The sequence below is a fragment of the Candidatus Venteria ishoeyi genome, assembly GCF_030378065.1.
Taxonomy (GTDB): Bacteria; Pseudomonadota; Gammaproteobacteria; order Beggiatoales; family Beggiatoaceae; genus Venteria; species Venteria ishoeyi.
This window is the reverse complement of sequence record NZ_JAUCGJ010000008.1, coordinates 57,672-105,030: the sequence shown is the minus strand read 5'-3', so window position 1 is coordinate 105,030 and position 47,359 is coordinate 57,672. Positions and strand designations below refer to the sequence as shown.

Sequence of the window (47,359 nt, the reverse complement as noted above, 5' to 3'; positions counted from 1 at the left end):
CTATTGGTTTTAATGGTCAGCACTAAAAACTGTCTGAAATTTTGTAGAAAAATTCTATGTATAACAGGATACCTCTCTTATATTTAATCTGAATACTAAGTAATACAAACATTCCACACTAAATTTTGTTTAAAAATAAAATCAATGAGTTAAGATTTAAGTTTTCTGAAAAACCGAGTTCTCGGACAACCTCCTAGGAGGCTGTCCAAAAATAGCAAAATTAATGATTTTGCTAAAATTAACTCATTACTTATCAATGAGTTAAAAATCCAATTTTTTAAAAAACTAAGTTCTCGGACAACCTCCTAGCATATGAAATGTTAGTTGGTGCTTGATTATTCTGTATTTTTTTTCAGATTTTGTTGCAAAGTCTTTTGCACATTGTTGGCAATATTACCCGATTCATCAGGATGGCCTGCATGATAATAAGCGACTTCTGAAATCAGGCTCCAGGCATCATTGTCTTTTTGGAACGCCGAATAGGCCTCATAAATACGCTTAAATTCAGGGTTTTTCGCTGCTTCTTCCATTAATACTTCTGCCGTCATGGCTTTTAATTTCGCCAATACCGCAGGTGGGAAAGTCAGAATCTCTACGTGTGGCTTGGCTTCCAACTCGCGCAGAGCCTGCAAATTAAGCACTTCAAACTGTGAACTCATCCATTGGTTGCTGGCAATAGATGCGGCATCGACAATGGCTTGTAAATCAGCAGGCAAGCTGTCCCAGGCCTGTTGATTAACGATTAATTCCAAGGTGGTACCGGGTTCATGCCAACCGGGGGTGTAATAATATTTTGCTGCGCGATCCAGTCCCAAACGCTGATCATGGAATGGCCCCACCCATTCTGTTGCATCCAGTACGCCACGCTCCAACGCGGTATATAACTCAGAACCCGCCAATAATACCGGGCTGCCACCGGCTTTTGCCAGCACCTTACCACCCAGGCCGGGAATACGCATTTTCAGACCCTTTAAGTCTTCCACCTGGGTAATTTTTTTATTGAACCAGCCACCCATTTGCACACCGCTGTTACCCATGGGAAACGGACGCAGGTCAAAGGGTTTATAAAGTTCGCGCCACAAGCTCAGACCTTTGCCTTCACCGCCATAAAACCAGGCATCCATGCCCTTGCCATTCATGCCAAACGGTACGGCTGACATAAACTGCGCGGCAGGTACTTTGCCCGCCCAATAATAGGCCGCGCCATGTCCCATTTGCACCGAACCCTGGGATACCGCATCAAAGCTTTCCATCGCGGGTACTAATTCACCACCGGCAAATACCTGTATCTTCAACCGCCCCTGACTCATGGTTTCAACCATTTTTGCAAATCGATCCACACCTTCCTGAAATACTGGAAAATTTGGCGGCCAGGTTGTCACCATTTTCCATTGATAGGTTTGTTGTGTTTTTGCTGCTGCATCACTTGTTGCAGTGGTTTTGTCTTTATCATTGCAGGCGCTTAAACTCAGCAGTCCTAATATTAAGAGCAATGGAGCGAAGAAGGGTATTTTGCGCATCATTATTGTGTACCTGTATGTGCTATTTTATAAAAAATAGCAATGATACCGAAATGTAGGTATCAGTGAAATATCGTCAGGCATAAAAAACGCCCTGGCTTACTTAGGCAATACAAAATAAAATAGGCTGCCTTGTCCTGGTATGCTGTCCACGCCTGCGTTGCCGCCTAATCTTTCAGCAATACGTTGTACAATAGACAAGCCCAGGCCGTGACCTTCAGCACGATCCGTGTGCAGGCGGGTAAAAGGTACAAACAATTTGGCTTGTTGCGCTTTTGTTAATCCTGGGCCATTGTCACGTACCCAAAAACGCACACTGTTTTCCAGCTCATCCTGGCCCAGTTCTATTTGTGGTGGTTTACCACCATATTTCAGCGCATTGCTGATATAGTTAAACCAGATTTCTTCCACCCAGGCAGGATAACCCTGAGCATAAGTCCATTGCTCCGGTAGCTTTAATGTGATGCTGGCTTCCGCCAATTGTATTTTCATACGGATCTGGACTTTTTTAATGACATAAGCCATATCAAAAGGCTCAATTAACAGATTTTGATACAGGGAAGAACCTGCCAGCAGTAATAAAGCCTCAATAATATCACTGGCTTTGTAAGCAGAATTAAAAATAAAATCAGCTAATTCTGGCAGTTGCTCAAGATTGCCTTCGTTTTGGATGGTGTATTTAATCAGTTCCGCATGACTACCGATGGCAGACAGGGTATTTTTCAAGTCATGCGCCACCGTATGCGCAAAGGCATCCAGTTCCTGATTTTTTTGTTGTAATTCCTGGCGTTGGCGGGTAATCGTCAAATGCGCACGTACCCGTGCCAGCACTTCTTCCCGTTGAAAAGGTTTGGTAATGTAGTCCACTCCGCCAACCTCAAAGCCTTGAACCTTATCGTGAACCTCTACCAGTGCGGTGATGAATATAACTGGTATTTCTCTCAATTGCTTATTGTCTTTGATTTGACGACACACTTCAAAACCATTGGTTCCGGGCATCATCACATCGAGTAAGATTAAATCAGGTGCTTTTTGCTTAACAATCGATAAAGCGGTTTCACCATCTTCTGCAATGACCAGTTTATAATCAAGTTGCGCTAAAAAGTCATGTAGTACGGCAATATTTTCCGGCTGGTCATCCACCAATAAAATAGTTTCCTGTGGCATACTTAAGATCCCTTACATACTTATTGCTATGATGCTTTAGTTTTAAGGTTTTGCGCTGAAAAAAATAAGCCATTTTAGCATACTGCGATACAACCCCATTCGTCCAGGGTAAACAATGGTAAGACTATGAAACACATTTTTCGTTCTTTGTGGTCATTTTCAACTTGTTTATGGTCATCTTTAACTTGCTACAACAAGGTGTTGCAACAAAACCAATGCCTCAATGCTAAGCTGAAATGCTTGCAAGGCTTATTTGGCAGCAGTAATGCTGCTGTCACCGTGATTAAAAATCATAAATTCCTTGAGGTCAATGACTATCTGGCAGAGATTTTAGGCTATGTTCCCGCAGATCTGATTGGTCAATATACCCGTTTGATTTATCTTGATGATAAGCAATACAAGGCATTTGATGAGCAAGTTTACAGCGCACTGGCAAACACGGATAAGTTTATTGGCGAGTATGTTTTTCGCCATCAGGCTGGTCATCCCGTATGGACTTATATCAGTGTCAGTAAAGTCGATGAAGATCGTGATGGTGTAACTATTGCTTTGCTTGCCATCGACATCAGTGAACGTAAACAGATGGAAGCGGCATTACGCCGCGAGCATGACTTGAAACAACGTTATCTTGATACCGTACAAGTACTGATGATAGCACTTGACAACGATGGCAATATCACCATGCTCAACCGTGCCGGACATGAACTGCTGGGTTATGCCAACGCTGAACTCATTGGATGCAATTGGTTTGCCACCTGTCTGCCACAACCCGAAGGCTGGGAAACAATTTACCCTTTGTTTAAACAAGCCATGGCAGGCAGTATGGAGGGCATCGAATATGTTGAAAATGCAGTACTGTGCCAGGATGGCAGCCTGCGTATAATTGCTTGGCACAATGCCTATTTATGTGATGATAAGGGGGTAATGACCGGTCTTTTATGCTCTGGTTCAGACATTACCGCACATAAGCAAACCGAGCGGGCCTTGCAGGAAAGCCGGACACGCTATCAGCGCTTAGTGGAAGATATTGGCTCTAATTTTATGCTGTTCAGTTATCGTTGTGATGGCATTTTTGAATATGTCAGCAACAGTGTGCTGAACGTGTTTGGTAAGTATCCGCACGAGGTTATAGGGCAAGCCTGGATGACATTTACCAACTGGCAACCTGACAGCTTGGCACATGCACTGAAAATTACCGCCAGCTTACGGTGCGGTGAATTGAATGAAACCGAAATTGAAATGGCGTTCACCCACCCTGACGGCAGTTTGCGCACGATTAATGTAACCGTACATGCGGTGCGTAATGAGCAAGGTGAAAATACACACAATGAAGGCATTGTAGAGGATATTAGCGAACGCAAACTGGCCGAACAAACCGTTCGCAATAATGAAGAACGCTATTATTCGCTGATTAGCACGATGGCTGAAGGTGTGATTATGCAGAATAAAGCAGGGGAGATTATTACCTGCAACACCGCAGCGGAACGCATTTTAGGGCTGACTCAAGCGCAAATAATGGGCGGTGCCCTGTTGGATCCAAGTTGGCGCGTGATACATGAGGACGGCACAGATTTTCCCAAAGATACGCATCCATTGCAGCAGGTGTTAAGAACAGGACAGGCGCAACGTAATATCATTCTCGGCATTTATCATGCAGATGCTGAATTGTACTGGATTTTGGTTAATGCTGAACCGATGTTTCAGCCGGGTGAAACGCTGCCTTATGCAGGGATGGCAACGTTTATTGATATCACGGAAAACCGCAGCAAGCGTCTTGAAATTGATCAACAACGTCAGACTTTACAAGCCGTGCTGAAGTATATTCCGATGGCAGTGGCGGTATTTGCACCCAATAGAGAGGTTTTACTGACGAATCAGCTTGCCAGTGAATTGCTGGGACAGATTTTTGCTGTCAATGTCACATTAAATGATCACAATCATACCTATGGTACATTTATTGAGGGTAGTGATAACTTATATCCGCCAGAAAAAATGCCCCTGATACGTGGTTTAGCAGGTGAAATCACAACCGTGGATGATATGGAAATACGCCGTTCGGATCATCCCCGTATATTGTTGCAAATGACCGGCGCTCCGGTGCGTAATGATGAAGGTGATATCACTTCTTGCGTGGTGATTTTTCAGGATATTACCATGCGCAAACAGGCAGCGTATCAGCAAGCACTTAATGAAATACGCCTGGATGCTTCATTGGCACTCAGTCGTCAGGCATCCGCTATGAATGAAGAGGATATTTTCCGTGCGGGCCTGGAAGATGCGGAAATGCTCACTAACAGCGCAATCGCCTATTTACATTTCATCGAGCCTGATCAGGAAAGCATCCATTTGGGTTATTGGTCAAAAGCAACCCTGGCCCAGTGCAAGGTTGTCACGGATACCCATTATTCTGTTTCCAAAGCTGGAATCTGGGCAGACAGTGTGCGAGAACAACGCTCTTTCATCCATAATGATTATCAACATCTGAAAAATCGTAAAGGTTATCCCGAAGGACACAATCATTTAATCCGCCATATGAGCGTACCGGTCATAGAAAACGGCAAGGTGCTGATAATAGTGGGTGTTGGCAACAAAGCCAGACCGTATGATGATATCGATTTGCGGCAATTAGAACTGATTGCGCGGGATTTGTGGGCGATTGTTTCCCGTCGCCACACTGAGGTTGCGCTGGAGCAGGCGCGCCGCGCTGCTGAAGCGGCCAACCGGGCTAAGAGCGCATTTCTTGCCAATATGAGCCATGAACTGCGTACCCCGCTTAATGCCGTGCTGGGTTATGCGCAAATCCTTGCTACAGCCGATGATTTAACTGCGGATTACCAACGCATGGCGCAGACTATTAACAACAGTGGTGAATATTTATTAACTCTGCTCAATGATGTTTTGGATTTATCTAAAATTGAAGCAGGGCGTTATGATGTGAACCCTGCCCCCTGCCACTTACATCAGTTTTTTAATGACATCACACGGCTTTTTCAGGCACGCGCCATACAAAAAAATCTAGAATTTCGGGAAAGAATTTGGGTAGACCAGCCTAAAATATTAGATATTGATGACAAACGGGTACGGCAGATTTTACTAAATTTGCTAAGTAATGCCGTGAAATTTACTGAACAAGGTCATATCAGCCTATGTTGTAATTATGTTGACGGCTTCCTGTATTTTACGGTGCGCGACAGTGGTATCGGCATTGCACCAGCAAAATTAAATTATATCTTTAAGCCATTTTCTCAAGAAGGTGAGGATCGTTACAAAGCCCAAGGCACGGGATTGGGATTGGCAATCAGCCAGAAATTGACAGAAGTGATGGGGGGGGTATTGGAGGTAGACAGTTGCTTGGGGCAAGGTAGTACATTTTTCCTGAAAATACCCGCCAAAGTACGTTCTTCCCGGCAGGAAAACAGCAGGCAGCAGCAAAGGCTCTGCCCTGATGCAGCCGTAGCCGGTTATTGCCATAACGGTGGTCATGCTGTTTTTAGCCTGTTGATTGTCGATGATATTCAGGAAAATCAGGAAATTTTAGCGGCATTATTAAAGCCCCTGGCGTTTACCTTGCATTTTGCCACTTGTGGTGAACAGTGCCTGGAAATGTTACGCGTACAGCAGCCTGATCTGATTTTTATGGATATGAAAATGCCAGGCATCAGCGGCCTGGAAACCACCCGCCAGATTCGTAAAAAAGGTTTGCTAATGCCCATTATCGCAGTATCTGCCAGCGTCTTTAGCAATGATGCTCAGGAATTTCTCAGTGCTGGCTGTAATGACTTTATTGCCAAACCTGTTCAGAAAAGCAATTTGCTGGCCTGCCTGCAAACTTATTTAGGGCTGGAGTGGTGTTATACCAGTACGCAGACCACATCGACATACACCCTGAAAAGCGGTCTGTCACCAGAACAGCGTGAACAGCTTTTAGCCATTGCCAGAACCGGTGAGGTCAGCAAATTATTTGAATCCTTGCAAGCCTTGCAACAACAACAGGATGTTGCTGCGGAAGCCACCATACTGTTAGACCTGGCAAAAAACTTCAGAATGAAAGAACTAAAGGAAATGCTGAAATAATCATCTTGATTTTTTTAGCTTGCTGAAACAATTACTAAAGCCTGTATACCTTCCCCACGCCCAAATGCAGTCAAACCCTCTCCCGTAGTTGCAGTAATCCCAATCTGATTGCTGGATAGGTCTAACAAATCAGCAATACTTTGTTTCATTTCTGGAATTTTAGGGCTGATTTTTGGAAATTTGCATTCAATGCTGATAGATACATGGGTCAGTTGTTTATTTTGTAAATATTTTAAGGCTTCCTGCAAATACACCCGGCTATCGGTAATACCTTGTTCTAAACACAGTTTATCACTGACTACACCGAGAATATTCACCCCGGTGATACCAGAAACCGCATTGGTAATCGCATGTAACACCACATCAGCGTCACTGTTACCTTTTAAAGGTGGCTCACCGAGAAAAGCAACCCCACCCAATTTTAATATTTTTTTACTATTTTCCAGATCAAAGCGGTGACTGTCCTGCCCAATGCCTGTTATCATGACTGTATTTTACCTGAGACTCTATTTTAGTTAATGTTGCGCAGTTGCTATGTTTTGCATAAACAAAGGCGCAAACGAAAATCAGCGTAAAGCAAAAGTGGTTTTTTCGTATTTCAAACCTTCATAATCTGCGAAAAAGAAGCTTTTGCATAACACCAGTTACCTTAAAAACTTTGGAGTATATTTCATTTTGATCAAAAAATTGTTTAATCGTATTCGGGAAGTCTTTAAATCTGCAATACCTGCACAGTCAAAAGCGCCCGTCACACAACAACAGGCAGACAGAGCATCTGCCAGTGCTTCTCCTGAAAAACGGGGTAAAAATCAGCGTCAACCACGCCAATCTAAAAACCAGAAGCCTCGCTGGAGCGTGGAGCAGTTTCAGGTTGTGCCGGAGGAGGGTAAAACCCGATTTCATGATTTTCATCTTTCTACGGGATTGATGCATGCCATCGCCAATCTAAAATTTGAATATTGCTCACCGATTCAGGCCGAAACCCTGCCGATTACTCTAAAAGGCAAAGACCTGATAGGTAAAGCACAGACCGGTACCGGTAAAACTGCGGCTTTTTTGATTACCATCCTCAACCACATGCAGCGCAATCGGCTTTCCGGCAAACGCGAACCGGGTAAACCGCGCGCATTAATTCTAGCACCTACCCGCGAACTTGCCATCCAGATTGGCAAAGATGCCCGTGAACTTAGTCGCTACCTGCGTAGCCGCACCGTGACCGTGTTTGGTGGGGCAGATTATCGTAAACAACAAACCCTGCTGGAACAACCCGTGGATATTTTAGTCGCTACGCCGGGACGTTTACTGGATTTCAAACAGCGTAAAAATATCGATTTATCCGGGGTGGAAGTGTTGGTGCTGGATGAGGCTGATCGTATGTTGGATATGGGGTTTATCCCCGATGTGCGTCAGATTGTACTCAGCACGCCGTTTAAGGATAAACGTCAAACTTTGTTTTTCAGCGCCACGTTTACCGATGATGTCAAACGTCTTGCTGATCAATGGACACGCGGTGCAATATCAGTTGAAATCGAGCCGGAAACCGTGGCTGCTGAAACGGTGGAACAGGTGATTTATATTGTCACTTCCGATCAAAAATATACCCTGTTATATAACCTGATTACCCAGCAAAAATTACAGCGGGTGATGGTCTTCACCAATCGCCGCGATGAAACCCGGGATCTGGCAGACAAGCTGCGCCGTAATAATATCCGCTGCGCTATGCTCTCCGGGGAAGTCGCGCAGAATAAACGCACTCAAACCCTGGAAGATTTCCGGGAAGGCAAAATTCAGGTGCTGGTGGCAACGGATGTTGCTGGACGCGGCATTCACATTGCAGGGGTCAGTCATGTGGTTAATTATCATCTGCCACAAGACCCGGAAGATTATGTCCATCGCATAGGGCGCACTGGTCGCGCAGGCGAGGAAGGCACCGCAGTCAGTTTTGCCTGTGAAGAAGAAGCCTTTCAGATTCCCGACATTCAGGCATTTCTGGGGCGTGATTTACCTTGCGTACAACCCGAGGAAAGTTTGCTGGTCGCAACGCCACCACTGCGCCCCAAACATACCGGAAAAAAATCACATCACAGTCGTCACCGTCCAAACAGCTCAGGGAAAACCGGCAATAAACCCGTTGCACGACCTGAAGAGTCAACCAGCCCAGCGCATGAAGCACGAAAAACTGAAGCGAAGCCGCCTCAAGATGGGGAGCAAAAACGCCGTCCAAAAAGACGCGGCCCAGGTCGTCGCTTAAACCGCGACAACCACAATAAATCCAGCCACCAACCCAAAGACGAATCATGATTCCCTGGAAAAATACCGAGCAATTTTATGGCAAGATTGCCATATTTTTGCATTGGAGTATTGCCCTGTTATTTGTGATTTTAATTGTTTTGGGTTTATGCATGACAGCCATGCCCGATGGTGATGATAAATGGGTCTTATATGCGTTGCATAAATCCTTTGGTGTGATTACTGCCGCGCTGATTATGTTTCGTATCCTGTGGCGATTTTTTAATCCAGCACCCGCAATGCCTGAACGCTTTGCTGCCAAAGACATTATGATTGCTCATCTGGTACATTTTGTTTTATATGCCTTGATGATCATTTTACCGATTTCCGGTGTCATTGCTTCCCAGGCCGGGGGCTATAAAATCAGCTTTTTTGGCTTATTTAACATGCCTGTGATTTTAGCAAAAAATACCAGCCTCAGTGAGTTTGCAGAACAGGTGCATGTGATTTGTGTTTATATATTTTTTGCTGCCTTTGCTTTGCATATTCTGGGCGTACTCAAACACCATTTGATTGAAAAAGATAGCAGCTTAATGGTGCGGATGTTGCCTTTGAAAAAGTGGCAATAAAAAACCTTTTCAGGTTTTTTATCCATAAGAATAAGAACGCCTATACTTTATTATCGGATTTAGACAATTTATTGTTGATTTTAATCGGTATCCTGGAAAGCAAAATATGAACATGCTACTTGCTGCGCCCACTGGTATTTTTATTTTCAGCCTGCTGCTCACCTGGGGGTTGGTGCATAGCGCGGGATTCAGTCTGGCCCACCCCAATGAACGCTCCTTGCATGTGCATCCTACGCCGCGTACGGGTGGTTTAGCCATATTAATAGCGTTGGTGCTGGGCTGCGCTTTACTGTGGTCGCAACTTTCTGGCATCAACGACTTACATTGGATATTTAATGCCACCTTATTAATCGCACTGATTTCTTTTATTGATGATTGCCATCCCTTATCACCCGTGGTGCGTTTTCCGATTCATTTTATGGCAGCAGCCTTATTACTGGGCGGTGCTGACTTATGGGTATTGGCCTTGCCGCTACCGGGTTTAGAATGGGTTTTTCCAGGTTGGCTGAGCCTGTTGTTCTCACTGCTGTTTGTAGTATGGATGACCAATTTATACAACTTTATGGACGGCATGAACGGTTTTGCCGCAGGCATGGCAGTGTTTGGTTTTGGTGGTCTGGCACTGCTGGGAGCCTTGGCTGGCGATTCCGTTTTTGCGCTGCTTAACAGTTTGATCGTGGCAGCCTGCCTGGGTTTTCTGGTATTTAATTTTGACCCCGCCAGAATTTTTATGGGGGATGTTGGTGCCTCTTTACTGGGTTTTCTGGCTGCCGCTTTAAGTCTGTGGGGTAGCCAGTTAAGTCTGTTTCCTCTGTGGGTGGCATTATTGCTGTTTTCACCGTTTATCGTTGATGCCACAGTGACCCTGCTGCGGCGCGGCTGGCGCAAGCAAAAAGTCTGGCAGGCGCATCGCACACATTATTATCAGCGTTTAGTGCAAGCGGGTTGGGGGCATAAAAAAACCAGCTTATATGCTTATGCGCTGATGGCTTTCTGCCTGTTGTGCGCCTTGTTCGCAATGCTAACACCCGTTAACTGGCATGGCCTGTGGCTGGTCTTTATTCTGGTTTTTTATACCAGCTTATTACTTTTTCTGGAAACCATTGCTGCACCTTTTGCAGATTAAAACATCTGCCCTTTCAGATTCCATAATTTTGCCATTTTATTCATGGACGTGCTGACCAGCCAGTTTTTCCCTCATATATGGAACAAAGGGCAAGCGAGAGCATATTGATGAAATATCCGGGATAAGTCAGCAGATAAGTTTTTTATCTGAAAATACTTGAATTCAGTGCTCACTATCAACAATTTAGCATGGTGTGGAAACAATTCTCAGCAGCTTTAGAGCGTACTAACAGCCCATTCAGGTTTATGCTAATTTGCTATCTGTCACTCATCTACAATAGTTATAACACCGATTAACTGATAAGGAAGCAACAATGGAAGAAACCGTCGGTAAAATCTGGCATAACTGGATTACCAAAGCAGCAGATAAAACCTATCCCCACGCTGCCGTGGAACTTGCGCAGGTCAATAAAAGCATTGGTATTTTATTTCGTGCTTTAGGCGGTGACAGAGGTCTTAGTATTGAAGCGACTTCCGCAACGGCCCAAACCGTGCGCCGTAATTGGCTGCAACGTATTGCTGGCAGTGCCACCGAGGTGGAATTATGCTGGTTAGATGATGAAGCCTTGCGGCTACCGGAACAACTGGCGGTTTTTCCAGAAGCTGAATTGAATCGGGAACTGTATTTATGGCTGGCAGCTTTAACGGCACAAACAGCACATCAACAAGCAGACACATTGCCCTGGTTTCAACAAAATCAGCAACTCACTCAACAAGTGCTCAAACACTTTCCAGGGTTTCGCGCGCGTTACCAGCGCCTGCTTGCGGCACAATTGGCATTGCGCCCGGATATCAGTACCTTATCCGCTGAAGAGGCACGTTGCGAACAAGCAATACAGCAGGCATTACAAACCCCAGGTTCCGTTGACCAGCTTCCTGTCACTGAAACATCCCCGCAACCGGTTTATTTATGGCTGCACCCTGCGCCCCCTGTTGCCAGCAATCAGGCGCAGCCACTGGCACAAGGTAAGAACAAAGCCACTAAAAAACCTGAAAAACGTAAAAAAATTAAGGACAAACGTCGTCGTCAGGGCGAGCGGGTGGATGATCCTGACGGTAAAACCGGGCTGCTGTCTTTTCGCCTGGAAAGCCTGTTTACTATGGCTGATTATGTCAAGGTAGATCGTACCACTGATGACGAAACCGACCTGGAAAAAGCTGAAATGGCTTTGGATGACATGCAAAAAATCAGTGTTTCCCGCGATAACGAAGAAACTGGCGCGGCTGCATTGGAATTTGAGCTGGACTTACCACCTTCTGAATATGAAGAAGAGGTGCTGCCTGAAGGTATCACCTTACCGGAGTGGGACTACCGCAAACAACAAATGCGTCCAGATTATTGTTATCTGCAAAACATGCTGCCAGAAGAGGTTTCCGATACTGAACTGCCTCAGCGCCTGCGTAAAATGGCGCGGCGTCTACGCCAGGAATTTGACCACCTGCAACCTACTCGCGTCTGGCATAGGGGGCAGCCGGAAGGCAGTGAAATTGACATGGATGCTTATCTGGGGCATCTGGTTAACCGCCAGTTAGGACACGCTTCCAGCGAAGAAAATCTGTATAAGGATTTTCGTGGCGGCAAACGCAATCTGGCCTGCCTGCTGCTGGCGGATTTATCCATGTCCACCGATGCCTGGGTAAACAGCCATGCGCGCATTGTTGATGTTATTCAAGACAGTCTGTTCCTGTTCTCCGAAGCCTTGAGCGCAACTGGCGATCAATTTGCGCTATATGGCTTTTGTTCCAATAACCACACCCAGGTACAATTCCAGGTTATTAAACCCTTTCACCAGACTTATAACAATCTGGTGCGCGGACGCATACAGGCCTTAAAACCGGGTTTTTACACACGCATGGGCGCGGCGATTCGTTATGCCACGCAATTATTATCCGAGCAGCAGGCAGAACAACGTTTATTATTACTGCTCACCGATGGCAAACCCAATGACATCGACCAGTATGAAGGGCGTTACGGCATAGAGGACACCCGCGTTGCCTTACTGGAAGCCCGCAAAAAAGGCCTGCAACCATTTTGTATTACCATCGACGAACAAGCCAATGATTATCTGCCACATATTTTTGGTGCAAACCGCTATGTACTGATACGCAATCCCAGCGACTTACCCAAAGAACTGCCTCTGTTATACGCGCATTTGACGCGGGAATAGACCATAACCATTCACAATATGGAGTGAGGATAAAATAAATACAGAAACTGGGCGCAGGATTTTTATTCATTTTCAAGGCGTGAAAACAGGCGCATAGCAAGCTATGTAACTGTTTTCGGAACGCAGAAAATGGAGAAAAAGACCAGCCAGGTTGCTGAAGTTATAAAATTCTCGCTCCTATATACAATCAGGAGTTATTTATGTACAAGAAAAAAGGGCTGTTACAAAAAACCGCATTATATTCAGGCGGTAGTAGTTTTTTCTTAGCGCTGGTGTGCGCTATTTTTCTTTTTGTCAAAATTGGCACTATAGGTTTTAATGATCCCGTCTCAGCCAGTTTTCTCGCTGCGCTGTTTTTTTTCGTTTTTGTTGGCATCGTGCTGATGGTCATCGGGTTAGCTGATATTCCCAGTTTTAGTTTTGATGAGCAAGACGACTCAACAACTATCAACTAAAATCCTCGTTCCTTAACTATTACACCCGCATACCGGGTGGTGTAGAGAGGGCAGGTGAAAAACCTGCCTTTTACTGCAACAACTCAGTACTATGCTGAAAATTGTCATGTACAATCATAAATCAACGACTAACCAATAAAAATAATCCATGTGATGAGGTTTATTCTTCCATGCCAAATTCTGTAACAGAAAACCTGTCGGATCAGGAACTGATTTGTCAAAGTGCTGAAAAAGCCTTTCATTCAGTCGAAATCCGCAGCCAGATGCAGTTGCGTCTGGCAACACGTATTACCGCAATTATCCGGGTTGGCATGATCAGTATTGGTGCCATGTCAATTGCCATCCTGTTTCTGATTCTGGTGCTGTCTTATTATCTGAAAGATATGATTGTGGCAATGGAAGTAATGAATAATCATTTCAGTTCCATGTCCAGTGATATGGCGGTCATGGAGCAAAGAATTGCTAAAATGGAGCAGGCTGTTGTGGCAATGCCGGATATCGTCACCAATGTAAAAACCATGAATCAATCCGTGGCCTTTATGACGCATGATATTCACACCATCAGCGCCAGTATGGATAATATGCAAAACCGGGTGAATTCTGTCAGCAATAACATGGTCACGATGAGCCAGACATTTCATGCAATGGATGGCGCGGTGTATGGTATAGGCCGGGATGTGAATACCATGTCAGACCCGATGAAAGGGTTTAATATGTTTCGCTCTTTTATGCCTTCTAATTAATGAATTCAAGGAATTTCTCATGGCGATAAACCGTGAAACCCTGCTGTTTGTACATGAAAAAATTACCCATTTTGAAGCAGAAATGGAGCAGTTTGAGCAGAATGGACAAGTGATTGCCAGACGCACGCTGCGTATTATCCGTATCGTGTTAATCATCCTGGCCTTGGTCATCGCCATTATCTTTTTCCGCATTATTACTTTGACTGATGATTTTACCAATGCACTCGACAGCATGGTCAGCATGTATACCAAGTTTGAAAAAATGTCGGTTGATATGGATAAGATTACCCAAAATGTAGTTAAGATGAGTCATAACGTCAAAGGCATTCCTGAAATTTCCGACAATATGGGACAAATGACGGCAAATGTGGGGCAGATGAGCAGTGATGTTAATGCCATGACCCGGAATGTGGTGGAAATGGACAGGGATATGGTGCAAATTGATCACACGGTTGTTGATATGACTAATCGTTTTAGTCATTTAACCCATACCGTACACGGTATGCGCTACAATGTTGAACAAATGTCCGGGCCAGTGCGCATGATGACAGGCAGACCTTCCGCGCCACCACCTTAGCCCGGATATTTCATAAATAAGCGATGAGTAAAGCCGGAATCGATTACTCTAAAACTGGCAACAGATTTTTCAGCCCTTTTAATTCCTGTAATTTTTTATTATGCCGACGAATGCGGCTGCGATTACCCTGACATGAAGCCCAGGCTTTTGCAGTCTCATCATCAGTCCAGCCACTGATATCAGGTTTTTTACCGCACTCATGCTTGATTGCATCATATTCCCCTTGTACCTGAGCGAGCTTTTTAAAATAAGTCTGGCGTTCAGGTTCTAACAACTTTACCTGCTGTTTTGCCCAGCGCAGCACACAAGCAAGCTCTGCAATTTTTTGCTCGGTTTGTTTAATCCCACGGCTTAAATCCCCGGCTTTATTAGGACTTCTATTTATTTCAAGTTGTTGCTCAATCAAACTTGTCCGCTGCTGATTCAAGGTTTCCAGGTGCTGTTTCCAGCCTTGCAGGTTAGGCCGAATATTGGCAAGTCGCAATAAGGGTTTATCAGTGCTTCCTGGCAGGCGACGTGTTCCACAATAATCAAACTGTCCACCTTGCGTAACCGGCAATGGCGAAATCTGGTTTGTTGTATTTTCCATGTCTTGCACTTCGATTTTCTTTGCAGTCCCCTGCGTGGGCGGCTTCTGGGTAAAATTGATAACACCATTTTCATCAACCCACTGATATAACTCACTTGCCAGCAAGGTATTTGTTACTGATAATAACAAGGTGAAAAAAAGTATTTTATTGGGTTTCATAACACTGTTCCATGTTTCATGCTGCATTTGTTTATAAGTCCTGTTTTATAACATAAATCCCCCAACCTATTGCTCAAAGAGATCTATACCAAATGGCCCCAGAAGATAAAGCCGTATTTGCCGAGCTGATTGCAACCATGAACAAACAGCTTGAGCAGCGCGATCAGATCGCTAAGGCACAAATAAAGCGTTCGCAGAATATGATTCGCGCACGCCAGGAAAAAGATGCCGCCGCCAATAAACGCAATAAAATCTGGATGGGTTTTATTGGCATTGCCGCTGCCATCATGGGTGCTATCATGTTGTCATTCATTTTTTCAATCTGGTATGACATGGATGAAATGCGCCGCCAGATGGTGTCCATGAGTGGTTATATGAAACATATGAATAATATGTCAGTAGATATGCACGAAATGAACGTCAGCATGAAAGACATGAAAAGCAATTTTCAGACAGTCAACGCCAATATGCAGATTATTAAAGGTGTTATGACCGACATGCAGGACTATATGACGCCTTCTGTGGTATCCATGTCGCAGGATATGGCGCAGATGAATCAAAGCGTGCAAGGCATGAACCAAAGTGTACAGGGTATGGATCAAAGCGTAAAAGGCATGAACTATGACACAGCGGTGATGCGCAGTGGCGTTTCCAATATGGCGCGGGATACCGGCGCAATGGGCCAGCCTTTCCGGGCAATGGATCGTTTTATTCCCTGGCAATAATCGGTGTTACGCAAAAGCTTCTTTTTTATGCTTTAAGGCACAAAAAAACCGCTTTTTGCTTCACGTTAATTTAAATTCAAGTTAGATATGACTGCAACAACAAATAAATGGCAATTCTGGATTGATCGCGGCGGCACCTTTACCGATGTGATTGCCCGTGACCCGCAAGGCCAACTCCACAGCCACAAGTTACTCTCGGAAAACCCGCGTTTTTATAACAACGCCGCCCTACAGGGCATACGGGACATTCTGCATTTAGATACGCAGCAAGCCATTCCCGTGGAGGTTATCGGTGATGTGCGCATGGGTACCACGCTGGGCACCAACGCCCTGCTGGAACATAAAGGCGCACCTTTAGCCTTGGCTATCACTCAGGGGTTCGCCGATGCTTTAAGAATCGCTTACCAGAACCGCCCGGATATTTTTGCCCTGCATATCCAACTGCCAGCGGCTTTATATCAGCAGGCGGTGGAAATTGAAGAGCGCATCAGTGCCAGCGGTGAAGTGATTAAACCGCTGAACCGGGAAAAAATCCGTATTGATTTACAAGCTGCCTATGATAAGGGCATACGCGCCCTGGCTATTGTGTGTATGCACGCCTATGCCTATCCCGAACATGAATCCACCGTGGCAGAAATTGCGCGGGAGATAGGTTTTACCCAGGTTTCCGCCTCACATGAAGTCAGCCCTTTAATCAAGCTGGTGGCGCGGGGTGATACCACGCTGGTGGATGCTTATTTAACCCCGGTATTGCAGGCTTATGTGGATGGCGTCAGTCAACAACTGGATGAGAACACCTTGTTTTTTATGCAGTCCAATGGTGGCTTGGTGCGCGCGCGGCAATTTCGGGGCCGTGACAGCATACTCTCCGGCCCTGCTGGCGGCATAGTCGGTATGGCGCGCACCGGCGTGGAAGCAGGATTTGAGCGGCTGATTGGTTTTGACATGGGTGGTACCTCCACCGATGTTTCCCATTACGCCGGTAGTTTTGAGCGCAATCTGGAAACTCAGTTGGCAGGTATCCGTCTGCGGGTGCCGATGTTAAATATTCACACGGTGGCGGCGGGTGGCGGTTCCATTTTACATTTTGACGGCCTCTCATTTCAGGTCGGCCCGGATTCCGCCGGTTCCAATCCAGGCCCCGCCTGTTACCGCAATGGCGGGCCGTTGACCGTCACTGATTGTAATGTGCTGCTGGGCAAAATCCAGCCACAGTTTTTCCCGCAGGTATTCGGCCCCCAGCAAAATCAGGCGCTGGATGTGGCAACCGTATCTCATTTGTTTCAGGAATTGGCGCAGGAAGTCAGTCAAAGCACCGGCAAAGCTCATACCCCGGAACAGGTTGCGGAAGGCTTTTTACAGATTGCCGTGGAAAACATGGCGCAGGCGATTAAAAAAATCTCCACCCAAAATGGTTATGATGTTAGCCGTTACACCCTGTGTTGCTTTGGCGGTGCAGGCGGTCAGCACGCCTGTCAGGTCGCAGATGCACTGGGGATGCAGCAGATTCTTGTGCATCCGCTGGCGGGGGTATTATCGGCCTACGGCATGGGGCTGGCAGAACTGCGCAGCCTGCATGAGCGCAGTCTGGAACTGCCCTTAAACCCGGATGCCTCAAAAAGACCTTCCAGGTTTTTAAAACCTGGAAGCTCTCAATCCCAGCAAAACGATGATGTACTGACAGTTTTACAACAAACCCACCGCGAGCAATGCGAGATAGTCAAAAAGGATTTACAGCAACAGGGCGTGACAGGCATGGCAATTGCGCTGGAAAGCCGCCTGCATATACGTTACAGCGGTACGGATACCACCCTGACAGTCACCTATAATGAAGACTTTAGCCAGCTCAAAGCCGATTTTGAGCATCTGCACCAGCAGCAATACGGGTTTATCCAGCCGGAAAAAAACCTGGAACTGGCGGCACTGGTGGTGGAAGGCATAGAAATCCGTGATACTCACCCCGACCAGGCCAGCGCGTTTGATATGGTCAAACCAAGCACCAGCGCACCGCAGCCCATCGCTGAAATTTCTATTTTTACCCAGGGCGCTTTTCACCACGCCCCCTTATATCAACGCGCCGATTTACCAGTAGGTTTTAAGCTGGATGGCGTGGCAGTAATACTGGAAGCCACCGGCACCAATCTGGTGGAACCGGGCTGGCAGGCAGAAGTCACCCCGGAAAAAAATCTACTGCTGCGACGGGTATTACCGCTGGCAAAGTGTATCAATGACCAGCACACCACTGTTGACCCGGTACGGCTGGAAATTTTTAATAACCTGTTTATGTCCATTGCCGAACAAATGGGTTTAACGCTGGCGAATACCGCCACCTCGGTGAATATTAAAGAACGTCTGGATTTTTCCTGTGCAATTTTTGACCGCAACGGGCAACTGGTGGCGAATGCACCGCATGTGCCGGTGCATTTAGGCTCTATGGGCGACAGCGTGGCGGCGGTATTACAGCAGGATATGCAGGCGGGTGATGTGTTTGTGCTGAATAATCCTTATGCCGGTGGCACGCACCTACCCGATGTCACGGTGGTCACGCCGGTATTTCTGCCGGAACAGGTACAGGCGGATTTTTATCTGGCCTCGCGTGGGCATCATGCCGACATCGGTGGTATTTCCCCCGGCTCCATGCCGCCGCACAGCCAGCACATTGCTCAGGAAGGGGTATTGATTCAATGCTTCAAACTGGTAGCAAATGGTGTATTTCAGGAAACCAACCTACGCCGGATGCTGGCGGATAACCCTTACCCGGCGCGTAATCCAGAGCAGAATATCGCCGATTTACACGCCCAGATTGCCGCCAATCACAAAGGCCGTCTGGAACTGGAAAAACTCTTGTTGCAGTTTGACAAGGCCACGGTTCATGCTTATATGCAGCATATCCAGGACAATGCGGAAACCCAGGTGCGGCGTATTCTGGGTAAACTGCAAGATGGAGAATTTACTTATCCACTGGATAACGGCAAGCACATTCAGGTTAAAATCCGCATTAACCAGACTCAGCAAACGGCAAGCATTGATTTTACCGGCACCAGCGCGCAGCAGGCAGACGGCAATTTTAACGCCCCGGCTTCAGTGTGCAAAGCCGCTGTGCTGTATGTGTTCCGCACCCTGGTACCGATGCCGATCCCACTCAATGCCGGTTGCCTGAAACCACTGCAAATCATTATTCCCCCAGGCAGTTTGCTTAATCCAACCTATCCCGCTGCCGTGGTTGCTGGTAATGTCGAAACCTCGCAGGCTGTCACCGATGCGTTGTATGGCGCATTGGGCGTGCTGGCAGGCTCGCAAGGCACCATGAATAATTTCACTTTTGGCAATCAGGATTATCAATATTATGAAACCCTCTGCGGTGGCACTGGTGCAGGCCCGGATTTTCCCGGCGCGGACGCAGTACACAGCCACATGACCAACTCCCGCCTCACCGACCCGGAAGTGCTGGAAACCCGTTTTCCGGTGCGCCTGGACAGTTTCCGTATCCGCAGGGATAGCGGCGGCAGCGGGCAACAGCCCGGTGGCGACGGCGTAGAACGTAGACTGTGTTTTTTACAGCCCATGCAGGCAGCGATTTTATCCGGTCATAGAACACTGCCACCGCACGGCTTGGCAGGTGGTGGCTCCGGCAAAACCGGGGAAAACCGGGTGGAACGGATTGATGGGAAAATTGAAAAGCTGGGCGGCACGGCAGAAGTGGACATGCAGGCGGGGGACGTGTTTGTGATTAAAACGCCGGGGGGCGGGGGGTTTGGGTAAAACTTAGGCATCTGTCAGGTATCCACCTGATGTGCCAGCGCTTTGGGCAATTACGCCATCGTACAATTCTCAGACAACGGGAGGATGTTTGCCAATAAGACATAATATTTAGACATGAGACAATTGAAATTAAAGGAGATGCTTCCATTTTTGGCGTTAACCACCTAAATATTGGTAACGTCCCCTTTTATTAAACTCATTGATAAGTAATGAGTTAATTTTAGCAAAATCATTGATTTTGCTATTCTCAGACAGCCTCCTAGGAGGCTGTCGAAATCTACCCTTTTGAAACAAAAATATATTTCTGCTTTTTGGATTTTGTGATTCCAATGTTGTTTGATGTTTTCCGTTATACTATCTGTCATGGTTCACTTTCTATTATTGGGAAGTGAGCCACCTGACTTTTTAGGCAGTCTTGCTGGTAAAAATACCCTCATCTGACGGATTGATGACCAAGGCCCAACTTAACACGGTATTAAACAATCAGAAACTAAGATAAATGGAGATTTTTCTATGAACAATGTAAAGGCAAATTTTGATAATTTATATTCTCAGTATCTTCCAACAGAATATATCACTCATGTAGTAGAGCGGTTAAACTATACGTTACCTTTTCAGGCTATGAAAAAGTTCAAACCTTATCAAAATGCACTATTATCTGATAAACCACTTCAAATCTCAGTTGTTGGGAGTGGTTATGGGTTAGATATAGCTTCCTTAAAGTTTGACATTACACCACAGGAAATTTTAAAACGTTGGAATAATACTACAACTGTTAGGCAATTATTTTCCCATTGTTTGGAATATGAAATTACAGCGGTAGATATTGAACATGAACCATTAACATTTACCAAAGATGTTAACTTATGTGAAAAAATTTTTGTTGCAGATATGAGCCATTCCTATCCTGTTCCATTAAAACAACATTTTAATGAAATGACTGATATAGTTATTGCTATGGGTTTAACTTCATATGTTGGTGTAGAAGGCTTAGAAAGAATTGTCCAATCTGCATTTGTTAATGGAAAGGCAAAGGTATTATATTTTTCTATTATGAAATATCTTGATATTGATGACTTTATAGCTGTTTGTTTAGATGCAGGATTAATCGTAAAAAATATTGGTGATAATATACTTCAACGCCATTATTTCAATGAAGAAGAAAAAAATAATATTTGTAACATATTAAAACATAAAAATTGTTTTACTAAAAAAGATGAAGAAGGATTAAGAAGTCACCTAATTATTGCCCATAAGCCTGATGATGTTTTAAATAATCTAACTGATTCGCTAAATTAAGAAAAAAATGTCCAGAAAAGTCTATGTTATTTGATGAGATATGGCGGTAGCGCACCATTGTATTGGCTTCCATTTTCCATAAGAATGTCGCTATCTGCATTAATTAAGACTAACGATGCTGATTATAGCTTCAGGGGTGTGCATATCCCCTGTGACCTGTATAGTTCGTTGTGTACGCTTCACCTCTCTTGTTCACATTTGCAGCAGACTTAACTGCTTGCAACGCTCCGTCAGAGGCGCAATACTTGCTACTGGTGGTTGGCTAGACCTTTTTGTAATCAATTGCTTGATTACACCAGGCAGAGACTTTTACTCTGTAAGAAATGACACGCTTCGCTTGTCGCACAAAGGGTATCTTATTTACTGACCATTCCTTAAAATTAACCTGTTGCGGTACTATCCACAGTCGTTACTGTTTTAACGGATGAATCAAACCCATCTGGCTTTTCCTGCTCAATGGCATAAAAACGTTTGATTTCCCAATCATAGGTATTGGCTGCTTTAAGACAAATTCTCCTCATGTTGATGGCGATGCTGGGATATTTCTCCGCTGCTGAGGATTCTAGCTGTACCCAAACCATTGCAGTGACGGAAGCTTCCGTGAATCCGGCAACATCTACCCATGGATATAAAAATCTTTCCCCAAAAAATGGTAGTGATTTAAACTCTTCCCCAAGAAAGGTTTCCAGTTGCCCCAACACCTTATCGAGGATTTCATGCCGGTGTTTATAAGCAATTTCAAAGTTGATACCCACCCAAAACGGGCCACGGGATAAGTTGAGCAGCCTTTGCTCAAGAAATTCTGTTGTCGGCATGGTTTCCGGTACGCCGTACCAATCGAAAGTAATGCGTTGCGGCGTTAAGATTGCAACCTTACGCCACACTTTACTCTCTACAAATACGATATAATCTTCTTCCCGACACGGAAACCAGGTTTCTTTCTCTTCATCATAAGGCCGTGAACGCATATCAATCAAATCTTTGACAGGCAGGCGCAGGGTTCCACCCGTTAATAAGGGATTTTTCAAATAGCTGTAAATCCCTATAGATTCCACCCGCCATGCAATCCCTTCATGAATAATCCGTTCTCCCTGACGTACCGGGCCATAGCCTAATAATAATTTAATCTGCTCGACAAACTTTGGTAAGGCGCTGCGCACCGCCCATGCCATACCGAACAGGATAAGCGTAACAATTGCCAACGCTAATATTTCACCCGCCGCATATAATGAGACCATCAATACCAGAGTGGCGACGATAAAACTTAATAAATATAATGCAACATCAAGCAAACTGGCAATAAAGTGTAATTTGGGTATATAGTTAAAAGGGTTAATCAGTAGAATTAAACGGCGTAGCAGCAGCATTCCGATAAAAGTCAGGAAAAAAATTAACACCGCAAATATGATGTTAAAACCACGTTTACTGAAGACTGCCTGAACAAAGTGATCGAAGGCATCAAGTGGCGATAACTTGCGGTTTTCCAGTTCAATCAGTTGTTGTTTGGCAACCTCAAGCTTGGCACTGAATTCTTTTTCCTGTTGTTCCCAGTGAACCCTCTCTTCCATCAATCGGGTTTTAATCGTCTCATCCTGGGTTTCGACAAGCAATACATCAAGTTCTTCCATGCCTTTGCGCATTTTAGGTACGTGCTGCTCGTAATAAGTGATATTACTGCGTAAAAACTCAATGCGCCGGACTGGTTCAGTAAATTTGGTCAGGCCGACAATCAGGGGAGAAAAGATTTTGGTGAGTTCCTCCTCTGCATTAATTTTTTTAGAGGTTTTTTCATCCAGGGCAGCGGTATCGATACCTGTTGTCGTTAAGGTGAAATCATGCTGGAGGTTATTTTTACGCTCTCGCAGTTTTTTAAGTTCCACTGCAATGGCTGTTTTTTCTTCCTCTGTTTGCGCTGAGCGTAACTTTTTCTCCGTTTGTGCTGTTACGTCGGAGATTTCGACTAAAGAATCTATAATGGATTGAACGTTACTGACTTTTTTGAGATGACCGATATAAGTAGACAGGGCTTCATGCATTACATCGTAAAACATGTCTTCATAACCCAAATCAGCCAACATGCCGGGAAGCCTATCGAAATTAATATTTTCCAGGTCAAACTGGCTTGCCACCACCTTGAAACTATTGGAGTGGTTTTCAAGCTGTGTTTTCAAATCACTAATTTCTATTTCCGCTGTTTCCCTCTCTTTTTTCATCAAACCATCAAGGGCACTTTCTATGCCCTTTATTTTTTCTTTAAGCGTATGGGAAGACTTAACTAACGGTGCAACCAGCTGTATGTTGCCCAGTATTTCAAAATACAAGGTCAGAGAATTGCGCACTTTTGCCATGTCTTCATCACTGAAGCTTATACGCTGTTCAGCATCTTCCGTCTCAGTGGGGGGTATGAGTTGCGATAAATCCAGTTGCGCAAAATGCTGTCCCAGCAGTTTATCTTTGAGCAAATCAAACTGTTCTTCAGATAACTGCCCTGTCAGTGAAGCAATCGCTTCCTCGCTGACCTTTAATACTATTGCCTTTTTGGGTTCCGTCGCAGCAAGCGTTTCTTCCGCATAACTCAGTGTTTGAGTGAGTAATAAGAAGGAAAAAAAACACAAAAATATACTGCGCTTTAAAATATAAAACATTTTGCCAGTCCTGAATAAAGCGGGTGTTTCGGGATGCTATGAAACAAAGGGGAAGTGAGGAAATGGCGGAGAGGGTGGGATTCGAACCCACGGAAGGCTACAAACCTTCAACGGTTTTCAAGACCGCCGCATTCGACCACTCTGCCACCTCTCCGGTTTGCTGGTCTTTCATGCAGAAAACTGAAGTCGCGTATTATGCGAAATTGTGCGACAGGATGCAAGCCCGGTTTTAAATATTTTTGATTTAAGCAGATCGCTTGCAATGCGATCTGGTGATTCTGGTCTGGCCTTAGACCACTAAATTAGTGTATAATGATTCTTTGATGTTAATTGAAATCCCGTTACTATCCTTTGATAAATGGGGGGCAGCTACTGAGTTGTTTACCTGTAATAGGATTCACATCATCCTTTGGAAGCCATCATTTTCTCCGTTTTAAGCTAAATTATGCCCATCACCCGGCGCAGATCATTACCGCTGGGTAATATTTTGGAAGGTTATTCTCGGGAACCCTTCTGAACTGCTTCCGTATACCCGCTGTCTTTTAAATCTAAGAATCAAAAGGATGTGTTGCCTGTGCTTGCGTTTAAAGAATTCCTTGTTGCCCGCTTTTTACCTTTTTTACAATGGTTGCCAGAACTGAAAGACGGTAAGATATTACGCGCCGATCTCCTTGCTGGTATTACCGTTGCGCTGGTTTTGATTCCGCAGTCCATGGCTTATGCACAGTTAGCAGGTTTGCCGCCTTATTATGGTTTATACGCGGCCTTCATGCCGCCTATGATTGCTTCATTATTTGGTTCTTCCCGGCAATTGGCGACAGGCCCGGTTGCCGTGGTCTCGCTGATGACCGCCGCCGCGCTGGAGCCATTGGCAACGGCGGGTGGCGATGCATTTATTGCTTATGCCATTATGCTCAGCATCATTGTCGGTTTATTCCAGATGTCGCTGGGTTTATTGCGTTTGGGGGTGCTGGTTAACTTCCTGTCACATCCCGTGGTCGTGGGCTTTACCAATGCCGCCGCGATTATCATTGCGACTTCGCAGTTAAGTAAAATTTTTGGTGTCAGCGTTGAGAAAATGCCACACCATTATGAAACTGTGTGGAATGTGCTGGTTGCCGCCGCAGAGAGTATGCATTGGCCGACATTTTTTATGGCGCTGCTGGCATTTAGCATCATGATTGTGACCAAAAAGGTTAATCCACGTCTGCCCAATGTTTTGATTGCCGTGGTGATTACAACCGTCTTATCCTGGGTAATCGGTTTCCAGCAATTACAAACAATTAACCATGCACAAATTGCCAGCACCGGCATTCAGCAACAAGTGCAGGCGCAATTGGACATGCGCGGAAAATTTGAGGAACTCAGCACCCAGATTTTAGCCGCGGATAAAAGCTATCAACAAATTATCAAAGATACCAGCCCTAACAGTCTGCTGACACTGGAAGCGCGTTACCAACTGGAAAATCTCAAACTGCAACGCAGTCAGCTTAAAAATGACATGAAAACCAGTTTGAAAAAATTACAAACTGAAGAGCTGCATTTTGTTGCCGCAGCGAATGCTGAAGTAAAGGCTTCTGCTGACGATGCCAATATCAAACAAATCAACGGCAAATTGTACAATCAGGCTGATTTACCTGAAAACGCAGAAGCGGCGGCCTGGAAAGTACACAAAATTGATGCAGAGGGTAATCTGTTAATGCTGTCCGGCGGTAAAGTCGTTGGCATGATTCCTTCCGGTTTGCCAGCCTTTAAAATGCCCAGTTTTGATTTTTCTACCATGCTGCAACTGCTTTCCACCGCCATAGTCATTTCTCTGATTGGTTTTATGGAAGCCATTTCCATTGCCAAGGCCATGGCCGCAAAAACCCGGCAGAAACTGGATGCCAACCAGGAGTTAATCGGTCAGGGCATGGGGAATATCATGGGGGGATTGTTTCAGAGTTATCCCACTTCCGGTTCTTTTTCGCGCTCAGCAGTCAACATCAGCGCGGGGGCGATTACCGGCTTTTCCGCCGTTGTCACCAGCATCGTGGTGATTATTACCCTGTTGTGGTTAACGCCTTTGTTGTATCACCTGCCACAGGCAACGCTGGCGGCGGTTATCATGATGGCGGTGATTGGTCTGGTCAATGTGGAAGCGATTAAACACGCCTGGCACGCCAATAAACACGATGGCAGCGTTTCCATTATCACCTTTGTCTTAACCCTGGCATTTGCCCCGCACCTGGATAAAGGCATTATGATTGGCGTGATTCTCTCGCTGATGATGTTCTTGTTCCGCCGCATGGCACCACGCGTTTTATTTTTACGCCGTGGCGAGAATAAAGCTTATGAAGTGATCGAAAATTGCAAGGATTGCGAAGATGAGAAAGTGGGTGTTTTGCGCTTTGAAGGTTCTTTGTATTTCGCCAATATCAGTTATTTTGAAGAAAAAGTACAGGAACTGTTAGTCAACCGTCCCAAGTTAAGCTATCTCATTGTTGAAGGGGTTTCCATTAATGAGGTTGATGCCAGCGGTGAGGAAATGTTACGCGCCGTTGTACACAGTCTGAACGATGCCAATGTGGAAGTCCTGTTCAGCCGGGTTAAAACGCCGGTCAGAAACATGCTTGAGCATACCGGCTTTATCGCCATGCACGGTGAAGACAAGTTCTTCCGCCGCCCGGAACAGGCGTTTGCTTATATTGAAGCGCAAGAAGAAGCAGCGGAGGCTGGTGCGGCTTAGTTGATTCTCCTTGTTACCGTGCTTTGCACGGTAACAATAATATTATGCGCCTTGCGATCTATTGGCGTGCTAAATGAAAAAATCGAAATTAATTATCAGCATAACAAGGTAAATCCACTGATATAGATTTTCATATATTAAATTTCCAAATTGTGTGTTGTTAATACACCAAGCATTCTCATTACTAAGAAACTATTTACCTGAAAATCTATAAATGGAGATTATCTATGTCATATAGTGACTTTGACTTGAAAAAAGTAAAAAAAATACTTGGTGTCACACTGACAGAAAAGGAAAACGTATTTTCCAGCATTAAAAGTATTGATATTTCTTCAACATTAAGAGAAATATTAAAGGAAAATATTCCCCTTGCCCGTGCGATTAATACAGAAAAAGCACGCTCAGAGCTTATTATTTCCAATATTTTAGTAGAAGTACGAAAAATACTTAAGCATAAAGTGAGTTTGTTTTCAGGCATTGAATTTAATGTTGATAAAGAGAAGGGCTTGAATGGATTTTGTGATTTTATTATTAGCGCATCCCAGGAACAGTTAATCTTAAATAGTCCTGTCATTACTGTCGTTGAAGCAAAAAATGAAAATATTATTGCGGGTTTGGGGCAGTGCATTGCAGAAATGGTCGCTGCTAATATTTTCAATGAGACTGAAAATAATCAGATTGCACGATTATATGGCGTGGTCACGACAGGGACATCATGGAAATTTATAAGCATGGAAGGTCTGAATGTATTGATTGATCTTGATGAATATCTCATTGAAGATCCAAATAAGATTGTCAGCATTTTAGTCGAAATGTCTACTCAAAATGCCTGATAAAAGTATTGAAAATAGAACTATTTACCTTGTTACCATGCTCAGCATGGTAACAATAATACTATCCACTCTGTGGGTTCCTTGTATTGAAGGATATTTGAGACATTATTCGCATTAGCGACTATTCAGCATCAATACCGTGATATTAATATTATAAATATTGTATTTTTTACACAAAAAATATAATAGAGGACTAAAGCTTATATGGGCCTATTGACCATTTTATTATTAATCCCCATCCTGGGCGCGATACTCATTCTCGCTTTGCCCGCCTCTCGTGATACTCTGGCGCGTCCTGTTGCCATTATCGCTTCCAGCCTGACGTTGATGTTCAGTTGGTTTTTACTGACCCGTTTTGATACCACCCAGGCTGGATTACAGTTTCTGGAACGTTATGTCTGGAACTCGCGTCTGGGTACGTCTTATGCCTTGGGCGTGGACGGCTTTTCCTTTCCCATGCTGTTGCTGGCAACGCTGTTATGTTTAGTTGCCATTCTCGCTTCCGCCAATATCCGGCAACGCCCCAAGGGTTATTATTTTTCCATGCTGTTGCTGGAAGCCGCTATGCTGGGCGTGTTTATGGCGCAGGACTGGGCTTTATTCTATGTATTCTGGGAATTTACCCTGATTCCCCTGTTTTTCCTGATTGATCGCTGGGGCGGCGTGCGGCGCAGCATGGCCTCCTTAAACTTTGTGCTCTATACCATGGGTGGCTCAGTGTTTATGCTGATCAGTCTGCTGACTGTGTTTGATGCCGTGGGCATGCATTCCTTTGACATGCAAACCATACAGGAGGGTGCGCAGGGCTTGCCGCAAGCCACCCAGGTGTTGATTTTCCTCGGCTTGCTGATTGGTTTTGGGGTGAAAATGCCGATTTTCCCCCTGCACGGCTGGTTGCCGTTAGCACATGTTGAAGCTCCCAGTCCGGTGAGTATTTTATTATCGGGTATTTTGCTGAAAATGGGTTCTTACGGTTTACTGCGCGCCGCCGGTATGTTGCCGCAAGCAGTACTCAGCTTGCAAAGCCTGCTCGCGGGGCTGGCTTTGTTCAGCCTGATTTATGGCGGTTTGCTGGCATGGCGGCAAAGTGATTTGAAACGTATGATCGCCTATTCTTCCATCAGCCATATGGGCGTGGTTTTGCTGGGTATTGCCGCGCTGAATGTGGCGGGGCTGACTGGTGCGGTTATGCAGATGGTGGCGCACGGCCTGGTTGCCGGGGCTTTATTTCTGCTTATCGGTTTATTGTATGAACGCACCAAAACCCGTGATATTCATGATTATGCCTCATTGATCAGCGTCACGCCCCGTTTTGCATTTTTTATCATTATTGCTTTTGTTGGCGCGGTCGGGCTACCTGGCACAGCAGGTTTTGTTGCGGAATTACACGCCATTATCGGTGGTTTTGCACGCTGGGGCTGGGTGATTATACTTATCAGCCTGGGCGTCTTGATCAGTGCTGCCTATGCGGTGCGCACCATCAGCCTGCTGTTTACCGGCCCGAGCAATGACAAGATGCAGCAGATCAAGGATTTGCAAAAACATGAGCTGCCCGCTGCGGCAGTGTTATGTTTTGCCATTATCGCCTTGGGTCTGTACCCCGAACCCCTGCTTAAACTCAGCGCCGCGTCTGTTTCCGCGCTCAGTCAATTGTTTTAATCCAGGTTTTTATCATGTCCTCTGATACTGACAGCCATACCAATAGCAGCGACATCCGCGAACAACTCCGCGCAGCCATTGCCCATTTTGATCATGTCTTACCTGGGCAGGCATCCATTAAGGATTTTGTGCATCACAATACCATACATGGTTATCAGCATCTGGAATTCCCGGAAGCACTGAAACAGGTGTTTGAGTTAACCGGAAACTATGCTTATTTACCTGCCGAGCAGTACCGCGCCTATTATCAACAGGGGCGTATTTCCCAGGATGATCTGGACACTGTGCTGGATGCTGATGCTGAACTTCAGGCCGAGACTCACATTGTTAAATTGGAAGGCTGCTCACTGAGCCGCCGTGAAGTTTACCGCAGCACTTTATTACACCCTTTTAAGCCACTCACGGCATGTCGGCTGAACTGGCAGATTGAAGAACAAAAAGTGCTGGAAACCTTCCAGGGCGATGTGTCTGAAGCTAAACGCCAGCAGTTGCGCGAAACCAGTACAGGCAATAGCGATGCTGAATGTGTTGCTGCTTTATGGCAGACTTGTCTGGAAAAACTGGGGCTGGAATATTTTTTATTACATCCCGAAGACTTGCTCGACATGTCGCCACAACTGGATGCCGATATTTTACAGCAATACAGGCTGGCACAAACCGGTGCCTCGCAATCTGATGATGAGATGGAAACGCAGGAGGCTATTGAAGAGCCGCCTGCCCTGCGTCAACTACGTCAGCAGTCTGTCAGCCGTTTAACCACCTTATTAGCGGATGTGGGGGAACGTACTACCTTGCGCGGCCTGTTACAAAGCCTGAGCAGCCGCGATATTCTGGGTGATTTACGCCCTTTGTTGCTGCGCCATCTTGCCGCCTATCTGGATCAAGGGCTGGCTGCCTGGCATCACCCACAGCGTGCTGCCGGTTTTTACGCCGCCTGGAAACAGACCGCTTTAAGCGATCCCACTCATTTTTTTGATTCACTGCCCGATTATCAAAAAACCGTGGCGGCATTGCCTGATGATCCCATGGATGTGGTGATTGCCAGCCTGCAACAACTGCGTCTGCCACAAGCGCGCTGGACGGCTTATTTACAACAACTGGCACTGGAATTACCGGGTTGGTCGGGCATGGTGAACTGGCTGGCACAGCGTCCGGGCTATGCTGATCTGCCGCCTGTGGATATGATTGATTATCTGGCAGTGCGTCTGGTGTTAGAGCGTTTGTTTGCGCAGCGTGTGTGCCGTGATCGCTGGCAGCTTGAAGCCAATCTGGATGCCATGGATACCTATTTCCGCGCCCATTATGCAGAATTTCTGGTGCGCCATCATCTCTATAACACCCGCCTGCCGGAATACCTGGTGGATCAGGCGCAACATCTGGCAAACCGCTCCAGCCTGAACCCCGCAGAAGATCATGACTGGCTCTATGTGGCGCAACTCATTAATAGTTGGCGCGCCAGTCCTGCCGGGGATAAAGGTACAGGAACTTATAGCGTTTACCAAAGTGGCTGGCGTTTATTCCGTCTGTGCCAGCACTTGGGATTGAGTGATACCCAGTTAGCCTTATTTGATGAAAGCCACATTCAGGACTTATTCGCTTGTCTGGATAAAATGGATGAGCAGCGTAGTGGGTTTATCTGGTTGCAGGCTTATGAACGTCATTACCGGGATCATTTACTTCAGGCCTTAGCCGCCAATCATGGGCGTGGGCGCGCATTCAGCGGTGATAACAGGCCACGGGCGCAGTTGATGTTTTGCATGGATGACCGCGAAGAAGGTATGCGCCGCCATATTGAAGAACAATATCCCGAGGTGGAAACCCTGGGTGCAGCAGGCTTTTTTAACCTGACGATCAACTGGCGCGGGCTGGATGATGAGGCAGTCACCCCCTTATGTCCTGTGGTACAAGTGCCGTCTCATGAAATCCGCGAGCAGGCCATGCCGGAAGCTGAAGCGCTTAAACAGCAACATCAACAGCGTTACCAGTTGCGTAAGCGGATTAGAAACTGGCTGCATCATGAAGTGCGCCGTAACTTATTCACTTCCACATTATTGATTGCTTTTTCCGCACCAGTGGCGCTGCTAGGGCTGCTGGGCAAGGTTCTGTTACCCCGGCAAAGCGACAGTTGGCTGGACAAACTGCGCCGCCGCTTTGATCTGGAAGTACCCACAAAAATTCAGTTTAGCAGCAGCGAAGAGGCGGCAGCGACTGAACCCACGCCGGAACACAATCATCTGGGCTTCAGTGATGAAGAACAGGCAACGCGGGTGGAAGCCTTTCTGCGCATGGTGGGCCTGACTTCAAATTTTGCGCCGTTAGTGGCGATGTTTGGTCATGGTTCTGGCAGTCAAAACAACCCGCACATGGCAGCCTATGATTGTGGCGCGTGCAGTGGTCGTCACTCCGGCCCCAATGCCCGTACCTTTGCCGCGATTGCCAACCGCCCGGAAATTCGCCAGCGCCTGCGCACCAACGGTCTGGATATTCCTGACGATACCTGGTTTCTGGGGCTGGAACATAATACCTGCGATGAAGTCGTCTTATGGTATGACGAAAACCTGATACCGGAAAATAAACAGGCGCAAGTGGCTGAATTACGCCAAACCCTGGACTATGCCTGCCGTGCTTCAGCGCATGAACGCTGCCGCCGTCTTGCCTCAGCCCCGGATAAACCTAGCGCAGAAGCCGCTTTGCATCATGTGGTTTCCCGCGCCCATGATTTCAGTCAGGCACGTCCTGAACTGGGTCATGCCACCAATGCTGCCGCTTTTATCGGACGGCGCAGCGCGACACGGGGCGCTTTTTTTGACCGCCGCCTGTTTCTGATTTCTTACGATGCCACCCAAGACCCGGAAGGCGAGATCGTGGAAAAAATCCTGCTTGCCGCAGGGCCGGTAGGCGCGGGTATTAACCTGGAATATTATTTTTCCACTGTCAATAATGAACAATTTGGTTGTGGCACCAAGGTTGCCCATAATGTCACCGGCTTTTTTGGTGTCATGGAAGGTACCAGCAGTGATTTACGTACTGGCTTGCCACGGCAGATGATTGAAATTCACGAAGCCATGCGTTTGCAAGTGGTGGTGGAAGCCAACATCGATATATTAACAACAATTTACCAGCGCCAGCCGCCCTTGCAGGAGCTGGTGGGTAAGGGCTGGCTGCTGCTCAGCGCTAAAGACCCTGACAGCGGTGACATTCATACCTTTGATCCGGCGCAGGGCTGGGTATTGTGGCAGGCAAAAGACACGGAGCTGCCCAAAGTTAAACGCTCGCCGGACTGGTATCAAGGGCATAGCGGCCCACTCTGGCCAGCGTTGGTGACGACACCGGAAGAAATAAAGAGATAACAGGCGTTAGGTGTAAAGAAAATAATGTCCGAAGATAATTCAACCATTGATTGTAAAGAGCATGGAACTTGCGAAGCATCTATAGTGTGTCGTCATCTTGTTAATAACAATGGTGCGCCGCTTGGGTTTATTGAAAACAGCTCAGTGCCAGGTGACCTCCAAGGTTGGTGCTACGCATGTGAGCATCTGTATCTTGAAGAACAGAGCAAAACAGAGAAATTCAAAGAATTTACTAATTTTGCTGTTGTATGCAGTGAGTGCTATCAGAAAATAAAGAGTCATCATGACATTAACACCTAAACAATCAGCTCAAGCCGCCCCACCTCCGTGGCACATGTTTTGGGCTTGATAGCACAAATTAGCAAAACATTATATTCAAAATGAAGGTAGTTGTTAAAACTTGATAAGGGAAAGTTGCATGTTGCAAAGCATAGAAGTGATTGTTGAAAAAAATGGTAGCGTAAGCCTGCTGGGGCCTATTCATCCAGCACGGCAAATGCGGGCAATTTTGACTTTGCTGGAACCTTCAGAAAAACTGCCTATGCCAGCAAAACGATCACTTAAATCGCTGATTGGCGCGTTAAAGAATTCTACAGCTTTTGACGGCGATCCTTTACTGGTTCAGCAGGCTATGCGTGATGAGTGGGATTAAATATTTACTGGATAAGTGTTTAGAAAAAGCAATGCTGTCAATATAACTGGAAGGATAATAATGACTGAATCAACACTCTGGTATTATCTGATACCCTTATTCCCCCTGTTAGCGGCAAGCTGGCTGGCGATAAGTTATTTATTTTTTAACAACCGTGGCGAAGCCGGGGAAAAACACACGGCGCGGGTTGCCTCGCTGGCCTCATTGGCTTCATTGTTACTATTGTTAGCAGTGGACATGCTGGCCTTATGGCAGGGTGTGCCGGGGCAAACCCAGGCGCTGACCTGGTTTAATGCCGGTGATTATCATTTAAGCTTCAGTTTAAGACTGGACACTCTGGGTTTGTCTATCGGCACATTGGTGGCGCTGATAGCCTTTCTTAGCACCCGTTTTTCCATTAATTATCTGCATCGTGAAGCCGGGTTTCAGCGCTTTTTTATGGTGATCTCGCTGTTCACAAGCGCCATGCTGCTGATTGTTTTAGCGGGTAATGCTTTGCTGGCCTTTATTGGCTGGGAGTTGGCGGGGGTGAGTTCTTATCTGTTGATAGGTTATGCGCTGGATCGGCCTAATGCAACAAAAAATGCCAATCGTGCTTTTGTCACCAACCGCATTGGCGATGCCGGTTTTATCCTGGCAATGGCTTTTTCCTTGCTGTGGTGGAACAGTCTGGAATGGCCCGTTATTCTTGAAAATGCCCAGCAACACAGTACGCTGGCAGTGGGTGTCGTTGCCCTGGGCTTTTTGCTGGCGGCGCTGGCAAAGTCCGCCCTGGTACCGTTTTCTCCTTGGATTAGCCGCGCTTTGGAAGGCCCCACACCCTCCAGCGCTATTTTTTATGGCTCACTGATGGTACACGCCGGGGTTTATCTGGTGATTCGTTTACAGCCATTGTGGGAGCAAGTACCGCTGTTTATGATTTTATTGGCGGTACTGGGCGCATTAACGGCACTTTATGGTTTCTTATCCGGTTTGGTGCAAACTGATGTCAAATCCTCGTTGATGTTTTCCACCACCGGGCAAGTCGGGGTTATGTTCCTGCTATGTGGTTTGGGCTATTTCACCCTGGCAGCCTGGTATCTGGCGCTACATGCCATCTGGCGCGCTTATCAATTCCTCCATGCCCCGGCGCTGATGCATCTGGTCAGCCGTCCGGCAAGGCCAGTACCGGCCTGGATGCAACGCTGTCCCAAGTTATATATCGCCGCTTTGCAGCGATTCTGGCTGGATAGCTTTGCCGATGCCGTCTGGGTGCGCCCGTTGAGCCTGATGGCTCGTGATGTCCAGGCTTTTGATGATCGTATCGTCAATCGCATGGTCGGCCTGCCCGGTGCAACCGGTGTATACCCCACCCTGAGTGGTCACCAAAGCGATCAACGCATCGGTCACGCCCGGGGCATGGCAGGACGTTTATTGCAATGGGTTGCGGCCTGGTCTTATTGGTTTGAAGAACAATTGATACTGCGTGGCGGTGGCGAGGGCTTATTAAGCGTGCTGAATAGATTAGGCAAGTCTTTTGATAAATTGGATTATTTACTCAGCCAGCCGCGTTATTTGCTGCTGATGGTTGTGGTGACTTTTGCAGTGATTTTGTGACATGTTGCAAGTGCTGACTTGCCGAACAAGACATAGGAAGCTGGAGCTTCCAAGGCAGGCATTCCCAACGAAAACATTGGGAACGAGGTAAAACGCAAAGGCGAATGCCTTTTAATTAAGTTAAAAATTTTGGTAAAAATTTTTATGATGAACGAAATCCTCTGGTCCACACAAACTGGCTACCCGCCATTGATACTGCTGCAACTTCTGCCCCTGATTGCGGCAGCGTTGATTATTGCTCTGCGCAAAACCACGTTGGTGTTTCCGCTGGCAATTGTTGCGGCATTGGCTGAAATTTTAATTGCCATTTTCATGTATCAACATTACGACACCAGCAACAGCGCCCTGCAATTTGCCGAGCGCCTGGATTGGCTGGGCTGGCATAATGCAGTGGATGGTGTCAGTATTTTATTTATACTGCTCAGTGCCGTCATCAGTCTGATGGTGATTCTTTATGGCAGGGTGCGACCGCTGGAGCCACAGTCCAGCTTTCTGGCGGTGGTGTTTGTGGTTGAAGCCACTTTAATGGGACTCTACAGCACGCTGAATCTGCTTTGGTTTCTATTTTTTACCATCTTACAACTGCTGGTTTTAGGTTATCTGCTATGGCGTTGGGCAACTTCTCCGGTAAAATCCCTGGCCTTGACCCGATTCTGGCAATTTATGGGCTTGAGTCTGGTGTTATTAACCGCAGGCATTATCATGCTGGGCTGGAATTATGCTGACACTCACAACGGAGTCTGGAGTTTTGATTTACTGGAACTGGCGCAGACGCCGGTAAAAAGTGGTCTGCAATCGGTGGTATTTTTCCTGTTATTTTATGGTCTGGCTATCCGTATTCCCTTGTTTCCACTGCATGGCTGGCTGCCGCTGACTGCCGAGCATGGCACTGTCGCGGTTGCCCCGGTGTTTTTGTTAGGCTTAAAAACCGGTATTTATGGTTTGTTGCGCTTTGTTTTCCCACTGGTGCCTGAAGCCGTCATACAATGGCAACCCTTTGTCATTGCATTTGCAGTGATAGGCGTATTTTATGCCGCGCTACTGGCAACCCAGCAGAACAATTTACGGCGTTTGCTGGCGTTTGCCGTGGTCAGTCACACCAGTATTTTAATTATTGGTTTATTCACTCTGGAAGCCATTGCCTTGCAGGGCGCGGTATTGCTTTCTGCTAACTTTGGTCTGGCTGGCGCGGGCTTGCTGTTAATGATGGGGTTGGTCTTTCGGCGCACGAATACCACATCGCTATCTGCACTGGGGGGACTGTTTGATCGCATTCCTCTGATTGGTATTGCATTTTTTGTTGCGGGTCTGTCGATTGTCGGGATGCCCGGTACGCCGGGTTTTGATGCCGTGCATCTGGTGCTGGAGGCTGCGATTCACCGTTTTGGCGCTTTAGTCACGATTGCTGCGGCGCTGGGTAACGTAGTGGCTGCCGGTTTTCTACTCTGGGCTTTCCAGCGTGCTTTTCTGGCTCCAGCCACTGAACAAGATGGCTATCAGGAGGTTGCCAAGGCCAACCCCATCGAATGGCTGCTGGCACTATTTTTTATTATTCTGATGCCGGTCGTGGGCTTTTATTTTACGCCCTGGCTGGAATTGACTGAAACCGCAGTCAACACCCTCAGTACCTTATTTACCACGACACCTGTGACGCATTAAAGGAAACGCTATTATGTCATCTGCTTTTCCCTGGCTGAGTATTCTGCTGCTTACCCCGATACTGGGATTAATCCTTATCAGTATTTTGCCACGCGGCCCGCATCCGCGTGCCATTGCCTTAGCTGCCAGCTTATTAACCCTGTTATTCAGTTTGATACTGGCATTAAATTTTGATGCCTCGCGTGCAGAAGTGTTTCAATTCAGTGAATCTTATCCCTGGATTTCAGGCCTGAACGTCTATTACCAACTGGGTGTGGATGGGGTTTCTGTGTTGTTTTTACCCTTTACCAGCCTGCTGTTTGCCGCTGTTATCGCCTCTTCCTGGAACAGCATTCATAAAATGCCCCGCATTTATTACGCCTTATTATTGCTGCTGCAAAGCGCAACCCTGGGGGTTTTCTGCGCACTGGACACCTTATTGTTTTTCCTGTTCTGGGAGTTAACCCTGATCCCGATTTATTTCCTGATCAGCTTATGGGGAACCGGGCCGTTACGTCGTTATGCCGCGATTCAATACACCATGCTCATGCTCGCCGGGGGCGTACCTTTATTATTTGGCCTGTTATGGGCTGCATTTAATTATGCACAGGCGCAACTGGCAACTCAGGGCGGTACAATCTTTGAACATCTCAGCTTTGATTATGTCACCTTATTGGCAAACCCTCTGCCCGTAGAAGCGCAAGCTCTGCTATTTTTCCTGTTATTGATTGGCTTTGGCGTAAAAACACCCTTATTTCCATTGCATACCTGGCTGCCGACATTAGCCATGGAAGGCCCCGCAGCCGTTGCCGCTTTAATCACTGGTTTAAAACTCGGCGCTTATGGCCTGCTGCGTTTTCTGGTGCCACTGGCACCAGAGGCCGCCCAGCAATATCACTGGTTACTTGCCGCGCTGGGTATTATCGGAGTTTTATATGGTGCAGTAGCCGCGCTGAGTCAAACCAATCTGCGGCGGATGCTGGCTTATGCTTCCATCAGCCATGTGGGCTTGATCGTATTGGCTATTGCCTCATTTAACCTGCATGGTTTTCAGGGCGCGGTATTGCAACTACTTAATTTCACTGTGGTTGCAAGTGGTTTATTTCTGCTCACGGGCTTTCTGCATCAGCGTCTTGGCAGTACGGATTTTGTTGCTTTAGGTGGCGTGGCGCAACGTATGCCTTTATTTACCGCCTTGTTTTTCCTGTTCGCCTTAGCCAGCATTGGCATTCCCGGCACCAACGGCTTTCCTGCTGAGTTTCTGCTTTTGTTGAGCGTATTGCACAGCCATACCGGTGCGGGTATTGCCGCTTTGCTCGGCGTGGTACTCAGCGCCGCTTATACGTTGAGCTTCTATCGCCGCGCCCTGCTTGGCCCCATTAAAAATGACGGGGTTGCCAGCTTAATCGATTTACGCCGCCGTGAATTATTGATCATGATGGTGTTGGCTTTTTGCATCCTGCTGGTGGGACTATACCCTGCTTTGTTATTGGATATAATTCAACCTGTTGGGACTGCCTGGTTGCAAGGTTTATAATTCCCACATTTTTTACCCCGGAAATGACCTGTAGCCGATTTTTTGGAATAGAATCAGCCAAACAATCAATACAAAAAATTTTGCCACATGACTTCTCTTGATGCGCATACAATTTCCATCCAGGATCGGGGACTATTATATGGTGATGGTCTGTTCACCACGATGGCGGTGGCGCAAGGGCAGATCTTAAATCACTCACTGCATTGGCAGCGTTTACAAGATGGTTGCGAGCGTCTGGGTATCCCTTTCCCAGATGCTGATTTATTACGGGCAGACATGCGCCATGCCAGTCAAAGTGTAAAATGTGGCGTATTAAAATGTCTGATTACCCGTGGTTGTGGTGGGCGCGGTTATCGCCCTCCCGCAAATCCTGAGCCTGCGCATTTTTTAATCCCCTCTCCCTTTCCAGAATATCCTCAACACTTTACCCGCGATGGCGTTCAGCTGCGACTGTGTCAGATTCGCCTGGCAAGGCAACCGGCGCTGGCCGGTATTAAACACCTCAACCGCCTGGAACAGGTACTGGCGCGACAGGAATGGCAAGAGCCAGATATTGCAGAAGGTTTAATGTTAGATAGCGAAGGCTTGGTGATAGAAGGCACGCAAAGCAACCTGTTCTGGATTGAAAACAAGCAGTTACACACGCCAGATTTAAAGCACTGTGGTGTGGCTGGCATTATACGCCGCCTGATTTGCCAACATCATGCCGTGACTGTTTGTGAATGTTCGTTGCAACGCCTGTATGACGCGCAAGCGGTATTTTTAACCAACAGCATTATCGGGCTGTGGCCGGTTATCCGTCTGCAACAGCAATGCTGGCCTGTTATTGAGCAGGTGCGGCAATTACAGCGTTGGTTAATAGAACAAAATGCCATTCCCGAAGTTTTCGCTCAGCCACAAAATAAGCGGGATTTAAAATGATTATTTATCCGCAGTCGCCTTACTGCGAATCGATAAACCCAGTTGTTTAGCCCATTGGCCTGGCATGGTATACAGCAGTTGATTAATACTGATTGCAGGTTCCGGCTGGATTTCCAGTGAAATTTTTGTTGGGTTTTTAAGCCATTGCAGTAAGGCTTGTTGGGAAGGCTTGTCTAAACTGCCGCGTATACCCTTTGCCACTTGTTGTATCAATTGTGTTTGTATGGTGGGAACGGTTTGTTGTTGCTGAAGGGCTAATTGTTTAAAAATATCAGCAAATAAGCTGCCTGCTTGATAATCTACAGTGGCGTGTTGCCAGCGGACATCTGCGATAGAAAATTGCTGAAAATTAATGCCCTGCCACTGGAGTGTGGCTTGCATTACGCCTAGTTGCGGACTATCCACCTGAATTTGCGCCTGAGCGGTACCGGTTTTCGCCTCGATTTGTGTCTGTATTTCAATATTTAAATGCAAAGTTTTAGCACTGGGAAGCTTGTCGGGCAGATAAGCCCCATAACCGCTGGCTTTTAATGCCGTCTTTAATAGTGGGGGAAATAAGTCCTTGCCCGCTAATTGAACACCTTCAAAATATAAGTGCAGCTTATCTGGAATGCTTTGCGTATGACCTAACTGATGGAGTTGATACAGGGTAATACGCTTAATAAAAAAGTCCTGTCCCTGTGTTGCTTGTATATGTACCCCCTGCATCACGGCATTCATGGGCAGACTCATATACAGGTTTTGATACTGAATACGTGCATCTGCTGCAAACTGGGCAACCATGTTGCGCGCGGCAAGCTGTAACTGCTCATCCAGCCAGGCTTTGCCTGCGCCAAGGCCAGCCGCCAGTAATAACAAGCCTAATTGCAACAGGGTTTTGAAATTCAACATGTGATGCTTGATTGACTCATGATTGGTTAAAAAATATGAAATTTACCAGTACTAGATTTCATGTCAAGCCGGGATCACATTTGCTAGAAGATTTAAATGGTACAGGAGTGGCAAATCCTTGCTTGGCAGACGAAAGGTTCTGGTTATAAACGGATGCTTTGTGGCATAATCACTACATAATTATAAATATATTTTATACCATACCTCTGCGCACACGCTGTGGTGATTTTCACGGTTAAGAGTATTCTCTAACATGCAACTTAGTTTTTTCCACCGTTTTCGTACCCGCCTGGCGGCAAGTTTTCTGCTTGTAGCTTTAATCCCCGCTATGGTCATCGGTATATTGGCCATTCAAAATTCCTCTAAAACCTTAACTCAACAAGAGCTGAGAAAGCAAGCTGAGCAAGTACAGAAATTAAAACGTGAAGTCTCATTTTTTCTGCTAAGTGCGCGTAGTGATATTGAGTTTTTAAGTAAATCCACACCCTTGTTAAATTATTTGCAACAGCATAGTTCTGATGCGCAAAGTGATGAAATTACCCGAGAAAAAGCACGTCGCACACTGGAAGCTGAATTTTTGGCATTTTCTACAGCGCGTGGACATTATTATCAGGTGCGTTATTTAGATGAGACCGGACAGGAGCGGGTGCGGGTAGATAAGCATCAAGACAGTTTTTTTGTCATACCACAAAAACGCCTGCAAAACAAAGCCAATCGTTATTATTTCAGCGATACCATGCAGCTTGCGGCAGAAGAAATGCTGATTTCCCCCTTGGATCTGAACCGTGAGCGTGGGCAGATAGAAGAACCGCATAAACCGGTGATCCGTTATGCGACCAAGGTATTTTATCCCAATGGTAAAGAAGCGGGTGTGATGATTACCAATCTGGATGCCAAAATACTGCTCAATGCGCTAAAAGGCAGTCGCTTGGTGAATGAGCAGGGTTTTTTTGCCATGCATCCCTATGAATATTTGCGCTGGGGTGGGCAGCGTGACCTGGATCATGGTTATGCGCTCGCTCTGGAATATGGTGAAGATTGGGCCAGACAAATGCACGAACAGCAGCAGGGGTATTTAATTTCGGATGCCACGACTTTGTCTTTTGAGCAAGTGCCTGTGCCAAGCTTAGGTAATTGGTTGGTGATAGCACAACGCCCCACACCAGAACTGCTGCATAGCGTTTATGACTTTCAGGAGCGACTGCTGCTTATCCTGTTTATCGTGTTGGCGGTGGCAATGCTGGTGACGCTACTATTGAATCAATTAATCAGCGTGCCACTGGAAAGGCTTACTGAAGTGCTGGAAAAAGTTAAAAGCGGTGCGCGTGACATTCGCGCGCCAGCGAACAGACATGACGAACTGGGTCTGCTGGCGCAGGATTTTAATATGATGATGGCATCTGTGGAGAAAAATGAACACTCATTACATGAAGCCAAGTTGCAGGCGGAGCAGGCCAATCAAGCGAAAAGCCGTTTTATTGCCAACATGAGTCATGAGCTACGCACACCGATGAATGCAATTATCGGTTATAGCGAAATGATGAAAGAGGATTTACAGACCACTGATGATTTGCAAGCCTTGTCTGTGGAAATGGATGCTGACCTGAATCGTATTATTAACTCAGGTAAGCATTTGCTGGGTTTGATTAATGACGTGCTGGATATGTCCAAGCTGGAAGCGGGCAGAATGCAGTTACACAAAGAACGTTTTCAATTAATTGATTTATTGCAGGATATTCAACATACCGCAGCGCTGCTGGCAGCTAAAAATCACAATCAGTTTCAATTTGAAGCAGCAGAAAACCTGGGGCAACTGTATACGGACAGTGTCAAGCTGCGTCAGGCCTTGCTCAATTTGCTGAGTAATGCCTGTAAATTCACTGAAAACGGGGTTATCACCTTAAGCGCCCAGCATATCCGGCAGGGGCATCGTGATTGGGTCAAACTCAGTGTCAGCGATACGGGCATCGGCATGACACCGGAACAGCAAAACAAGTTGTTTAAACCTTTTATGCAGGCAGATTCCAGCACAACCCGTAAATTTGGTGGCACGGGACTGGGACTGGTGATTAGTCAACATTTTGCCAAACTGATGGGGGGGGATATCCAGCTAGAGAGTGCAGTGGGTAAAGGCAGTTGTTTTACCCTTAGCCTGCCCGCGCTGTCGCAACAACCACCTACTACGGGTTTTGGAACCCTGTTGGTGATAGACAGCAACCAACAAAGTGCAACGACCATTAGTCATTATTTTACTAGTTTTGGTTATCAGGTGGTACATGCGGCAACCGGTTCTGAAGGATTGCGTCTGGCAAAACAACTGCGTCCGGCAGCAATTACCCTGGATGTGATGATGCCGGATATGGATGGCTGGATGACTTTGTCGGCCTTAAAAACGGATCCGGAACTGGCGCTGATTCCGGTGATTATGATGTCCTTGTCAGTAGAACAGAAACAGGGATATACCATCGGTGCTTCCGAATATCTGCTTAAACCGGTCAATCAGGATGATTTATTTAAGGTGATCAACCAGTATGTGTCAGCACAGACGCTTGATAAACAAGTGCTGCTGGTCGAAGATGATGAAGCGACGCGTGACGTGCTTGGTAAAATGCTGGGAAAACATGGCTGGCAGGTGACTCAGGCAGAAAATGGTAAAGTGGCGCTGGAGTGTCTGGAGCAATTTAAACCTGAGTTAATTTTGCTGGACTTAATGATGCCAGTGATGGATGGTTTTGAATTTTTGCAGCATTTGCGCAGTATACATGAGCTGCAAAGCCTGCCCGTTGTGGTACTGACTGCCAAAGACCTGGATGATGATGACGCGCAAGCCCTGCACAGCAGTGCCGCGACGATTTTACAAAAAGCCTTGTATGACAGCGATCATTTGCTGGCAGAAATTCATCATACGCTGGATGTGATGATGATTGAGCGGACTGAACAGTCCAATGGCGGGGCTGAACATAATGCACCTGCTGTTTAGCTTTTTCTTTTGACCAATAATTGTTTAAGCTGAGTAATTGCCTTGGCGGGATTCAGACCCTTAGGACAAGCCTGGGTGCAGTTCATAATGGTGTGGCAGCGATATAAACGAAAAGCATCTTCCACCATATCCAGACGCTCTCCAGTGGCTTCGTCACGGCTGTCTATGACCCAGCGATAGTTTTGCAGTAAGGTGGCGGGTCCCAGATAACGCTCACTGTTCCACCAGTAACTAGGGCAACTGGTTGAGCAGCAGGCACATAGAATACATTCATATAAACCATCGAGCTTGGCGCGTTCAGTTTTGCTTTGCAGGCGCTCATGATCCGGTGGTGCGGGGGTTTGGCTTTTCAGCCAGGGCTGGGTGGTAGCCTGTTGTGCGTAAAAATGGCTTAAATCCACCACCAGGTCTTTAATCACGGGTAAATGCGGCAGGGGGTAGATGCGCAGATCGCCCTGCAAATCCGTGACTGGTTTAATGCAGGCCAGGGTGTTGCGACCATTGATATTCATCGCGCAGGAACCACATACCCCTTCCCGGCAGGAGCGTCGAAATGTTAATGTGGGATCGATGGCATTTTTGATATACAGCAGGACATCTAATACCATTATTCCGGTTTGCTCAATGTCAACTTCATAACGATCCAGATAAGGATTGTCATTATGTTCTGGATTCCAGCGATAGATATAAACGCAACGGATCTGTTGTCCAGTGGCATAATTAACTGTGTGGCCTTGTTTTACAATCGAGTGAACAGGTAATTTAAATTCGGCCATGCTGGATTTCTCGATTGATAGCACGTTAAGTGCTGCGCAGTACACATCCTGCAACGGGATTTAAACCGGGCAAACGATTGTCATCAGGACAATGCGGTTTGGGTTTATACAAGGGTAAATACTGGAAAACCCGCCGACATTCCATTTTCCATTGGCGTGCGTCAAAGGCTGCCGGACGATCAAAACAAGCTTGATCCAGGCTTTGGCACAATTGCAGTAAACGTGTTTTATTTAATGATGGATAAGTGGCAGCCAGACTGCGTGCAATCACGGGTAAGGGGGTTAATAAAGCAGTGCCTGTGGTTTCATGGGAAAAGCGCATCAGTTGCGCTGCCAGTGCTTTGGCTTCGGTTTCTGCTTCAATCGCCCGTAAAAAGCGAAATGAGCGCAGTGGTGCAAATAAACTGAGCTGATAAATACGCTGCGGTAGATAGGTAACGGGCGCAGTGGCGTAGCGGTGCAGGTTTTCACCGGCTTCGCGGAAACTGTCCTGGGGAAATTTATTGCGTAATGCCGCGCTGCGCTGCCAAAACCAGCGCAGGCCAAGCAGCAGCCAGTGCCAAGTCTGCAAGGCTTTTTCCTGCATGATTTCTTTGCCGGGACGACCCGCGCCTATCCACCAGCCGATGGCCAGAAATACAAAATTGGACAATACCAACCACATCCAGGACAGGCTGCCGGAAGCGGCGGCACTTCGTGCCTGTTGCTCATCTTCAGCAGTGGCAATGCCGCCACCTTTAATCAGCAGATTTTCTCCACGCCATTCTGCACGGGTTGCTTGATGGCGTTTTAAGTCCCACCAGGGTATCTGAATCGGGGGTAATTTTAATAAACCGCCACGTTGCGGAATCAAGGTATAGGTTTCAACGCGGCGTCCGCCAAGATAACGATTGTCTTTTGCCAGGGTTTCTTCAATCAGGGTATTTTCCGGATAGACCTTAAAATCGGCTTCATCCACTTTTAGTATTGGCGCGGGTAATTGTTCGCCACGAGCAATGCCGCCTTCAACCATTAAACTCAAGCTGACCGGTTCACCAATGTTGAGTCCGGATGTGCGATCCACTTGTCCCCGTACTTTTAATTGTTGTAAAGGCTGCCATTTATCGAGACTGCTGACAGCGGGTTTGATGTCCATTTTCAGTGCCGCACTACTGAGTTCAACTTGTTGCGTCTGCGTGCTGCTGCTACGACTATACGGGTTCCATTTGCTGGTGCTGTGGTAAATAATTTTGACCTTAGCCGGGGGAATGGTGATTTGCCCAAAAGTCAGCGGCGTTAAAGCATAGTGAAATTCTGAAACATTGTAGGTTTTGCCCCGGTAAGGATTACTGTAAAAACGCGGTGCCTGTTCCAGGCGTTTTAATAACATGATACCGGAAAGTGCAGGGGCAGATGGCTCAAGCTCGGTAATTTGCCAGGGTTCAGTGCTGGTAATACGCAGGGTGTAAATGACGGTTTCTTTTACGTAAGGATTGGGCGTGCTGACCAGTGCTTCAACCCAGATACCCTGCTGTTCTTTGGCTTGTACTATATGTGTTGGAATAATACAACACCCCAGGATGAGTAATACCAGATATATCAATTTATTCATGATTTAATTCTTCATCGTGTTCGAGCGTTTGATAATAACCGATATAATAGGTTTTGTGTTGTTCTTGTGTACGCTGAACCTGCAATTTGATCCGGCGCAGGCTGTTATCTTTACAGCGGTTGATCTGCTCGCCACACCAGTTGCCGGTTTCTTGTAATTCTGTCCAGAAGTTTTGATAAAAATCTTGTTTTTGTTGTCCTGAACTGAGCAAAGCGGGATTGTGCCCGATTAATTCCTGTTTATCATAACCAAACATTTTTATAAATGCAGGATTGGCATCAATGATTTGTATTTTTTCATTGACTACGATACTGGCGTAAGGACTTTGCTGAAAGGCCAGAGTGGATAAATTTTTGTGATCATTTAAGTATTTCAGTTGCAGATGGGTTTGGATACAGGCTAATAACGCTGCTGGTTGTATGGGTTTGATTAAGTAGTCATTAGCGCCGATTTTTAAGCCGGTTACCAGATCATCGGCACTGGCTTTGGCAGTGAGAAATAATACAGGTAGTTCCTGTAAAGACCAGGATTCACGGATTTTCAGACAAACATCATAACCGTTCATTTGCGGCATCATAATATCAAGCAATACCATATCCGGCAGTGTTTCACTCATGGCTAAATAATGCAACGCTTCCATACCGGAGCTTGCCGTACTGACTTGATAAGCTTCTGACTCTAAATAATTGCTTAATAAGGCTAAAGAAACAGGTTCATCATCTATCAGCAGGATTTGTATATTGCGATTATTCTGTATTTTAGCAGCTAATTCAGAGGTGGGTGTTGAGACCCTATTGCTCAGTGCGAATGTGCTTGGTGGCTGTGATTGGCTGGGTTTTGGTGTTATGTTTTGGCTTTGCGTACCTGCCAGTGGCAGGATAAAACTAAATTGCGACCCCTTACCCAGTTCTGATGCAACAAATATTTCACCACCCTGTAATTCAAGTAGTTTGAGCGTCAAACTTAAACCTAAGCCGGAACCTTCGTACATGCGGGTACGTGAGCCATCAATCTGTTCAAAATCATTAAAAATACCAGAAATCTTTTCTTTGGGAATACCAATGCCAGTATCACTGACTGTTACCGCAATAAAAATTTGAGATTTTTGCGTGGGATCTTGCAGCAAAGGCTCTAAATCTTGTTGCTCAAAATTGAGATCTTGCAATGCACTGGGATCAAAGACATTGATATTTTCAAAATCCATCACATAACGCACCAGACGTGCAGAGACTTGAACGTGTCCAGCATGGGTGAACTTAATTGCGTTATTTAATAAATAATGCAGAATTTGTTGCAGGCGGTTACTGTCAGCATACAGTTGTGGCAGATTTTCAGGCACCTGATTATCCAGGCGGATATCTTTATCTCTCAACAAGGGCTTTAACTGGCTTAGTGTAACTTCCACATAATCGTACAAGGATAAGCCTTGCCGGTTTAATTCAATATTGCCGCGTTTAAGGCGGGAAAAGTCCAGTAAATCTTTAACCAGCGTTTGCAGGCGTTGGCTGCTGCTGCTCATGATCTCCAGCATTTCCAGTTGTGCGGCTAATAAGTTGTTATGGCGATCATTGAGCAGATATCGGCTCAAACTGATAATGCCGTTTAAGGGGGTAAGCAACTCATGGCTGACATTGGCTAAAAACTCATCTTTTAAGCGATCCAGGTGTTTTAATTTCAGTTCCTGCACCCGTTTATTTCTCTGGTATTGATAGTGTTGCAGCGCATCACATATTGTTTGGTGCAGGGCTTCCGGATTCCAGGGTTTACTGATATAACGAAATAAATTGGCCTGGTTGACTGCGTTACCAATGGCGTCAGTATCTGCCTGCCCGGTTAATAGAATATTAATGGTATGGGGCAGGCGTTCATGCACTTGGGCCAAGAAAGCATCCCCCTTAAGCTTGGGCATGATGTAGTCAGAAATGACGACGGCAATTTCGTAGTGTTGGCAACTCAGGTTCTGGATCAGCTCAAATGCTTCTTCTGCACTTTCTGCCATTTCAATCAGGCAGTCTTCGGTAATGGCTTTTTCAAGCTCTAACTCTAAGGCATCCAGGATGATAGCTTCATCATCTACACAAATAATGGCTAATTGACTCATGGGCTGTATTTTCTCAAGTCGTTTTTAGCGGTTGTAAATATTATTTTCTACCGCTTTTCAGGTAAATAGTCTTCAGATGTTTAGCGTATATTAAATGGATGTTATCTATGAAGCTATTTTTATGACCAAACCATAGCTGGTCTTATTGATATAACCAGACGCGCATCAGTGATAATAATTTTGTTGAGTCAATCGGTTTGGTCAGGTAATCACTGGCACCCGCTTCAATACATTTAGCGC

General features: G+C 46.2%; 32 protein-coding genes and 1 tRNA gene (1 of these 33 running past the window's edge). 22 read left to right on the top strand and 11 right to left on the bottom strand.

Going from position 1 to position 47,359, the window contains the following annotated elements; genetic code table 11:
* Window positions 1–335 precede the first annotated feature (335 nt).
* The gene (locus tag QUF61_RS04135; RefSeq protein ID WP_289680616.1) at window positions 336–1,523 is read right to left on the bottom strand and encodes a TRAP transporter substrate-binding protein; all 1,188 of its coding nucleotides are present in this window, start codon (window positions 1,521–1,523) and stop codon (window positions 336–338) included.
* Window positions 1,524–1,619: 96 nt separating this feature from the next.
* Window positions 1,620–2,687 carry a sensor histidine kinase gene (locus tag QUF61_RS04130; RefSeq protein ID WP_289680614.1) on the bottom strand — a complete coding sequence of 356 codons (1,068 nt, stop codon included), beginning with the start codon at window positions 2,685–2,687 and terminating at the stop codon, window positions 1,620–1,622.
* Between the two features lie 126 nt (window positions 2,688–2,813).
* Here QUF61_RS04130 and QUF61_RS04125 point away from each other — a divergent pair, with 126 nt between their 5' ends.
* Window positions 2,814–6,761 carry a PAS domain S-box protein gene (locus tag QUF61_RS04125; RefSeq protein WP_103918600.1) on the top strand — a complete coding sequence of 1,316 codons (3,948 nt, stop codon included), beginning with the start codon at window positions 2,814–2,816 and terminating at the stop codon, window positions 6,759–6,761.
* A 14-nt stretch (window positions 6,762–6,775) separates the two neighbouring features.
* Here the strand turns inward: QUF61_RS04125 and ispF are convergent, their stop codons facing one another.
* On the bottom strand, window positions 6,776–7,246 hold the full coding sequence (gene ispF / locus QUF61_RS04120) for a 2-C-methyl-D-erythritol 2,4-cyclodiphosphate synthase (protein ID WP_289680613.1): 471 nt from the start codon (window positions 7,244–7,246) through the stop codon (window positions 6,776–6,778).
* Between the two features lie 190 nt (window positions 7,247–7,436).
* Between ispF and QUF61_RS04115 the strand changes: the two genes are divergently transcribed.
* The 7 genes from QUF61_RS04115 to QUF61_RS04085 all read left to right on the top strand — a co-directional run bounded on the left by QUF61_RS04115 (window position 7,437) and on the right by QUF61_RS04085 (window position 14,687).
* Window positions 7,437–9,062 (top strand): DEAD/DEAH box helicase, encoded by a 1,626-nt coding sequence (locus QUF61_RS04115; protein ID WP_289680611.1) that lies wholly within the window; start codon window positions 7,437–7,439, stop codon window positions 9,060–9,062.
* Complete coding sequence (locus tag QUF61_RS04110) at window positions 9,059–9,619, top strand: cytochrome b (RefSeq protein WP_103918603.1); 561 nt, start codon at window positions 9,059–9,061, stop codon at window positions 9,617–9,619. The genes QUF61_RS04115 and QUF61_RS04110 overlap by 4 nt, the downstream gene beginning before the upstream one ends.
* A gap of 106 nt (window positions 9,620–9,725) precedes the next feature.
* Window positions 9,726–10,745: an MraY family glycosyltransferase gene (locus tag QUF61_RS04105; protein ID WP_103918604.1), complete on the top strand. Its 1,020-nt coding sequence runs from the start codon at window positions 9,726–9,728 to the stop codon at window positions 10,743–10,745.
* Between the two features lie 313 nt (window positions 10,746–11,058).
* The gene (locus QUF61_RS04100; RefSeq protein ID WP_103918605.1) at window positions 11,059–12,912 is read left to right on the top strand and encodes a nitric oxide reductase activation protein NorD; all 1,854 of its coding nucleotides are present in this window, start codon (window positions 11,059–11,061) and stop codon (window positions 12,910–12,912) included.
* 200 nt (window positions 12,913–13,112) lie between these two features.
* Window positions 13,113–13,367: a hypothetical protein gene (locus QUF61_RS04095; protein ID WP_103918606.1), complete on the top strand. Its 255-nt coding sequence runs from the start codon at window positions 13,113–13,115 to the stop codon at window positions 13,365–13,367.
* Between the two features lie 170 nt (window positions 13,368–13,537).
* Window positions 13,538–14,110 carry a hypothetical protein gene (locus tag QUF61_RS04090; protein ID WP_103918607.1) on the top strand — a complete coding sequence of 191 codons (573 nt, stop codon included), beginning with the start codon at window positions 13,538–13,540 and terminating at the stop codon, window positions 14,108–14,110.
* Window positions 14,111–14,129: 19 nt separating this feature from the next.
* A complete protein-coding gene (locus QUF61_RS04085) occupies window positions 14,130–14,687 on the top strand; it encodes a methyl-accepting chemotaxis protein (protein ID WP_103918608.1) in 558 nt (185 codons plus the stop codon).
* Between the two features lie 43 nt (window positions 14,688–14,730).
* On the opposite strand, the gene QUF61_RS04080 is transcribed toward QUF61_RS04085, so the two are convergent.
* Complete coding sequence (locus QUF61_RS04080; protein WP_289680607.1) at window positions 14,731–15,435, bottom strand: DUF4124 domain-containing protein; 705 nt, start codon at window positions 15,433–15,435, stop codon at window positions 14,731–14,733.
* A gap of 92 nt (window positions 15,436–15,527) precedes the next feature.
* On the opposite strand from QUF61_RS04080, the gene QUF61_RS04075 reads away from it, so the two are divergent.
* From QUF61_RS04075 to QUF61_RS04065, 3 genes are all read left to right on the top strand, one after another.
* The gene (locus QUF61_RS04075) at window positions 15,528–16,160 is read left to right on the top strand and encodes a hypothetical protein (protein WP_103918610.1); all 633 of its coding nucleotides are present in this window, start codon (window positions 15,528–15,530) and stop codon (window positions 16,158–16,160) included.
* A gap of 87 nt (window positions 16,161–16,247) precedes the next feature.
* Entirely contained in the window at window positions 16,248–19,922 is a 3,675-nt protein-coding gene (locus tag QUF61_RS04070; RefSeq protein WP_289680605.1) for a hydantoinase B/oxoprolinase family protein, read from the top strand.
* Between the two features lie 513 nt (window positions 19,923–20,435).
* Window positions 20,436–21,221 (top strand): hypothetical protein, encoded by a 786-nt coding sequence (locus QUF61_RS04065; protein WP_103918770.1) that lies wholly within the window; start codon window positions 20,436–20,438, stop codon window positions 21,219–21,221.
* Window positions 21,222–21,601: 380 nt separating this feature from the next.
* Here the strand turns inward: QUF61_RS04065 and QUF61_RS04060 are convergent, their stop codons facing one another.
* Together QUF61_RS04060 and QUF61_RS04055 are read right to left on the bottom strand one after the other, a co-directional pair.
* Complete coding sequence (locus QUF61_RS04060) at window positions 21,602–23,866, bottom strand: AAA family ATPase (protein ID WP_103918771.1); 2,265 nt, start codon at window positions 23,864–23,866, stop codon at window positions 21,602–21,604.
* A gap of 63 nt (window positions 23,867–23,929) precedes the next feature.
* Window positions 23,930–24,020 (bottom strand) — tRNA-Ser (locus QUF61_RS04055).
* Window positions 24,021–24,440: 420 nt separating this feature from the next.
* Here QUF61_RS04055 and QUF61_RS04050 point away from each other — a divergent pair.
* The 10 genes from QUF61_RS04050 to pabC all read left to right on the top strand — a co-directional run bounded on the left by QUF61_RS04050 (window position 24,441) and on the right by pabC (window position 38,780).
* Entirely contained in the window at window positions 24,441–26,594 is a 2,154-nt protein-coding gene (locus tag QUF61_RS04050; protein WP_146066371.1) for a SulP family inorganic anion transporter, read from the top strand.
* Window positions 26,595–26,821: 227 nt separating this feature from the next.
* A complete protein-coding gene (locus tag QUF61_RS04045; RefSeq protein WP_289680601.1) occupies window positions 26,822–27,427 on the top strand; it encodes a hypothetical protein in 606 nt (201 codons plus the stop codon).
* Between the two features lie 204 nt (window positions 27,428–27,631).
* Window positions 27,632–29,086: a complex I subunit 4 family protein gene (locus QUF61_RS04040; RefSeq protein WP_103918614.1), complete on the top strand. Its 1,455-nt coding sequence runs from the start codon at window positions 27,632–27,634 to the stop codon at window positions 29,084–29,086.
* Window positions 29,087–29,100: 14 nt separating this feature from the next.
* Window positions 29,101–32,436, top strand: a complete 3,336-nt coding sequence (locus QUF61_RS04035) for a DUF2309 domain-containing protein (RefSeq protein ID WP_289680599.1) — start codon at window positions 29,101–29,103, stop codon at window positions 32,434–32,436.
* A 24-nt stretch (window positions 32,437–32,460) separates the two neighbouring features.
* Window positions 32,461–32,736 (top strand): hypothetical protein, encoded by a 276-nt coding sequence (locus QUF61_RS04030; protein ID WP_289680598.1) that lies wholly within the window; start codon window positions 32,461–32,463, stop codon window positions 32,734–32,736.
* A 118-nt stretch (window positions 32,737–32,854) separates the two neighbouring features.
* Window positions 32,855–33,088 (top strand): hypothetical protein, encoded by a 234-nt coding sequence (locus QUF61_RS04025; RefSeq protein WP_289680597.1) that lies wholly within the window; start codon window positions 32,855–32,857, stop codon window positions 33,086–33,088.
* Window positions 33,089–33,148: 60 nt separating this feature from the next.
* Window positions 33,149–34,684, top strand: coding sequence for a proton-conducting transporter transmembrane domain-containing protein (locus QUF61_RS04020; protein WP_289680596.1), 1,536 nt, complete (start codon window positions 33,149–33,151; stop codon window positions 34,682–34,684).
* 144 nt (window positions 34,685–34,828) lie between these two features.
* The gene (locus QUF61_RS04015) at window positions 34,829–36,343 is read left to right on the top strand and encodes a complex I subunit 4 family protein (RefSeq protein WP_289680595.1); all 1,515 of its coding nucleotides are present in this window, start codon (window positions 34,829–34,831) and stop codon (window positions 36,341–36,343) included.
* A gap of 13 nt (window positions 36,344–36,356) precedes the next feature.
* On the top strand, window positions 36,357–37,859 hold the full coding sequence (locus QUF61_RS04010; protein WP_103918621.1) for a complex I subunit 4 family protein: 1,503 nt from the start codon (window positions 36,357–36,359) through the stop codon (window positions 37,857–37,859).
* 87 nt (window positions 37,860–37,946) lie between these two features.
* Complete coding sequence (pabC, locus tag QUF61_RS04005; protein ID WP_289680592.1) at window positions 37,947–38,780, top strand: aminodeoxychorismate lyase; 834 nt, start codon at window positions 37,947–37,949, stop codon at window positions 38,778–38,780.
* On the opposite strand, the gene QUF61_RS04000 is transcribed toward pabC, so the two are convergent.
* On the bottom strand, window positions 38,781–39,671 hold the full coding sequence (locus tag QUF61_RS04000) for a hypothetical protein (RefSeq protein WP_289680590.1): 891 nt from the start codon (window positions 39,669–39,671) through the stop codon (window positions 38,781–38,783).
* A 253-nt stretch (window positions 39,672–39,924) separates the two neighbouring features.
* Between QUF61_RS04000 and QUF61_RS03995 the strand changes: the two genes are divergently transcribed.
* Window positions 39,925–42,651 (top strand): hybrid sensor histidine kinase/response regulator, encoded by a 2,727-nt coding sequence (locus QUF61_RS03995; protein WP_289680588.1) that lies wholly within the window; start codon window positions 39,925–39,927, stop codon window positions 42,649–42,651.
* On the opposite strand, the gene QUF61_RS03990 is transcribed toward QUF61_RS03995, so the two are convergent.
* The 4 genes from QUF61_RS03990 to QUF61_RS03975 all read right to left on the bottom strand — a co-directional run.
* Complete coding sequence (locus QUF61_RS03990) at window positions 42,648–43,427, bottom strand: succinate dehydrogenase iron-sulfur subunit (protein ID WP_289680585.1); 780 nt, start codon at window positions 43,425–43,427, stop codon at window positions 42,648–42,650. The two genes, QUF61_RS03995 and QUF61_RS03990, sit on opposite strands and share 4 nt — an antisense overlap.
* A 25-nt stretch (window positions 43,428–43,452) precedes the next feature.
* Entirely contained in the window at window positions 43,453–45,018 is a 1,566-nt protein-coding gene (locus QUF61_RS03985) for a BatD family protein (protein ID WP_289680584.1), read from the bottom strand.
* Window positions 45,011–47,119 (bottom strand): response regulator, encoded by a 2,109-nt coding sequence (locus tag QUF61_RS03980; protein ID WP_289680583.1) that lies wholly within the window; start codon window positions 47,117–47,119, stop codon window positions 45,011–45,013. Before QUF61_RS03980 ends, QUF61_RS03985 begins: the two co-directional genes overlap by 8 nt.
* 142 nt (window positions 47,120–47,261) lie before the next feature.
* Window positions 47,262–47,359, bottom strand: the final stretch of a protein-coding gene (locus tag QUF61_RS03975) for a response regulator (RefSeq protein ID WP_289680582.1). Its footprint extends 4,021 nt past the window's final position; 98 of the gene's 4,119 nt are visible here — the last part of the coding sequence; the start codon falls outside the window, past its right edge; its stop codon occupies window positions 47,262–47,264.

What these genes read in the sequence shown, in the direction of transcription:
- QUF61_RS04135 (WP_289680616.1), bottom strand. Translation starts at nt 1,523, where the DNA reads ATGATGCGCAAAATACCCTTCTTCGCTCCATTGCTCTTAATATTAGGA.
- QUF61_RS04130 (WP_289680614.1), bottom strand. Translation starts at nt 2,687, where the DNA reads ATGCCACAGGAAACTATTTTATTGGTGGATGACCAGCCGGAAAATATT.
- QUF61_RS04125 (WP_103918600.1), top strand. Translation starts at nt 2,814, where the DNA reads ATGAAACACATTTTTCGTTCTTTGTGGTCATTTTCAACTTGTTTATGG.
- ispF (WP_289680613.1), bottom strand. Translation starts at nt 7,246, where the DNA reads ATGATAACAGGCATTGGGCAGGACAGTCACCGCTTTGATCTGGAAAAT.
- QUF61_RS04110 (WP_103918603.1), top strand. Translation starts at nt 9,059, where the DNA reads ATGATTCCCTGGAAAAATACCGAGCAATTTTATGGCAAGATTGCCATA.
- QUF61_RS04105 (WP_103918604.1), top strand. Translation starts at nt 9,726, where the DNA reads ATGAACATGCTACTTGCTGCGCCCACTGGTATTTTTATTTTCAGCCTG.
- QUF61_RS04100 (WP_103918605.1), top strand. Translation starts at nt 11,059, where the DNA reads ATGGAAGAAACCGTCGGTAAAATCTGGCATAACTGGATTACCAAAGCA.
- QUF61_RS04095 (WP_103918606.1), top strand. Translation starts at nt 13,113, where the DNA reads ATGTACAAGAAAAAAGGGCTGTTACAAAAAACCGCATTATATTCAGGC.
- QUF61_RS04090 (WP_103918607.1), top strand. Translation starts at nt 13,538, where the DNA reads ATGCCAAATTCTGTAACAGAAAACCTGTCGGATCAGGAACTGATTTGT.
- QUF61_RS04085 (WP_103918608.1), top strand. Translation starts at nt 14,130, where the DNA reads ATGGCGATAAACCGTGAAACCCTGCTGTTTGTACATGAAAAAATTACC.
- QUF61_RS04080 (WP_289680607.1), bottom strand. Translation starts at nt 15,435, where the DNA reads ATGAAACCCAATAAAATACTTTTTTTCACCTTGTTATTATCAGTAACA.
- QUF61_RS04075 (WP_103918610.1), top strand. Translation starts at nt 15,528, where the DNA reads ATGGCCCCAGAAGATAAAGCCGTATTTGCCGAGCTGATTGCAACCATG.
- QUF61_RS04070 (WP_289680605.1), top strand. Translation starts at nt 16,248, where the DNA reads ATGACTGCAACAACAAATAAATGGCAATTCTGGATTGATCGCGGCGGC.
- QUF61_RS04065 (WP_103918770.1), top strand. Translation starts at nt 20,436, where the DNA reads ATGAACAATGTAAAGGCAAATTTTGATAATTTATATTCTCAGTATCTT.
- QUF61_RS04060 (WP_103918771.1), bottom strand. Translation starts at nt 23,866, where the DNA reads ATGTTTTATATTTTAAAGCGCAGTATATTTTTGTGTTTTTTTTCCTTC.
- QUF61_RS04045 (WP_289680601.1), top strand. Translation starts at nt 26,822, where the DNA reads ATGTCATATAGTGACTTTGACTTGAAAAAAGTAAAAAAAATACTTGGT.
- QUF61_RS04040 (WP_103918614.1), top strand. Translation starts at nt 27,632, where the DNA reads ATGGGCCTATTGACCATTTTATTATTAATCCCCATCCTGGGCGCGATA.
- QUF61_RS04035 (WP_289680599.1), top strand. Translation starts at nt 29,101, where the DNA reads ATGTCCTCTGATACTGACAGCCATACCAATAGCAGCGACATCCGCGAA.
- QUF61_RS04030 (WP_289680598.1), top strand. Translation starts at nt 32,461, where the DNA reads ATGTCCGAAGATAATTCAACCATTGATTGTAAAGAGCATGGAACTTGC.
- QUF61_RS04025 (WP_289680597.1), top strand. Translation starts at nt 32,855, where the DNA reads ATGTTGCAAAGCATAGAAGTGATTGTTGAAAAAAATGGTAGCGTAAGC.
- QUF61_RS04020 (WP_289680596.1), top strand. Translation starts at nt 33,149, where the DNA reads ATGACTGAATCAACACTCTGGTATTATCTGATACCCTTATTCCCCCTG.
- QUF61_RS04015 (WP_289680595.1), top strand. Translation starts at nt 34,829, where the DNA reads ATGATGAACGAAATCCTCTGGTCCACACAAACTGGCTACCCGCCATTG.
- QUF61_RS04010 (WP_103918621.1), top strand. Translation starts at nt 36,357, where the DNA reads ATGTCATCTGCTTTTCCCTGGCTGAGTATTCTGCTGCTTACCCCGATA.
- pabC (WP_289680592.1), top strand. Translation starts at nt 37,947, where the DNA reads ATGACTTCTCTTGATGCGCATACAATTTCCATCCAGGATCGGGGACTA.
- QUF61_RS04000 (WP_289680590.1), bottom strand. Translation starts at nt 39,671, where the DNA reads ATGTTGAATTTCAAAACCCTGTTGCAATTAGGCTTGTTATTACTGGCG.
- QUF61_RS03995 (WP_289680588.1), top strand. Translation starts at nt 39,925, where the DNA reads ATGCAACTTAGTTTTTTCCACCGTTTTCGTACCCGCCTGGCGGCAAGT.
- QUF61_RS03990 (WP_289680585.1), bottom strand. Translation starts at nt 43,427, where the DNA reads ATGGCCGAATTTAAATTACCTGTTCACTCGATTGTAAAACAAGGCCAC.
- QUF61_RS03985 (WP_289680584.1), bottom strand. Translation starts at nt 45,018, where the DNA reads ATGAATAAATTGATATATCTGGTATTACTCATCCTGGGGTGTTGTATT.
- QUF61_RS03980 (WP_289680583.1), bottom strand. Translation starts at nt 47,119, where the DNA reads ATGAGTCAATTAGCCATTATTTGTGTAGATGATGAAGCTATCATCCTG.